General features: G+C 40.6%; 51 protein-coding genes and 3 tRNA genes (2 of these 54 cut by a window edge). 5 read left to right on the top strand and 49 right to left on the bottom strand.

Annotated features, from left to right (window positions below; translation table 11 throughout):
- From KHZ77_RS04955 to KHZ77_RS04885, 15 genes are all read right to left on the bottom strand, one after another.
- Positions 1-234 carry the start of a M20/M25/M40 family metallo-hydrolase gene (locus tag KHZ77_RS04955; protein WP_295196274.1) on the bottom strand. Its footprint begins 861 nt before the window's first position, so only the first 234 of its 1,095 coding nucleotides appear in the window; the start codon lies at positions 232-234; the stop codon falls past the left edge of the window.
- 97 nt (positions 235-331) lie between these two features.
- The gene (locus KHZ77_RS04950; RefSeq protein WP_295196272.1) at positions 332-1,156 is read right to left on the bottom strand and encodes a M55 family metallopeptidase; all 825 of its coding nucleotides are present in this window, start codon (positions 1,154-1,156) and stop codon (positions 332-334) included.
- 280 nt (positions 1,157-1,436) lie between these two features.
- The gene (locus KHZ77_RS04945; RefSeq protein ID WP_295196270.1) at positions 1,437-1,766 is read right to left on the bottom strand and encodes an ABC transporter ATP-binding protein; all 330 of its coding nucleotides are present in this window, start codon (positions 1,764-1,766) and stop codon (positions 1,437-1,439) included.
- Positions 1,767-1,804: 38 nt separating this feature from the next.
- Positions 1,805-2,425: a dipeptide/oligopeptide/nickel ABC transporter ATP-binding protein gene (locus KHZ77_RS04940; RefSeq protein ID WP_295196268.1), complete on the bottom strand. Its 621-nt coding sequence runs from the start codon at positions 2,423-2,425 to the stop codon at positions 1,805-1,807.
- Positions 2,425-3,444 carry an ABC transporter ATP-binding protein gene (locus KHZ77_RS04935; protein ID WP_295196266.1) on the bottom strand — a complete coding sequence of 340 codons (1,020 nt, stop codon included), beginning with the start codon at positions 3,442-3,444 and terminating at the stop codon, positions 2,425-2,427. The genes KHZ77_RS04940 and KHZ77_RS04935 overlap by 1 nt, the downstream gene beginning before the upstream one ends.
- A gap of 12 nt (positions 3,445-3,456) precedes the next feature.
- Positions 3,457-4,365: an ABC transporter permease subunit gene (locus tag KHZ77_RS04930; protein WP_295196265.1), complete on the bottom strand. Its 909-nt coding sequence runs from the start codon at positions 4,363-4,365 to the stop codon at positions 3,457-3,459.
- A 12-nt stretch (positions 4,366-4,377) separates the two neighbouring features.
- Complete coding sequence (locus KHZ77_RS04925; protein ID WP_295196263.1) at positions 4,378-5,298, bottom strand: ABC transporter permease subunit; 921 nt, start codon at positions 5,296-5,298, stop codon at positions 4,378-4,380.
- 220 nt (positions 5,299-5,518) lie between these two features.
- A complete protein-coding gene (locus KHZ77_RS04920; protein ID WP_295196261.1) occupies positions 5,519-7,153 on the bottom strand; it encodes an ABC transporter substrate-binding protein in 1,635 nt (544 codons plus the stop codon).
- Between the two features lie 78 nt (positions 7,154-7,231).
- A complete protein-coding gene (locus tag KHZ77_RS04915) occupies positions 7,232-8,296 on the bottom strand; it encodes a P1 family peptidase (protein WP_295196259.1) in 1,065 nt (354 codons plus the stop codon).
- Positions 8,297-8,794: 498 nt separating this feature from the next.
- Positions 8,795-9,781 carry an alpha/beta fold hydrolase gene (locus tag KHZ77_RS04910; protein WP_295196257.1) on the bottom strand — a complete coding sequence of 329 codons (987 nt, stop codon included), beginning with the start codon at positions 9,779-9,781 and terminating at the stop codon, positions 8,795-8,797.
- A 473-nt stretch (positions 9,782-10,254) separates the two neighbouring features.
- Positions 10,255-11,595, bottom strand: a complete 1,341-nt coding sequence (locus KHZ77_RS04905; protein ID WP_295196255.1) for an FAD-dependent oxidoreductase — start codon at positions 11,593-11,595, stop codon at positions 10,255-10,257.
- Positions 11,596-11,732: 137 nt separating this feature from the next.
- A complete protein-coding gene (locus tag KHZ77_RS04900) occupies positions 11,733-11,990 on the bottom strand; it encodes a hypothetical protein (RefSeq protein ID WP_295196253.1) in 258 nt (85 codons plus the stop codon).
- Positions 11,980-12,876, bottom strand: a complete 897-nt coding sequence (locus KHZ77_RS04895; RefSeq protein WP_295196252.1) for a hypothetical protein — start codon at positions 12,874-12,876, stop codon at positions 11,980-11,982. Before KHZ77_RS04895 ends, KHZ77_RS04900 begins: the two co-directional genes overlap by 11 nt.
- Positions 12,877-13,193: 317 nt before the next feature.
- Positions 13,194-14,375 (bottom strand): DUF2827 family protein, encoded by a 1,182-nt coding sequence (locus KHZ77_RS04890; protein ID WP_295196250.1) that lies wholly within the window; start codon positions 14,373-14,375, stop codon positions 13,194-13,196.
- A 130-nt stretch (positions 14,376-14,505) separates the two neighbouring features.
- Positions 14,506-16,554 (bottom strand): ESPR-type extended signal peptide-containing protein, encoded by a 2,049-nt coding sequence (locus KHZ77_RS04885; RefSeq protein ID WP_295196248.1) that lies wholly within the window; start codon positions 16,552-16,554, stop codon positions 14,506-14,508.
- 1,019 nt (positions 16,555-17,573) lie between these two features.
- Between KHZ77_RS04885 and KHZ77_RS04880 the strand changes: the two genes are divergently transcribed.
- Entirely contained in the window at positions 17,574-19,031 is a 1,458-nt protein-coding gene (locus KHZ77_RS04880; protein ID WP_295196246.1) for a catalase, read from the top strand.
- Positions 19,032-19,100: 69 nt separating this feature from the next.
- Here the strand turns inward: KHZ77_RS04880 and KHZ77_RS04875 are convergent, their stop codons facing one another.
- The 8 genes from KHZ77_RS04875 to KHZ77_RS04840 form a co-directional block, all read right to left on the bottom strand.
- Positions 19,101-19,436, bottom strand: coding sequence for a hypothetical protein (locus KHZ77_RS04875; RefSeq protein WP_295196245.1), 336 nt, complete (start codon positions 19,434-19,436; stop codon positions 19,101-19,103).
- Positions 19,437-19,769: 333 nt separating this feature from the next.
- Positions 19,770-20,036 (bottom strand): DUF3303 family protein, encoded by a 267-nt coding sequence (locus KHZ77_RS04870; protein WP_295196243.1) that lies wholly within the window; start codon positions 20,034-20,036, stop codon positions 19,770-19,772.
- A 54-nt stretch (positions 20,037-20,090) separates the two neighbouring features.
- On the bottom strand, positions 20,091-21,701 hold the full coding sequence (locus tag KHZ77_RS04865; RefSeq protein ID WP_295196242.1) for a DNA cytosine methyltransferase: 1,611 nt from the start codon (positions 21,699-21,701) through the stop codon (positions 20,091-20,093).
- Between the two features lie 12 nt (positions 21,702-21,713).
- Positions 21,714-23,792 (bottom strand): AIPR family protein, encoded by a 2,079-nt coding sequence (locus tag KHZ77_RS04860; protein ID WP_295196240.1) that lies wholly within the window; start codon positions 23,790-23,792, stop codon positions 21,714-21,716.
- Position 23,793: 1 nt separating this feature from the next.
- Positions 23,794-24,720 carry a PD-(D/E)XK motif protein gene (locus KHZ77_RS04855; RefSeq protein WP_295196238.1) on the bottom strand — a complete coding sequence of 309 codons (927 nt, stop codon included), beginning with the start codon at positions 24,718-24,720 and terminating at the stop codon, positions 23,794-23,796.
- Positions 24,710-27,514, bottom strand: coding sequence for a Z1 domain-containing protein (locus tag KHZ77_RS04850; protein WP_295196236.1), 2,805 nt, complete (start codon positions 27,512-27,514; stop codon positions 24,710-24,712). The genes KHZ77_RS04855 and KHZ77_RS04850 overlap by 11 nt, the downstream gene beginning before the upstream one ends.
- Positions 27,515-28,969, bottom strand: a complete 1,455-nt coding sequence (locus KHZ77_RS04845) for an ATP-binding protein (RefSeq protein ID WP_295196234.1) — start codon at positions 28,967-28,969, stop codon at positions 27,515-27,517. It lies immediately after the preceding gene.
- A 520-nt stretch (positions 28,970-29,489) separates the two neighbouring features.
- The gene (locus KHZ77_RS04840; RefSeq protein WP_295196233.1) at positions 29,490-30,260 is read right to left on the bottom strand and encodes an HNH endonuclease; all 771 of its coding nucleotides are present in this window, start codon (positions 30,258-30,260) and stop codon (positions 29,490-29,492) included.
- Positions 30,261-30,718: 458 nt separating this feature from the next.
- Between KHZ77_RS04840 and KHZ77_RS04835 the strand changes: the two genes are divergently transcribed.
- The gene (locus tag KHZ77_RS04835) at positions 30,719-30,886 is read left to right on the top strand and encodes a hypothetical protein (protein ID WP_295196232.1); all 168 of its coding nucleotides are present in this window, start codon (positions 30,719-30,721) and stop codon (positions 30,884-30,886) included.
- 112 nt (positions 30,887-30,998) lie between these two features.
- Here the strand turns inward: KHZ77_RS04835 and KHZ77_RS04830 are convergent, their stop codons facing one another.
- From KHZ77_RS04830 to KHZ77_RS04800, 7 genes are all read right to left on the bottom strand, one after another.
- Complete coding sequence (locus tag KHZ77_RS04830; RefSeq protein ID WP_295196231.1) at positions 30,999-31,400, bottom strand: hypothetical protein; 402 nt, start codon at positions 31,398-31,400, stop codon at positions 30,999-31,001.
- Between the two features lie 15 nt (positions 31,401-31,415).
- A complete protein-coding gene (locus tag KHZ77_RS04825) occupies positions 31,416-31,745 on the bottom strand; it encodes a hypothetical protein (RefSeq protein ID WP_295196230.1) in 330 nt (109 codons plus the stop codon).
- Positions 31,746-31,815: 70 nt separating this feature from the next.
- Entirely contained in the window at positions 31,816-32,178 is a 363-nt protein-coding gene (locus tag KHZ77_RS04820) for a hypothetical protein (RefSeq protein WP_295196229.1), read from the bottom strand.
- A 71-nt stretch (positions 32,179-32,249) separates the two neighbouring features.
- A complete protein-coding gene (locus tag KHZ77_RS04815; RefSeq protein WP_295196228.1) occupies positions 32,250-34,376 on the bottom strand; it encodes a type I restriction-modification system subunit M/S in 2,127 nt (708 codons plus the stop codon).
- Positions 34,377-35,054: 678 nt separating this feature from the next.
- Positions 35,055-36,356, bottom strand: a complete 1,302-nt coding sequence (locus KHZ77_RS04810) for an McrC family protein (protein WP_295196227.1) — start codon at positions 36,354-36,356, stop codon at positions 35,055-35,057.
- 14 nt (positions 36,357-36,370) lie between these two features.
- Positions 36,371-36,904: a hypothetical protein gene (locus tag KHZ77_RS04805; protein ID WP_295196226.1), complete on the bottom strand. Its 534-nt coding sequence runs from the start codon at positions 36,902-36,904 to the stop codon at positions 36,371-36,373.
- A gap of 31 nt (positions 36,905-36,935) precedes the next feature.
- Positions 36,936-38,126 (bottom strand): AAA family ATPase, encoded by a 1,191-nt coding sequence (locus KHZ77_RS04800; protein WP_295196225.1) that lies wholly within the window; start codon positions 38,124-38,126, stop codon positions 36,936-36,938.
- Between the two features lie 587 nt (positions 38,127-38,713).
- Here KHZ77_RS04800 and KHZ77_RS04795 point away from each other — a divergent pair.
- Together KHZ77_RS04795 and KHZ77_RS04790 are read left to right on the top strand one after the other, a co-directional pair.
- Positions 38,714-40,543 carry an N-6 DNA methylase gene (locus KHZ77_RS04795; RefSeq protein ID WP_295196224.1) on the top strand — a complete coding sequence of 610 codons (1,830 nt, stop codon included), beginning with the start codon at positions 38,714-38,716 and terminating at the stop codon, positions 40,541-40,543.
- Positions 40,544-40,624: 81 nt separating this feature from the next.
- Positions 40,625-41,014 (top strand): hypothetical protein, encoded by a 390-nt coding sequence (locus KHZ77_RS04790; protein ID WP_295196223.1) that lies wholly within the window; start codon positions 40,625-40,627, stop codon positions 41,012-41,014.
- A gap of 11 nt (positions 41,015-41,025) precedes the next feature.
- Here KHZ77_RS04790 and KHZ77_RS04785 read toward each other — a convergent pair whose 3' ends face one another.
- Positions 41,026-41,172, bottom strand: coding sequence for a hypothetical protein (locus KHZ77_RS04785; RefSeq protein ID WP_295196222.1), 147 nt, complete (start codon positions 41,170-41,172; stop codon positions 41,026-41,028).
- 406 nt (positions 41,173-41,578) lie between these two features.
- Here KHZ77_RS04785 and KHZ77_RS04780 point away from each other — a divergent pair, with 406 nt between their 5' ends.
- Positions 41,579-41,782: a hypothetical protein gene (locus tag KHZ77_RS04780; protein WP_295196221.1), complete on the top strand. Its 204-nt coding sequence runs from the start codon at positions 41,579-41,581 to the stop codon at positions 41,780-41,782.
- 310 nt (positions 41,783-42,092) lie between these two features.
- On the opposite strand, the gene KHZ77_RS04775 is transcribed toward KHZ77_RS04780, so the two are convergent.
- The 18 genes from KHZ77_RS04775 to KHZ77_RS04690 all read right to left on the bottom strand — a co-directional run.
- Positions 42,093-42,431 carry a hypothetical protein gene (locus KHZ77_RS04775; RefSeq protein ID WP_295196220.1) on the bottom strand — a complete coding sequence of 113 codons (339 nt, stop codon included), beginning with the start codon at positions 42,429-42,431 and terminating at the stop codon, positions 42,093-42,095.
- Positions 42,432-42,794: 363 nt separating this feature from the next.
- Positions 42,795-42,871, bottom strand: a tRNA-Arg gene (locus tag KHZ77_RS04770).
- A 212-nt stretch (positions 42,872-43,083) separates the two neighbouring features.
- Positions 43,084-43,157: transfer RNA gene (locus KHZ77_RS04765), tRNA-Gly, on the bottom strand.
- Positions 43,158-43,168: 11 nt separating this feature from the next.
- Positions 43,169-43,245, bottom strand: a tRNA-Pro gene (locus KHZ77_RS04760).
- Positions 43,246-43,428: 183 nt separating this feature from the next.
- The gene (locus tag KHZ77_RS04755; RefSeq protein WP_295196219.1) at positions 43,429-43,947 is read right to left on the bottom strand and encodes a hypothetical protein; all 519 of its coding nucleotides are present in this window, start codon (positions 43,945-43,947) and stop codon (positions 43,429-43,431) included.
- Positions 43,948-44,058: 111 nt separating this feature from the next.
- Complete coding sequence (locus KHZ77_RS04750) at positions 44,059-45,282, bottom strand: chloride channel protein (RefSeq protein ID WP_295196218.1); 1,224 nt, start codon at positions 45,280-45,282, stop codon at positions 44,059-44,061.
- Positions 45,283-45,306: 24 nt separating this feature from the next.
- The gene (locus KHZ77_RS04745) at positions 45,307-45,687 is read right to left on the bottom strand and encodes a PaaI family thioesterase (RefSeq protein ID WP_295196217.1); all 381 of its coding nucleotides are present in this window, start codon (positions 45,685-45,687) and stop codon (positions 45,307-45,309) included.
- Between the two features lie 265 nt (positions 45,688-45,952).
- Positions 45,953-47,341: an enolase C-terminal domain-like protein gene (locus tag KHZ77_RS04740; RefSeq protein ID WP_295196216.1), complete on the bottom strand. Its 1,389-nt coding sequence runs from the start codon at positions 47,339-47,341 to the stop codon at positions 45,953-45,955.
- A gap of 48 nt (positions 47,342-47,389) precedes the next feature.
- Positions 47,390-49,033 (bottom strand): AMP-binding protein, encoded by a 1,644-nt coding sequence (locus KHZ77_RS04735; RefSeq protein ID WP_295196215.1) that lies wholly within the window; start codon positions 49,031-49,033, stop codon positions 47,390-47,392.
- A gap of 17 nt (positions 49,034-49,050) precedes the next feature.
- Entirely contained in the window at positions 49,051-49,893 is an 843-nt protein-coding gene (gene menB, locus KHZ77_RS04730) for a 1,4-dihydroxy-2-naphthoyl-CoA synthase (RefSeq protein WP_295196214.1), read from the bottom strand.
- Positions 49,894-50,082: 189 nt separating this feature from the next.
- Positions 50,083-51,000: a 2-succinyl-6-hydroxy-2,4-cyclohexadiene-1-carboxylate synthase gene (gene menH / locus KHZ77_RS04725; RefSeq protein WP_295196213.1), complete on the bottom strand. Its 918-nt coding sequence runs from the start codon at positions 50,998-51,000 to the stop codon at positions 50,083-50,085.
- Complete coding sequence (locus KHZ77_RS04720; protein ID WP_295196212.1) at positions 50,993-52,132, bottom strand: thiamine pyrophosphate-dependent enzyme; 1,140 nt, start codon at positions 52,130-52,132, stop codon at positions 50,993-50,995. Before KHZ77_RS04720 ends, menH begins: the two co-directional genes overlap by 8 nt.
- Entirely contained in the window at positions 52,102-52,815 is a 714-nt protein-coding gene (locus KHZ77_RS04715) for a thiamine pyrophosphate-binding protein (RefSeq protein ID WP_295196211.1), read from the bottom strand. Before KHZ77_RS04715 ends, KHZ77_RS04720 begins: the two co-directional genes overlap by 31 nt.
- Positions 52,816-52,950: 135 nt before the next feature.
- Entirely contained in the window at positions 52,951-54,237 is a 1,287-nt protein-coding gene (locus KHZ77_RS04710; protein ID WP_295196210.1) for an isochorismate synthase, read from the bottom strand.
- 248 nt (positions 54,238-54,485) lie between these two features.
- Positions 54,486-54,782, bottom strand: a complete 297-nt coding sequence (locus KHZ77_RS04705) for a metalloregulator ArsR/SmtB family transcription factor (RefSeq protein WP_295196208.1) — start codon at positions 54,780-54,782, stop codon at positions 54,486-54,488.
- A 13-nt stretch (positions 54,783-54,795) separates the two neighbouring features.
- Positions 54,796-55,428 (bottom strand): hypothetical protein, encoded by a 633-nt coding sequence (locus KHZ77_RS04700; protein WP_295196206.1) that lies wholly within the window; start codon positions 55,426-55,428, stop codon positions 54,796-54,798.
- The gene (locus KHZ77_RS04695) at positions 55,421-57,163 is read right to left on the bottom strand and encodes a DUF2157 domain-containing protein (protein ID WP_295196204.1); all 1,743 of its coding nucleotides are present in this window, start codon (positions 57,161-57,163) and stop codon (positions 55,421-55,423) included. The genes KHZ77_RS04700 and KHZ77_RS04695 overlap by 8 nt, the downstream gene beginning before the upstream one ends.
- A gap of 63 nt (positions 57,164-57,226) precedes the next feature.
- Positions 57,227-57,671, bottom strand: the 3' portion of a protein-coding gene (locus tag KHZ77_RS04690; RefSeq protein WP_295196202.1) for a universal stress protein. It continues 5 nt past the right edge of the window; 445 of the gene's 450 nt are visible here — the last part of the coding sequence; the start codon falls outside the window, past its right edge; the stop codon is at positions 57,227-57,229.

Here is a 57,671-nt window from a genome sequence, read left to right as displayed (position 1 = left end):
GGTACCGTCATCATTGATAGCCTGCACCATGAAGCCACATTCGTCCAAATGAGCATCTAACTGTACGATTACACCATGACCTTCATTGCCGGGTTTTCTAATGTACGTATTAAACATGGCGTCATGCGCGATAGCATAGCTTTTGCTGTGCTTTGCTACCACCTTCACCACGTCTTCTTCAAAACCGCTGGGGCCAAAAGCATTGCTTAATTCACGAATCAATTCTACGTTCATAACAATCTCCTTACTCTCTCATATTCATCTGCTTAATTGCACATATGTATCTGCTTAATTCCTCATATTTATGTCTTTTCAAAGCCGAAAATCTTGCTTAATATACCACAAAACTATGGGCCGTCACGATGTCTAGCCACGAATTGCTGATGAGGCGAATGGTAAAATCATTTACCTGTTCCATCCGTGGGTAAAACGACATTTTATAGGCCTGGTGCCAGTCCTTAAAAGTCACTTCATAAATAAACTCATTGGGCAACGTAACGCTGCGGTTAAGCGGTTTCTTGCTCTTTTGTGCATCGTCCCATCGCTTCAATGCTTCGCCTATGCCGCTACGAATACCATCCATTACCGTGTCCACAGATTTACAGAAGGTAGCGCCGCCTACGCCGTCCTTCGTCACGTTGGTCACCACATGAGGCACCAGCTTTTCCGCCTGTTTACAAATGGCCGCATCACCGGAGATAAATAGAGGCACCACGCCCATGGAAAGAGCTGTGTACGTATTTAACATATATTCACTCATCGCTTTTCCGTTAAGCCGAATATACAGGCTGTTTCCCGTTGACGTATGACTGCCGTTAAAATGCACGTCACCGGCGCCAGCATGGTAACCGATATAAGCCACGCCGTCAAAAGTGCTGTCCAAACCATACATCATATTGTACGGATGACCGCTCTTCCCCCGAATCAACGTTACATAGCCGGGCAAAGCCAACGGATCAATATTATTGGCCGCCCCGTGACCGTCTTTTACCACAATCTCCGTAGCACCGTGCGCATGCGCCGCCTCACAGGCCGCCAACACTTCCCGCGTCATCTGCTGACGCATATATTCATAGGAAGGCTCCCCTACATGACCCTCCTCGCGAAACGCCCAGCCTGCGCAACCTTCAATATCAGCACTGATAAATAATTTCATACACATCACCCCTAAACGAGCGAAATAACATAAATACAACTGGTGAAATCACTTAAGTAGCTGTAAGCATAAGCACCGCAATGCAATAAGTAAAATCACCGCAACAACAAGCGAAATAACTGCAAATAACAGAGTAGCCCTTGAGACTTTCTCAAGGGCTTATCTAAGTCCTGTACATATTCAATTATGGACAGACAGTTAATTATTTTTTAATTACGCTTTGACTTCTATTCGATCATTGTTAATCGTTCTTTGACTAATTCTTTGATTAATCCTTTGATTATTCTTTAATTTTATCGTCATATAAATGACAATATACATAATGATCTTTAGTCGGTTCGTACCGTTGAGGTACTTCGGTTTCACAAATCGGCATCCGTTTTGGACAGCGCGTATGGAATTTACAGCCGCTCGGCGGATTAGTTGCCGACGGAATGGAACCTTCCAAAATAACGCGTTCCCGACGCACTTTCGGGTCTGCAATCGGTACAGCCGATAAGAGCGCCTGCGTGTACGGATGAAGCGGATTGGCGTAAATCTTTTTCTTATCCCCCGCTTCTACGAAGTTGCCCAAATACATAACGCCGATACGGTCACTAATATGTTCCACTACGCTCAAGTCATGGGCGATAAAAATATAGGTAAGATTTAAGTCTTTTTCAGCTTGTTCATCAAGTTCAGTACTTGCGCCTGAATGGATACGTCCAGCGCTGATACCGGTTCGTCCGCAATGATCAGCTTCGGTTCTACCGCCAGTGCACGGGCGATGCCGATACGCTGACGCTGACCGCCGGAGAATTCATGAGGATAACGGTTCGCATGGTACGCGTCGAGACCAACGCGACGGAGCAAGTCTACAACCTTATCTTCCAATTCTTTATCGTTTTTCGCCAAGTTGTGAATCCGAATCGGTTCCGCAATAATGTCGAATACACTCATGCGTGGATTCAAGGATGCATAAGGATCCTGGAAAATCATCTGAATGGATTTGCGCACAGGACGCATTTCCTTGCGAGTGAATTTTGAAATATCCTGGCCGTCCAATTCAACACGGCCGTCAGTAATATCTTCCAATCGGCAAAGCGCTTTACCTAATGTAGACTTACCACAGCCCGATTCACCTACGATACCGAACACTTCATTTTTACGAATTTCAAAGGTAACGCCGTCAACCGCTTTTACGAAACCGCCCTTACCAAAGAGAGTGTCACTGCTTGTAGGATAATATACTTTTAAATCATGCACTTCTAAAATATTTTCTTTTTCCATCAAGCCTCACCTCCTTGTTGTGCGTCTCTTTCAGCCACGGCCTGCGGATCATGGAGCCAGCAGCGGCTTACATGGCCTTTGCCCACTTCAAAAAATCCCGGTTCTTCTTCAAAACAACGGCCGAACGCTTTCGAGCAGCGCGGTGCAAATTTACAACCTTTCGGCATATTGCGAGGGTTTGGCACATTGCCCGGAATTACAGTTAACGCATCCACTTCTTCGCCTAACTTAGGAATGGAGGACAACAGCCCCTGCGTATATGGATGGGCCGTATTGCCAAACAAAGAATATACATCCGCTTTTTCTACGACACGGCCGCAGTACATAACGGCTACATAGTCGCAAATTTCAGCCACTACGCCCAAGTCATGAGTAATAAACAATGTAGACGTACCGATTTGTTCTTTTAAACGATTCATCAAGTCGAGAATCTGCGCCTGAATCGTAACGTCCAGCGCTGTAGTCGGTTCGTCCGCAATGAGCACTTCCGGTTCTGTAATCAGTGCCATGGCAATCATAACACGCTGACGCTGACCGCCGGACAACTGGAACGGATATTCCTTCATCATTTTTTCGACGCGAGGAATCCCTGTGAGCTCCAGCATATTTTTCGCTTTTTCATAAGCCTCGGACTTCGGCATATCTTTGTGGGCATTAATACATTCCAACAACTGATCGCCAATGGTCATTACGGGGTTCAAGCTGGTCATAGGTTCCTGGAAAATCATGGAAATGCGGCCGCCGCGAAGATCTCGTTTTTTCTCTTCTGAAATATGAAGCACATCATCTCCATCGAGAAGGATTTCGCCGTCCACAACCTTGCCCTTCGTGCCCATGAGAAGACTCATGATGGAAAGGGCGGTTACGCTTTTGCCACTCCCCGATTCACCTACAATGCCGAGCGTCGTCCCTTCCTGAAGCTCCAAGGACACGTCATCTACTGCCTTAACCACTACATCGTCAGTATAGAAGTTAGTATGCAGATGTTTTACTTCTAAAATCATTTTCTTTTCACTCATTCTGCATCCCTCCTATTCTGTCATCTTAGGGTCAAGCGCATCGCGCAAACCGTCGCCCAATGTATTAAAGCTGAGCACTGTAAAGAAGATGGCCAGGCCCGGGAATATAGTCGTGTACATATTCGTCGCAATATACTGACGGCCGTTAGACAAGAGCAAGCCCCATTCCGGAGTTGGCGGTTGCGCCCCCATGCCGAGGAAGCTCAAGCTGGACGCTGTCAAAATAGATGTACCGATGGACATAGTATATTGAACGATAATATCAGGAATTGCACCCGGTAAAATGTGTTTGAATAGAATACGCGCATCCGACGCTCCTAAGTTGATGGCCGCTTTTACGAAAACGGACTCTTTAATCGCCATAGTCCGACTGCGCACGATACGCGCGAAGGTTGGCGTGGAGAATACGGCAACGGCGATAACTACGTTGTAAAGGCCGCTCCCTAAGATTGCCACGATGGCGATAGCCAAGATAATACCAGGGAAGGCGAACAATGTATCGCAAATACGCATGATAACGCCGTCAATCCAGCCGCGATAGTAACCGCTCACCAAGCCGAGAACTGTACCTGTAACGGCACCGATAGTAACGGCAGATAAGCCTACGGCCAAGGAAATCGGCGTACCTAAAATGATACGGGAGAACAAGTCACGGCCGAATTCATCGGTACCGAAGAAATGCTTCGCACTCGGCCCCTGAAGAATGGCACTGTAGTCGAATTCATTCACATCGTAAGGCACAATGGCCGGTCCGATGAAGGCAATAACAACTAAGAACAAGATAAAGCACAACGCAATAACAGAGTTGCGCTGTTTTAAAAATCGCTGCGTCATTACTTTCACAGGACTTTTAATTTCATCATGGATCGCTAAATCCATCCCCGGGTCCCCCGGTTGAACTGTTTGTAGTTTTTCGCTCATTAGGAACCCTCCTTAGGATAATTTAATTTCAGGATTTAACGCAGCATATAACATATCCACCAATGTATTGATAACAATAAATTGAGCGGAGAAAATCAAGATTAATGACTGAATCGCCGGATAATCGCGGAAGTTTACAGACTGAATCAACAGCGAACCTAAGCCCGGAAATGCGAAAACCGCTTCCACAACAACGGCGCCGCCCAGCAAGAAACCGAACTGCAAACCGACTACGGTTACAACGGATAACATGGAGTTTCTGAACGCATGCTTCCATACAACTACATTTTCACTAAGACCTTTCGCACGGGCTGTACGAATGTAGTCTTCTTTCAACGTCTCCACGATTGAGGAACGGGTAAAACGGGCAATGATGGCCGCAATACTGGTGCCCAACGTGATAGCCGGTAAAATGTAGCTTTGGAAGCCCGATGCCCCCGTGGTCGGAAGCCACCGCAATTTAACGCCGAACAGTAAAATGAGTAGGAACCCCATCCAGAACGATGGCATGGAAATCCCTGATACGGCCGTGGCCATACCGGTGTAGTCCTGCCATTTGCCGCGGTTACGACCGGACCAAACACCGAGCAACACGCCGGCTACTGTGCCCCAACCGAGACTCAAGAATGTAAGTTTTAATGTATTGCCGTAACGGTAACCAACTTCCTCCGTTACAGGGCGTTTTGTACGAAGAGACGTACCCAAATCACCTTGCATTACGCCGGTAATATATTTTAAATATTGTGAAGTAACAGGTTCATCAAGCCCTAACTGTGCACGTACTGCCAACACATCTTCCTCAGTGGCCTGTTCCCCGGCTACAAGACGCGCCGGATCACCCGGTATTAATCGTACGAAGAAAAATACACAGGTCGTTACCAAAAATAAGGTCAGTATCATGCCTATCAGACGGCGTGACGTATACTTAAGCATAAAGACCTTCTCCTTTCCAAAAAACACCGGGCCCCCTCGGGCACCCTCTCTCTTAAACGATGAGACCACCAGACTGACTGGTGGCCCCACTCTATTTATATTTTACCAAACTATAATCATCCATTCTAGATGATTATTCATCCATCCTAGAAAGATTATGCATATTTCCTAGAAGGATTATTCATCCGTGCTGAAAAGCGAGTCATCTGCGATAGAATAACTATTCAGCCATACGGGCTTTCGACAAGTTAATTCCGTTATCAGGGAATAAACGAACGCCGGTAATCTTATTGTTAGTAGCCCATGTAGCCGGTTCATTTGCTACAGCAACCATAGGGATGTCTTTCCAGAACAAGTCTTGCGCTTTTGCGTAAGCTTCTTTACGTTTTGCTTCATCGGCAGTTGTTAACGCTGCATTAATGTAGCCGTCCATTTCAGGGTTCTGATAGTAAGACAAGTTATATCCTAATGGTGGAATCATTTCGGATGCCAACATTGGACGAATACCCCAGTCTGCATCACCGGTGGATGGTGACCAACCTGCGATGTATAAATCATATTCAGCATCTTTACCTTCGCCGCGGAATCCCTGTACCTTCTGGTTTACGATAGCACTTTCCATGGAAACGATTTCTACGTTAATACCTGCTGCAGCCAATTGCTGTTTGTAGAATTCAGCCTGTTTCTGAGAAGAAGTAGTATTAAAAATTAACAATTTAAGAGTTAAGCCATTTTCATAGCCCGCTTCTTTCAATAATGCTTTTGCTTTAGCTACATCGTAAGGTAATGGTTCATTGCCTTTGTAGAACTGTACATCCGGACCGATGATAGAAGTGGCCACGGAACCTAAACCATTGCGTACTACGTTAACGAATGCCTGTTTGTCAATTGCCATGCTGATAGCCTGACGAACGCGAATATCGCTAAGGGCAGGTTTTTGTGTATTAAGGAATAAGTAACGAACGATAATACTGTTGATTTGAGTTGCCTTAATGTTAGGCTCTTTAGATAACATATCGAAACTTTCAGTCGGTACGTCGAATACCATCTGAGCATCGCCGGATTGAAGCATAGCTACACGGCTGGCACTTTCGATAACAGGTTTGAAAGTAATGGATTTGAAGCCTGCGTCAGGAGCTACAATAGTTTCTCCGCCGGACGCTTCTTTGTTATAACCCCACCAATCTTTATTCAAAGCGATGGTAACATGGTCGCCAGGTACCCATTCAACAAATTTGTATTGGCCGGTACCTACAGGTTGTTTTGCTGTTACATCAACGCCTTGTGCTAATTGTTTAGGACTCATCATAACCATAGCGGGATGGGCCATGTTATTTACGAAGGCACCAAACGGTTTGTTCAACACGAATTTAATGGTGTAGTCGTCGATTTTTTCTACATGGTTAATAATGCCGGACACGAAGTTAGTACGTTTTAAGCCTAATGTTTTATCGGTCCATTTGTTTACGTTAGCAATCGCCGCATCAGCGTTCCAGTCAGTGCCGTCTGTAAATTTTACACCTTTACGCAAAGTAAATGTAAATTCAGTAGCATCAGCATTTGCTGTGTAACCTGTAGCTAACATAGGTTTTAATTTCATATCATCAGTAAAGCTGTACAAGCCGTCCATCATCATACGTTGAATACCGCCGGATAATGTATCGCTTGTATCCATTGGATCCAATGTTGTAATATCAACCGGAATGGCCGCCACCACATCTTTAGTCTGCGATATGGATTTACCTTCCGGAATTGAAACTTCTGCTGAGTTGGAATCACTGCCACCACATCCTGCAAAGAAAATCGATGCGGCCAACACAAGGCTGCACAAGCTCATCCATTTAAACTTTCTCATACCTTCCCTCCATCCTTTCACCACACGTTCCAAGAAGAGCCTCATAGCCTCATACCACTCTATTGGGCTTACTCACTTCTATGTAGCCTGTTCATTGTACAGTTTAAGTACATGTGCCAAGCTTTCATAGACCTCCCCGGATTCACTTTTAGCCGCCTTCGCAGCTATCATGGAATTCAAAATTGCCTCATACGTTGCTTCAGCAACTGCTAAAAACGCGGGATTTAACTCGCTGTCACAAATGACGGTTTCCGTTCGAAACACAGGACCCTTCAGTGGTATGCGATTGACCGTCGTAAATCCGATCATCACTTCGCCACTTCCATGCCCCACATAGGCGCCCGTACGCATAATCCCTACACCGGCACGGCGTATAATGCGCTGCAGCTGGCGACTATTTACGGGTAAATCAGTGGCTACAACTACCATAATAGACCCTTGATCACATTCTGAAATGGCCGCCTCATTTTCACGCCGGTCTATCCACCAGCGCCCTACAGGCTGACCATTCAATACGAAATCCTCTGTCGCCCCGAAGTTGGACTGTACCAACACACCTACTGTATAGGTTTGCCCGTCCAGCACAATCTGTCGCGATGCGGAACCAATGCCCCCTTTAAATCCGAAGCAAACAGTACTTCGCCCGGCCCCAACGTCTCCCTGGTCAAAGGTAGTGCCACTGCTGTCAATGGCCGCCTTCACCTCGTCGTAGCCGATAGGGCGTTTCCCGATGTCATTAAGGCGGCTGTCATTGCATTCGCCTACCACCGGATTAATGGAACGCACATCCGTGCCGTCCGCTTCACAAATTGCAAGAATATACTGATTGAGTGCATCACTAACTTTGCCCACATTCAATGTATTCGTCAGGGCAATCGGTGTTTCTAACGAACCTAACTCTTCGATTTGTGATATGCCGCAAGTTTTACCAAAACCATTTTGCACATACGCGGCGGCCGTGTACTTATTCGTAAACGGATTTCCGACGCCGGGCATAATTACCGTCGCACCCGTATGCACATTGCCTTCATCAAGCGTATAATGGCCGACCTGCACACCGCTCACATCCGTGATCGTGTTGCGCGGTCCCGTAGGTAAACGACCTAGTGAAATGGGAAAATCCCGACTCCTTAGGTCTGACACCTGAACACCCCCTTCTCTACTTTGAATAGACATTTGTATTTATATAAGATACCATAAAAACTATAGAATTACAATATTATTCAGCCTAAATGCCGAATGTATACATAATATAATTCGTAGCCACGCGAATTATCCGTAAATAGGCCTTGTTTTACGTTCGGATTGCAACAGATAACGCATTAACCAAAACTTCCATACTAATAAAAATCACTAACCAAACTCACTAATAAAAGACCATGCGAATAAAACATTCACAATAACAAAAAAATCCCCGCACCGATATGAGTAATTCACTAAAAAGTTCTAACCTTAAAGTTTTAGCCTCAAAGTTCTAGCATTAAAACTCTAACCTCAAAGTTCTAGCATTAAAGCTCTAACCTCAAAGTTCTAGCATTAAAGCTCTAACTTTAAGATACTACTCAATCAGTACGGGGACTCCGTTTATTATTTAATTAAACATCCTGAATGTGGGAATTTAAACGCCCGGTAAGGTGCAAATTAAACACCCAGCAATGTACGAATTTGTGCCAGCCAATGCACTGCCTGCCGCCACCAGCTGTTAATCGTTCCCATCAAATCACTTGAAGAACCATTGGCCGTTGCTTCCGCCTTCGTCTTCACAAAGTCAGTCACCATCTGTGCCACTGCCTGGCGATTTTGAGTAAACTCATGATCATAACCGTCCAACACATGCAGCTCCGCACGCTTATCACCATAGGCTCGTTCAAATCGGCGTCTATATCGTTCCGGAACCACTTCATCAGCACTGCCCTGAATAATCTCTACCGGCCCTTCATATTGTTTGGCCGTATCATAGATTGGTAAATTATAGGCCGTTTTAAAATAATCACGACCAATGCGTAAACCGCTTGGCAATTCTACCACTTCCGGCAGCTGCTCCGTATCAAATTGGAAGCTGAAGAAATTACTTCCAATGAGACCGTCCGCAATATTTCCGGCCGGCGCCAACAGTACCACACTGTTAATAACCTTACTGCCCTGCTCCTTCGCCAACTCTCCAGCTAACATGGATGCCACCACACCACCTTGGGAGTGGCCCACCAGTGAAATGGATGTTATGACATTTCTATTAGATGCGTCCTCTTTTAAAAACTCATATACATGGCGAGCATCACTGATTTCATTAAGCACTGTCATGTCTTCGAACCGACCGTCACTGTCGCCATGACCGTTAAAATCAAAGCGTATTGAAGCAATACCGTTCTGCTCCAAATCGTCCGCAATCAACTTCAACAACGCGCCATCTTTGCTGGCAGAGAAACCATGCATAATAATCACCATAGGATAGGTATCGCGGTTATCCGGCGTTTGCATAATAGCGGCTAACTTGCCGTGATCACCGGGAATCGTAAGCTCTGTACTACGTGCCTCCGCAGCGAACGGATTCATCATAGACAACGCCATCCCCACCATAAGAAGCACTGCCAGAGAAGAGCCACGCACCTTTGCACTTGCTGTTCGCATGGCGCTTATGTATGCCTTTATACCTTTACATACATTCTCTATAAAATACCTTATATTTTGTATTGCCTTGCTATTCATTTATCAGTCTAAACTCCTTGTCTCTCTTATGTATCCTTTTAGAATTTCTTTTATATTTTCTCTGAGATTATCTCAAATCATTTCTTATATTATTACTATCTTCTTTATATTTCTATTAAATATAAAATACATTCTAACACACTGGAGTTAACTTAAAGCAAGTTTTTTCTTCAGAGCTGGTCTATATTTTGATTATCAAAGGAGTTAATACAATCGTTATAATTCGTGCCACATAAAAAACTCCCTGAAACTTTGAGTCTAAATCTCAGAGCTTCAGGGAGTTATACTGTTAGATTAAGTTAGCCCGCTCTAATAATATAAGATTAAGCAACTATCGCTCATACTATTAGATTAAGTCAACTGTTACTTATAAGGTTAGGTCCGTTAACCAACTCTTATAATGCAAAGAGGTCGTTCAATCCTTCGGAAACAGTTGGATGGTTATAAATGAAGTCACGAAGTACTTGGTATTTCAAGTCGTGGTCCATAGCCAATTTAATCATGTTGATGATTTCATGGGATTCAGCGCAGAATAATTGAACGCCCAAGATTCTGTCGTCAGTGCCGATTAAGGCTTTTAACATACCTTCTGTTTTACGAAGAACTTTTGTCTTAGGAATGGCCGCTGCCGGCATTTTTACTACGCGATATTCCAAGCCCTGTGCTTTAGCGTCTTTTTCGCTAAGACCTACGCGGGACAATGGAGGATCAATGAATACGGAGTATGCGAAGGCGCCGCGGTTTTCAGTCGTACGTGTACGTTCGCCCTTCATGTCAGACAATACGATACGGCTGTCATCTAAGGAAATGTAAGTGAACTGCAATTTACCAACTACGTCACCGGCAGCCCAAATATGATCTACAGATGTACGTAAATGTTCATCAGTTTCAACAGCACCGCGGGAAGTAAGTTTTACGCCTGCTTTTTCCGCGTTTAATTCGTCAGTGTTAGGACGACGGCCTGTAGCGATTAAGATAGCATCGCCAGGAAGAACCTGTGCTTCACCGCCTACAGTGTAATGTAAGTCGCCGCCGCTGATTTCAGTAACAGTGGCACCGGTTACAACCTTAACACCCTTAGCTGCCAATACTTCGCGAATAGCTTCGGCCATATCTTCGTCTTCACGAGGCAAGAATACATCTGCATCTTGAACAATTGTTACTTCGCTGCCGAAGTTAGCGTACATAGCTGCGAATTCAACGCCGATATAACCGCCGCCTACAACAGTCAGCTTTTGAGGGAATACGTCCAAGTCCATGAGTGTAGCCGAAGTATACACTTTGTTGCTTTCATTAACACCTTTAATATTAGGAATTACAGGCGTGCCACCTGTATTAATCAAGAACTGCGCCGCTTCCAATGTAATGTTACCGGATGCAGTTTTAACTTCCACGTGATGAGCGTCAACAAAGGATGCTGTGCCGTCGATAACTTCCACACCGGCACCAATCAATTTATCATAGTTGGCTTTATTCAAAGCACCTGTAAGCTTGCGTTTTTCTTCAATAGACTTTTTATAATAAGCGGCTTTTTCTTCCACACTTGCTGTTGGTGCCAATGCCGCATCAGTAATCAATCGTTTCGATGGAATACAGCCCACATTGATACAAGTACCACCGTACATGTTGGCGTCCTTTTCAATCAAGGCAACCTTTTTGCCCTGCTTAGCCAAAATACCGGCCAATGTTTTACCTGCCTTACCGAAACCGATGACAATAATGTCGTATGTTTTCATTACGAGCCTCCTTTAAAATAAAACCTATACTACGTTACATAAAATAAATTTAATAATTTTTGTTGCAGAAAGTCGTAAACTTTCCATTTACAATTATATCACAACATGAAAAAAGACGCATAAGGGGGGTATAGGTATTACTTCCACGTCTCCTTGCTAAGCATCTCCGCAATTTCTTCTACACTTGGCATATTTCCTTTTTTCGGATTTTTCAAGTCCAGTACTTTTGTCAGATCAAACATCCTTGCGCCCATTGCTGCGTAAGGACTCACTTTTTCAAACTTGGTTTTATAGAATTTTTCAACAAAGAAGTATCTATGTTTATAGTCTTTTAACTTATAATTAAATTCTTCGCCTTTAATAGCCGCCTTTTCAATAAGCGCTTTACGCTTCATCAGTCAGTTCACCAAACTCCACATCATATACAACCTCATTTTCCCCCTTATATTCGGCCGTAATACGGGCACAAATTTTTCCAATGGCACATACAGTTTTCTGCGTATACAAGCCTAAATAATCATGAGGTCGAAATGGGCGTGTAGCATCATCGTAATAAAGGTTTTCACTTAAATTAAAATCGATTGTAGTTCCCACACGTTTCATACGCATAAACTTCCACGAGTCGGACTCAGGAATTAGATTATCGAAATAGCAATAGTCCAAATAATCATCTAAAATGTCCTGCATCTCATGGTCCAGATTCGGATCTATGACCGACTGCACTGCATCGGCAAGACTTTCAAACGTAGTATTAATATGAATAATCGGATTGATAGCCGTATTAGTAAATGCCTTACGTAGTTTAGAGTTCCCCTGATTTAGCTCATCTTCCCTCTGCTGCTCAATCACATTTTCCTTATGTTGTTGCAATAATTTTTCATTATATTGGCGCAAACTCTCTGTAAATGTCTTCATTTGTGCTTTCGGCATCAATCCAGGCGCCAAAGAGATTAACAATTTATACGTTTCAACACCAAACGAATCTAAGTGCCGTTCCAATTGATCTATATTAAAGGAATCTGTCAACTTAGTCTCCACCACAATTTTAAAACTATCTTGTGTAATCGTAGCATCCGGCACACTGTTACGATTTCGTTCTTGCAATTGAAATACAATCTCCGGCTCGAAATCATCCTCTATGTACTCTGAAAAAAATTCATTTTTTAACAAGCGAAAAAATTTATCCGGCGAATATTGATATAGCCGAGATAATAATAGCATCGTGTTGCCGGTCGCTACATTTTCCGGCGAGTGATAACGTTGGAAATAATGTATTTTCATTTTGTATCCCCTTTATAAAAGTCCCTATACGATTACAAATTCACTAATTCTTAATCATATTATATCAAATAAAATGTGGCGAAGATATCAAATAAAATGTGGCTACGATATCAACGTAAAGAAGCGCAAAACAAGCCCATCGAAGTGTGTTCACATCGATGGACTTATTGCCTATTTCCCCTTCATATATTTCCTGTATATATTGACTTCTCTTTCTACAAATATTGTCTTCATCCCTACATATATGACCTTTGTATCCAGTATATATTGTCTTTAACTTCCTGCACTATGCCTTTGTATTTCTATTAAAACAATACTCAAAATAACAAATTCAGTAATTTTTCGTATTCTTTATATACATCCGGATTGTATGGCGATAGAGTTTCCAGAAAGGCCTTATTTTTCGCTACTTCTTCTTCAAAATTATCATCATATGTGTTAATTACATCCAGCAGTACTTGTGCGCCTCGCTGCGCATCGAACTCCGGATAGTAATAACCTACGCCGGCATTTAACAAAATTGTAGAATTATGAATCAACGGATAGTTTCCATACAACGCCTCATAGTACGTATAGTTTAAGCCCAATTCCCATTGGAACGACAACATGATGTCTGTATAGCGCGACAGAAAGTACGGCATCAAATGGCGTGTTTCTACGGTCATAATTCCATCTTTAACGAGTTTTGTATAACCGATAAAATTATGAAATCCGGAAACGTCTTTTATGTCATAAGTGTTGCACAAATACACATGGGCAATGGCTTCCGGCTCCTTTTTATACGCCGCTTCCGCAATCAGCACCGGCGTGTAGCAATTTTTAAGCACAGATATGTTCGGCTCCATCACCGTAACGCGCCGTCCACGCTTTGTTTTATCCGGATTATATCCAAAGCTGAGACCTTCCTGTAAATTCGCCACCTGTCTATCGAAAAAGAATGGGGTCCAAACGTGAGGTACTTTATAGGCTTTCGTCCCGGTCATAACTTCCATATAGTCTTTGTTGGTCTTGTAAATCTGCGGAATCAGCCAGACTTGATCGTATGTAGAGCCGTTAAACCCACGTCCACCATCCTTTTTATTGACCAATTTCTCCATGTCCATGATAAAATCACTGCCCATTCGGAACGTTACGATTTTAGCACCGTACTTACGAAACTCTTTTTCATAGCGTGGCTCTAGAGTAAGCGTTCCTTCAATTAAAACGTCCGTCGTCTTGACTACGTCTTCATAAGGGAATATATCTACACCCATTGCATCGATTTCAAGTTCTTTAGGCAGCGTTTTTAAATCATTGCCCCAAAATACGAAGTAAACCTCATCAACCCAGTCAATCTGCTTTAACGTTTCTCGCAAGAAGTACATATTTTGACCGGCTCCATTCGACCAGATATGCTTATAACTTTGCCCCCAGAAAAATGTAATACCAATGCGAATCCCTCGTTTTCCATTCGCCCCCGTCTCTCTCTGTAATTGCGTTTCATTTACAGTATGACTCATCATATATACCCTTTAATCTGTCTTTAGAAAAATCCGGGGCCTTATCCCCCGGACTTTTCTATCCCTATGTTACTTACTACATTGCTTATTTATTGTTTTGCTGACTAGCTGATTTCGCTCTTTCCGTATATTACACGCCGACTTTAGCCAACAGCGCTTTAACCTGGGCCTGCAACTCTTCTATTTGACGAGCCTGTGCACTAATCGTCTTCTGTTGCTCTTGCACCTTATCTTCAATAGCGTTCATCGTACTTATCGGCATATTTTTATATTGTGCCTTTTTCTCACTGTCGATTGTGCTACTACCAAATTTAAAAGACGCACCTACGTTAAACATGGCATCGCCCGTATCGAGCGTACTACCGATGCTGAACATGCTGTTCTCATTAGGCCGATAGAATGCGCCAAGAGCCAGACTCTTTTCTCCATGATAGGTACCGAAACCTACAGCAAATGTAGCTTTATCGTCAGGATCAGCTTCCAGCGGATGCAAGGCTGCCAGTGCTGCCGCATTCGCACCGGACTTATTAACCCGATTTCCTACATTGGCAATTTCAGAACTTAACCCATAAATCTGACTGCCATTAATGGCATCCGTCGATGTAGGTGAAATTTCACCAGCTGCTACATTTGTTATCTTTCGTTCATTCCCTATGGAGCCGACCGATACGGTATTATCTTGATCTGCCACGGAACCGGCGCCCAAGGCTACGGAGTTTTTACCGGTGGCGCTGGCATTACTGCCGATAGCTGTCGCATCTTCAGCCGTCGCCGATGCATTAACTCCCATGGCCGATGCACCATTTCCTTTAGCCACCGAATCTCGGCCCATAGCCATTGCATTTTCCCCGGTTGCCGTGCCACCTATAATACCGCTATCCACTAACTTTTGATACGAAGTAGAGGCCGATGTGGCTGCTTCAATCGCACTGGATGCCGCCGTTTTGGCTGTGGATGCCGCATCAACCGCCGTACTTGCCGAAGAAAAGGCGGAAGAGGCGCTGTCAGCAGCCGATGAGGCACTACTTTCCGCTTTCGTCGCACTAGACTCTGCTTGACTTTCACTTGATTCTGCTTTACTTGCGCTAGTTTCGGCGTTACTTGCACTTGTACTTGCCTCAGTCGCACTCGATTCTGCACTACTTGCACTTGTTGAGGCTGAACTTGCACTAGAAGCTGCGCTGTTTGCACTACTCTGCGCTACACTTGCACTACTTTGAACAGCCTCTGCACTGGTAGATGCTAATGTAGCACTCGATGTTGCAGTACTCGCACTTGTTGAAGCCAAAGCCGCACTTGAGTTAGCACTGCTTGCGCTAGTAGACGCTAAGTTTGCGTTTGATAAAGCGTTACTTTCACTGGTAGACGCTGCGGAAGCACTACTGGAGGCATTCACTGCGCTCGTAGAGGCTGAGCTTGCACTCGATATTGCACTACTTGCACTTGTTGAAGCCAAAGTTGCACTTGAACTTGCACTGCTTGCGCTAGTTGATGCTGAGTTTGCACTAGATACTGCATTAGATGCACTAGTCGATGCTTGATTTGCCCATGACTCAGAAACTCCGGCACTCGATAACGAAGAGGATGCACTAGTAGAGGCTAATGTTGCACTCAATGTTGCACTACTTGCACTTGTTGATGCTAGTGTAGCACTTGAGCTTGCACTGCTTGCACCTGTACTTGCCTCAACCGCACTTGTGGATGCAGAACTTGCACTTGTACTTGCCAAGCTCACACTGTTCGAGGCGTTACTTTCACTTACTGCCGCACTGGAAGCACTGGTCGATGCGGAACTTACGCTAGCATTAATGCTTTCCATATACTTGGGATCGATTCCAATTGTAGCGGTAAATGTTTTATCATATTCCTTTCCTGATACATCTCCAATAGATATCTTAATTCCATCTCCAGCCATGAAAGATAACTGCCCATTTCCCGAAGACCCGGAGCGCCACGCTTCCCCAGGATTCTCTTTGGAGCCATCACCACCAATATTAATATAATTTATCCCATATGTTGTCATCTGTGGCGCCAATAGCAACGCTGCCATTACAGCCGCACTGATTCGCTTTTTCCGGCTTATGCTACTTTTACTTCCCTGATGATTTTTCGCCAATTCTGAAGCAACAACATAACATCCTTTTGTTTTACTCCAAATAACTTTAAAAATATTGTTCACGATTGCACCCCTAACCTACAAACCATTAACAAAACTTATTAGTCATCCAAAGCCTATTCACTTGATTAGCAACTTCCTTTTAACTGTTAATCATTTTTTAATTTTTGACATCAATAAAATAATCAAATATTCTTTACTGTATAACATAGTTTAATCAACTATTTTCATTATACTTATTTTTCAAAAATTAAAGTAAATTAGAATTGTCCCCCAACTCCTACAAATTTTGTAGTTATAACAATATAAGTTTTATTTCTAAATATTTTATAGTAGATTATAACAGTCATGTATGAACAATCTGTGAAATTTATAAATCCTAGTAATTCAAATTCATTATGCAGTCATCTTATGCATAAGTTTTTATAAAATATTTTTACAAAGTTACTTTAACTAATCCTTTATTTTTAATTAACGTTATTCATGATTCAAGCGGAGAATAAGTGAGCTTCTCTTTTTTTTAATTCCTCCTTTTTTAGTGCCTTATAAATTTAATTTTGTTATTTCCCACAGCAAATACACGATTTATTTCATATTGAAAATTTTTAAACAGATTGAAAGATTTTGAACTGTTTTTTTCAAGATCCCTTTCTTCATTCCCCGAAGCATAATTACTTTGCCGCTGAAATTTTGCCCCCATTAATACCAAACTCTATTCGTTTAATACAGTGATCTAATTTACAGTTCTCCTCATCAATGGCTTTTATCTTAACTAATCAGATTACTAAGCTCCGATATATTCTTCTAATAACTTAAATTTTCACTAGATTAATCAAAAATTATTTCATTAGTTTTAACTTTCAACTACTGCCGTCTTAGTTTCATATTGTATACACTTCATTGTCAGAAGAAAGTTATAGTTAACGTATATATTAAAAGAAAAGGATTGAATTTTACATATATATTGCAAAATGTTAATTGTCTCTTACAAAATTAAGTGATATAATTAATTTAACAACGGATAATAATTATCCGTTACCAAGACATTAAAAATATAGTAAGTACTAAGGAGGACAGTTAAAATGAGTGACAAGAAAAAACTTACGACTGCATTTGGTGCACCGGTGCCGGACAATAACAATTCCATGACGGCCGGTAAACGCGGTCCTGTTTTAATGCAAGATGTTTGGCTTATGGAAAAATTAGGCCACTTTGCCCGTGAAGTAATTCCTGAACGCCGCATGCATGCTAAAGGTTCCGGCGCATTCGGTACATTTACAGTAACTCACGACATTACGAAGTACACGAAAGCAAAAGTATTCTCCGAAGTTGGCAAAAAGACTGACTTATTTGTACGTTTCTCCACAGTAGCCGGCGAACGCGGTGCCGCCGACGCAGAACGCGATATTCGCGGTTTTGCCGTTAAATTTTACACCGAAGAAGGCAACTGGGACTTGGTTGGTAACAACACGCCGGTCTTCTTTATCCGCGATCCATTGCAATTCCCTGATTTAAACCGCGCCGTAAAACGCAATCCTAAGACAAATCTTCGCGATGCGGAAGCAAACTGGGACTTTTGGACAAGCCTTCCGGAAGCCATTCACCAAATTACAATTGTTATGAGTGACCGCGGCATTCCATCTTCCTACCGTCATATGCACGGTTTCGGCAGCCATACTTACAGTATGATCAATGCGAACGACGAACGCGTTTGGGTAAAATTCCATTGGGTTTGCCAACAACCTATCGAAAACTTGAGCGACGAAGAAGCTGCGGCTCTTGTAGCTAACGACCGCGAAAGCCATCAACGCGATTTATTCGATGCTATCGAAAAAGGTGACTTCCCGAAATGGAAATTGTTCATTCAGGTTATGACAGAAGAACAGGCTAACCAAATGCCTTACAATCCATTCGATTTAACAAAAGTTTGGTACCACAGCGAGTTCCCTATGATTGAAGTGGGCGTTATGGAATTAAACCGCAACCCTGAAAACTACTTCCAGGATGTAGAACAAGCGGCTTTTGCGCCGTCCACTATCATTCCGGGCATCGGTTTCTCCCCAGACAGAATGTTACAAGGCCGTCTTTTCTCCTATGCGGATGCGCAACGCTATCGCTTAGGCACAAACTATCATCAAATTCCTGTAAACGCTGCCAAATGCCCTGTTAACATGTATCATCGCGACGGTTTAGGCCGCGTAGACGGCAACCATGGCGCTACTATCGGTTATGCACCTAACAGCCACGGCGAATGGGCTAACCAACCGGAATTTAAAGAGCCTGCTCTCGACATCACCGGTCCTGCTTACCAATACGATTTCTACGAAGACGATTCCGATTTCTTCACTCAACCTGGTAAGTTATTCCGTCTCATGACACCGGAAAAACAACAATTGTTATTCGAAAATACAGCTCGTGCTATGAACGGTGTATCCGACGCTGTTAAAGAACGCCACATCAAACATTGCTACCAATGCGATCCTGCATATGGCGAAGGCGTGGCGAAAGCATTAGGTATGGACGTTGATTTTTCAAAATAATAATAAATAGCTAATAAGTTTAACAACAAAAACCCTACGTACACTGCAGTACGTAGGGTTTTTATATCACTATTTTTCTTTTTGAGTTACCTTATTCTTAAAATACTCTAAAAACGCACTGGCCGCCGTAAAGCCTGTACGGATTTTTTTCCACGCAAATACCGACGTCATGGACAGCTCCGGCTGTAAGGGTCTAAAAACAAACTTGTCGGGGCAAAATTGACTGACTGCACCTTCAATTGTCAAGGCCGATGCAGCACCGGATCCCACAATATTTACGGCATTCGTAATAATGTTGTAGGTGGCGAAAATATCCAGTTGGGCGTACGAGTCCCCTTCTATCTTAGAGTAAGAAACCGAATGCCCCGAATCCATCGAATCCGCAGGCCATGCTTCACGTACCATATCCTTACCTCCTATCAAAAATAAACAGCCCATCACTAAATCTATTACAACCAAAACTAATTGCTTATGTTTCATATGCTGCACTAATTATACTTATAAACCGAACTGACAAGTTTACCCTCTATATGACCTTAAACGCAGTCACTATTTACAAATAAAAAAAGAGGAACCTTAGTTCCTCTTTAGTATATAAACTTACTATCAGCATGTGAAATGCTTATATTTTATGGAGTTGTATTCAGTTTTTGTATATATAGTTCTATATATAAGTAACGCTATACTTAGTTCTATGTATAACTAGCGCTATACTTACGTCTACATTAGCGTCTATACCTACTTGTTACCGGCCATCTTCTCACTCATGTCATGGCTGCTTATAACAGGAATAAACTCAAAATCTACGATATCGGACCAATTGTCTGCCCACTCTTGTAGCAATGTTTCGTTTAAACAGTCATTAACCTGGTAGCATGTATTTCCGTCAGCACTGACCCAGCTGTTCACATAACTTACACCATCCGGCATCATACGGCCCTTTTCTCTAAAGCGTTTGTATACAGCCTCTTTGTCTTTGTAGTGCTCAATCACCATGAATAACATACATATCTCCCCTTTTTACTCAAGTTCGGTAATAGTCAATCATTCATTCTTAAATCAACATTTTCCATCCAATACATCTCTTATTTTAAGAGCAAGCGCTTTCGCTAAAATTGGTGGAACAGCATTTCCTACTTGTTGATATTGCTCATCCTTTGTTCCAGCGAAAACGAAACTGTCAGGAAATGTTTGTAATCTCGCAGCTTCTCTAACACTGATGGCTCGATTAAGCGTCGGATGAATCCACATTGATTTTCTAACATTTACCACAGTTCCACTTGGAGAATCATAAGCTAATCGCTGGTATATGGTGTTTTGAGTTCTTGATATATCGGAGTATGTATTTGTTTTAAACTTCTCCGGCAAATCATGAAAATTCTCGCCTTGTTTAATCAGCTTAAATCGTTCCATAGACGTTGTACGAGTATTAGTTATAATATGATTCTTTAAGACTGGAGAATCTCTTAATACATTTCGTAAAACTCCCGGAGCTTCTATCGGAGGCAATGCAATACCATTATCTTTCGAAATATCAACAATTGGACTAATTGTCTCTAAATCTTCAATAGCATCTCTCACAGTTCTATAATGCTCTTTTGTTATTTTTCCTTGAGGTAACTTTACATTTTTGCAAAGATTCTTTTGAACACCTAAGAAGAAATACCGTTCTCTTTTCTGAGGTGCTCCAAAATCAGCTGCAGATAAAATACCTTGATCAAAAGCATATCCATATAATTTAGAGCCTAAAATCTTAGTTAGATACTCTATAACCGTTACAGTTTTAACAGTAATCGATAAATCCCCTTCTGCTTGAACAGCTTCAACTTCAATACGATTATCATAAATTTCATGGCATAATCGTAACATTTGCTGAACTTGCAGAGTTTGAGTCAGTGCCCCGTTCTGCAGTTGTTGTTGAAGCAAATCGATCTTATCTTGATTATAAAAAGTCTGTAACAGCCGACTTGTTTCTCGATTTAATCGAGAAACTAACAAATCGTCATCAGCTTCTTCATACTCCTTACAGAACAGCTCAATTACTCTTTTATATTTTTTCCATGCATTTTCAAGTCGAGTCGCATTTTTTTTATGTTTGTCCAAAAGCTTTAGTACTGAATAATATTTATCTGATAGCAAATATTGGTTTATTAGATTAATATTTCCAATGAAGCGTTCAGCACCATCAAAGTTAAATTCACAATCTAAAAGAGTAATCGTTTCATCATTACTGTCAATCTCGAACTTTTCTATATTTACTAAATCCTCTGCTGTAACAAAGAATTTATGTGTATTGGATGCCAACATGCTGACGTTTTCCATCAAGAACGCTTTCGGCCTTAAGCGGACTATAGCTTTTATATATTCTTTAACCAGTATATTGTTCTGATTTATCATTTGATTTTTTTGCCGATTGGCATTGGAGAACCCCTGACATGGTGGCCCACCAATAACTACATCAATGGCTCCAAAATTTTCTAAAATCTTATCATAGTCAGCCTGTCGTATATCTCCCTCAATTACAGTACCATTATGATTTAATTTATATGTTTGTCTCATTGTAGGATTTTTTTCGTAAGCTAATTTAATATTATAGCTTCCGGTCTGCTCAAATCCTAAGCTTAACCCCCCTGCTCCTGAAAATAAATCAACTACTGAATATGCACACATACTTTCTCCTTATTAACGCTCAATAAATCCTTCTTCTTTTGCTTTTTTCAGCAATTCACCCAATGCTTTCCATTGATACTCAGAAGGAATATACATTGGCATCTTTTTTACTATTTCTAGTGCCTTAATCTCCTTCACCGTGGCTAAATTATTGAGTTTAACAAAACTTTCCAAATTTAACCAAACTGCTTTGTCAAGTTTGCACAACTGCACTTCATTCATAATCGTATTGGTCAATTTTTGATCTTTCTTCGCCTCAGTAAAAGTCTGTTTTACTTCATTCGAAGTCAACAAAAATGGGCTTATATCCTCCGGCAAAGCAAACTTTATTCCTTTAACAACATTCCAACACGCTTCTTGTTTACAATATTGTGTAACATTAATGATTGGCCGCTTTTCATCCGTCAAAACATCAAAAACTCGCTTTGCTAAGTCAAGCATTGCCAATCCCACCTCAGTTGGAACCATTTGTCTATTCCATATCAAGTTTAGATTCAATTCCGCTTTATCGAATTGACTGTTTATTAATCGCCTAAATAACGCAACAGTATAATAGATTATATTAGCACGATATCCGCCCTGATACCAATCTTTTTTTGAAATATGCTTTTCCAAATATTTGAACATTAACACTAACGCTGCCGTTTGTTGGAAATAAATCTTGTTAAAGCTTTCCGGAGATTTACTCCATTCAACATCAATATATTCAGCAAATTTTGAAAAGTTAGTCTGTGCACCTTTGCTTACAACATGAGGAAAGCCACGCCAAGCATTTTGAACCTTTGCCAATTCTGTTTTTGTTATTACATTAGATTTAGGATGTATCATTTGGAACTGACGCTTTTTAGCCTGAGTAAGTCTCATTTGTTCCTGCAAATATTGCCCTCTGGCACGTTCATAGAACCACCTAGTTTCATACTGCGCCCCTTGAGTCGCCGGAGCAAAGATGCTACGCGAAATTTTTTCCATCGCACGATGGAATGGATGAGATGCAAAGAAATCAGCTTCACTAACTTTATTCTGACTATTTGATGACTTCGATATATTTTTTATTAGCTCATCGGTTTCCTCAACCTCGCCACCACTAATTTCAGTCAATTTCATTTGTACATAAATCCCCTTTAAGGAAGATTTATCTTTAAAACGGGCACTGGAAATAGATGCTGTTGTTTGCCCCCCATTTATAATTTGGAGATCTTTAACTTTTGTAATAAATCTCCCCTTACTAGTATTAGTAAATTCCACATCCATTCCGGTGCAGGAAATTCCATTATTATAGGCAAAAAACATATCTGGAGCCTGCAATATAGTATTTCTAATTTTTTTATTAACTGCTACTTTTGTTGATAAGAACGAGCGGACATTGCCTTCCAGCAATTTACTCCCATACCTATCATATAAATCAGCTAATACTTTCCCAGAAATTATCCCTAGATAACTTTTGTATGTATTTGTCTCTATATTACTCGCTTCTAAGCAAGGAATTCCTTCTATACCGTAGTCTCTAAAATCCACCTCAATAGACTGACGCCCTAAATCTGATACACAAACGCGATACATGCGGTCAATATCCCAAATTTGCCCCTCTACAGTAAGCCCGTTAATCTTATCAAGTTGTACTTCTTTTAATGAAGTACTAATTTCAGCATTTGTAAATATAAGTATCCTATACTTTTTTATATTAGAGTTTTGTTTTCGTATTAATTCAACTAAATCGTAACAAGGTGTACTAATCTCTATTTTTTCTTTAAGCAAGTTTTGCAATGCCTGTTCAACAAAGATTTGAATTTGGGCAAAGATATGATTAGCCATTGAAGCGGTCATTTTTCGCTCTGAGTTTAAAGCATCATAATCTGCCACAATAATGCTGAGTGTTCCATCAAATTCATCATAGTCATACCCATCCAACCTGATTTTCCGGTTTCTTATCTTAGTAGAATAGTATGATGCCACAAAATTTGAGAGAGTCTCACATTCAATCAGTTTCTCTGCCATTAGACTTGTAAATGCTGCGCTAGATCCTTCCCCACTTGCTAAACCAAACGCTCGAACTTCTTCTAAAAATTCTTTCTTAAACTCAACGCTATCCATCCTATTTCTCCCTAAATGATTCAATAGCTGCCAACGAAATATCATATTTACATGCGACTATCTCCGATGGTACATTACCTCTAGTAAGTCGCGGAAAAGCATCTGTCACACCATATTTTCTTTTTTCAATATACCTAAATAACGTTTTATCATAGGCATCTCTATCTTTTTCTTTATACCCGCACTTAAATAGTTTGACATTAAATTCATCCAAAGTATCTGAAGTATTTTCTAAAAGATGTCTAATTTTATCTACTGTTCCATTAAGACTAATGGCTCCCCAGTTATGTTCCGCTGCCTCTAATATAAAAACTACGATATGTCCTTCTACTTCTTGTTTTAATTGTTCTAGTGATGACACTTTTATAACCTGTGCGGCTAAAGAAATGCTTTTAATCTCTGCCCAACCTCCATCAAATTGAAAGTCTTGATCTCTTCCTTCCGGACCACACCAGGCTTGCACGATATCTTGCGGAGATACGCCCTCTTCTAAAGATTCACAAATAAACAAAAGTTCTCCTAGCAGACCTTTTTGCTCTTGAAATGACATTGTAGAAGTTTTTTGCTCCTGTAATAGTTTTTGCCACATCATATAACGTCTTATAAAGGACTTCATTGGACTTATTGACTTTTGAGACTTTCTAATCATATCCCAACAGAGCCAAGAAAACTCTTCAATAAATTCTTCTTTTAATAGCCTAAACTCTATCGCATGCGAATGATCTATAAGTTCAATCCTATCAACCGCCACTGCATAAGTTGATAAATTATTCGCTATGCGTTCTTCTGTTTCAACAATTAGACTTTTTTTACCATCAAAAGAATATCCTACTTTAATATTCAGAGGGTGTTGAATCGCTAGTTTAATAAAATTATCCCTTTTATGCGCAACTTTATCCCAGGTATCATTTAACGCACTAATCCTCATAATACTCTACCTCAGTCTCACTGATTAGCCCTTCCTGAGCTACTTCATTATATACATACTCAGCAGTCTTTTCTTTTTCCCCTTTTGGGAACCCTAAGCCAATAGCATAAATATAAGTTGGAAACTCCTTTAAACTTTCATTTGAGTTATAAAGTAAATGAACCAACATTAATGGTCTTCTTTCTGTATTTAAAAATGTACTATCTTTAACCTTATCTGCCAATTCATTCGTTCTTAACTTCTCAATTTCCTGTTTACTTAGGCCTATTTTAGTACAAGCACCTGCGCCCACTCTCACATGCTTACCACTAATCTTAAGCAATTCATCTGCAGTAAAGTCTTTCGTAATATTACGCTTTTGCGGTCTTATTTCTATAAAGTCATCATTATTTAAGTTCAACTTATAAAGATCTTTGCATATACCACAAGGTATTGCCACATCCCAATAGTCCAACGTAGAATCCGATTTAATGAAGTTCTTTAATCCCTCAGATTGAAAATTTAAGTTCCAAGGGTGTGAACTATATCTTCCAATTAAATCAATCACATAACTTTTAGGCACATTTTTCCATATAAAGGCATTTGTAACTGAATCATATTCTCTATTGCCAGTATAACTATCTATTAGGCGTATAACATCTTCACACGCCAAGTTATTCTGTTTAATTGTATCTGCACGTGCAATTAAACGAGGTGTTTCAATTAAACGGGCAGATAATGAAATTGGCATTGTATATTTTTGACCACTTCGCATCTTATTTCGTGCCGTTATTAACAGCGCACCTGGAGCAGCCTTCCCCCTTAAGCCAAAGTCTTTAGGAGTAAGTTGATGCTTTTCCATCTGAGAAATATCATCTTTTAACTCGTTTACTGAATCTAATATATATTTATACCACTCAATAATATCTTCACCGATCCACAATTTACAAAGCTTAGAATATCCCGGTCTATAGCCGAACCATCTTGCCATTTGTAATAGAGAGTCATACATCATTGAATTTCTATAAAAATAACTAACACATAGTCCTTCCAAAGTAAGACCTCTAGATAAGGAAAGACCACCTATAGCAATAACCCGTAGCCCCGTCTTTTCATACTCTCTATAATTCAAACTATTGCCACCTGTTTTTTGATTAACAATCCGAACTTCAATTCGTTTGATTGCCTGAGGCAAATAAATAGTTAAGATATCTTCCCAAGTTTTATTCCATGTTTTCTTACCTTCTTTTATTCCCCCTTCATCTAATTTATACTTATCCCAGGTCTGCTTAAACTCTATTAAGCTCAAAACTTTTTGTTCTTTATCTGACATTTGAGCATAATTCTTTACGTCTGACTTTAACTTGCGCACATATCCATCGACAAGCTCCATTATCTTTTCCTGCACACAGTTAAAACGTGTTACATTAATCAACATACTTCTATGTTTTGTTGCACTAAAATTAGCATCGCTTATGGCAGTAACTAAAATAAAATATCTAATAGCTTCCTTTAAAGACTGTGGTAATGTATATAAGTCCTCCGCCAAATCCTTTTTATGTTTAAATCTAAAATAAAACTCCTGCTCGTCATTAAAAATTGGCACTATCGGTGAATTTACTTTTTTATTCCCCGTATATTCATTGCTGTATTCCCCACTAGTATCGCCAAAAATTTGTCCAGCACCTATATAATTTTCCGGAGTTGGCAATAATGTAATAAAGTCACGAGGGAATAAATCCTTTGATGCCTCATCCTCTTCCAAAGATGGATCAATGAAAATATTCGCAAACGGTGTTGCTGTTACCCCTACATAAGTAGCTTGTTTAAACGCTCTTAATATTTTATTTATTGCCGAATTAATCGCAGTTGGAGATTCATCTATATCATTTGTATTAATTGATGCATTATCAGCTTCATCATCAATAAGCAGCATAGGCAAATCTATAAGTTGTTTTTCCTCAATCCCCTCTTTAGACTCATCTTTTGTTAGCCATGCATATAAATTTTTTAATATTCTACTATTCTTTTTTACTACAAACAGAGCTGTCCCATTAAGATCTTTTAAATTTAACCCGTTACTGTTAATAATATTAGAGCTGAAATCTTTTTCTATGCTAGTAAATAATGTGATTCGCTGTTCTTCTAAGTCAAGTTTAATTTTTCCGACGCCTATATTTCGTGTTTTTTTCCCTTTCATATTTTTCTCTAAAAGGAATTGACTATCTTTACCAACAAACTCTAAATCTAATCGTTCCTGGGTTTGTCGCCTCAAAGCCTCTGTTGTGCCGGTTAAAACTATAATTACCCTATATCCCGCATCAGCACTTTTATTGCATAGAGCCGTATATGTAGCAGTTTTCCCAGACTGTACGTCACCTAACAGTAGACCTCTTCTTTGAAACATTTCTGAGCTTTTAGGATTTCCAAAATTATCTAAAATTTGGTTAGTTGTTTCATCTAATCGACTTACAATCTCTTTTCCCCATTTTTTAGTTAAGTAAATTCTAAACCTTTTCCAAAAATACTCCTTACTATTATTTAGATTATACCAACCTTTTTGATGTACAGAATTTCGCCCCCCTGTAATCGTAGATGCCCGTCCAATATTATGACAAAAGTATTCATCAATATGCTCCAAAAAAACCTCAAACTCACTATCATCAATTTGAGGTTTTCCTACTCCCCTGGTAAGTATACTCCGCATGAGCTTTGCTGCATCTTTTATTTCGTCTAAACTAGGGCTGTAATCCCCATATTGATTACCTAAATACATCCTAGTCATTTCTATTAAGCTTTCCATTTGCTCTGTCATTTATATTTCTCCCTTATCAAAAGCCTCTTGCAAGAACTCTATATATTCGTTATATGGCGCAGTTAATATCAATGTTTTAAACAATGCAGTCCTTTTACTCTCATCAAATACGTCAAGAGTCTGTTTCATTTTATTAAGAATATTTTTTTCGTCTAGCCCTACCTCATTATTAACTTTAACATCATTTGTCAAATCTATATAAAGTGAATTTAAAGGTAGTAACTCTTCCAAATTCTTTAACAAAACATCTATGTCCGAATCCGCTATATCATATTTATTTTTTATTGCCTCAACAAGTGGGTGCTGTCTATTAATCTCATAATAAATGCTATTATCTCGTGCTCTTATCCGACCCCATAATTGCTTTTCATCATCTTCTTTTTTCCCCCGAACCTGAAAAACTTGTTTGCTTCGAGTTGGCATTTTATCTATTATATGTCGAAGATTTTCTTTTACTTCAAAAGGTGGCATTGCTGATGATTTTTTTATATCTAAGGTCCATAAGTCATCAAGAGCATTAGGAATATCCACTCTTACTCGAGCCAATTTTGACAGTTCCCCTTTTCTAAGCATCCTAAACCAAGTACCCCATATTAAAAGTCGCTTATTACGATAAATATAAAATCCCTGGTGTTTGCGCAGTCCGTCTTTTCCACCTAGTACCTTTAACTCCGCGGAAGACAATTTTGATGAATGTGGCAAAATATATGGTCGAATTACAATTTTCTCCCCCCTGATTTGAAGAATTTCATCATCCATACATTGCGTACTCTTATTGGTAATAAAAGGATCTATAGGATCTATCGGAACATGATTCATACTGATGGAAATACGCTTTAGTCCCGGCTCTCCACTTAAGTATCTGTGAAAAACTAACGCTAAATGTTCACATACATCATCCATCTTACGCCCTAAGCTCTCTTCAAGATCTTGGTTGCCCTTTTCTAAACGATCTAACTTTTCCCAGACCACAAGAGTTCCATTTTCAAATTGCTTCAAATCATCATAATGTGGTATTTGTTCTTCGTTTAAATCTTCTTCATCCAAGATAATCAACGACCAACTTTTTGATTCCGCTACATGATCAAGGTCCCAACGTCTTCCTACAATAGAGTTCCCTTGCTTTGATAAAACAGTTAAACATCGGCACTGAGAGAGTGAAGCAGTTTTAAGACCAAGCCCGAATCTTCCCAAATCATATTCATTACGAATATCAGCTGGATTTTGACTTCCATACTGCATAGCTCTATTTATTTCACATTCATCCATTCCTGTGCCATCATCTAAAAAGGCAACGTATGCGTCAATTGGATAATAATATATTTCTATATTATTGGCTTTTGCCGTTATACTATTATCTAAAATATCAGCAACTGCAGCTTCTAATGTATATCCGATTGCACGTGTCGACTCCATCAATATCGGTGCAAATGGAGGCAAATCAATTGTTTGCATAAAATACCCCTATCTCTAAATACTCACTTTAACAATATTTCAGCTATTAACAATTAATGTTATCCCTATCTAGTCAATTATTTTTCAAAGTATCCTCTCAATTTTAATGATTGCAAAATTCTGCCTTTTAATTTTTAAGCCTTATAAATATTCATATTGAATAATATTCTATACATGGAGTTATTTTCCCTTTATTTTTTTATATTTTAGTTTAAAATATAACTCTATTCTCCAATTATCTGCTTAATTTACCTTATTACTATAAAACGATCTCTTTTAAATAATAATGTCGAGCCCTACAAGCGTTCATTTATACCTCATCTTTCAAAATTTATTATAGCATAATTTCAACCTAGAATTTTATCGTACGATATTCATAAATATCTATCTTCCTTAAATTTAAAGCCACCATTTGGTGGCTTTAATAATACTTGTCGCTTCTTTCTATGTACTCCTATTTATTTTTAGCCTTAATTTAATATTCTTCAAGTTTGTTACTGAAAATATAGTACAAATATACTCAAGATCTAAATATAACCTCGTTGTGATATTGAAGGAACTCTTTATTAGGAGGGAATCTCACAGGTTCTTCTATCTTTTGCTTATCAAACTGTTTAAGCCAAGATAACGTATCATTATCGCCTATCGTCTCCGAGATGCGAATTGTTAAATCTTTATAATCAACTGTAATAAGGCCTCTATCAAACGCCTTATCATGTAAAGCATTTAAGCATAATCCATTACATGGATTAGTACGTTCTGTTTTAGGATCACTTTCACTCCAAGGTTTTATGTGACTAGCAATCAAGAGCTCTGGTGTATTAATTCCAGTAATGCAACAAGTGTTATTATAAGCATTTAATACAGTATTTCTAAAAAAATTTTGATTAATTCTTATATTGATTAATGCTTCCCGAGTTTGGCCCTCAGGAATAGGATAGAAATTTATTCCATCCTTTAATTCCATAGATTTACCACTTAATTTTTGCTCAATTTCAGTAGCTCTTGCAGTAAGCTCTTCCCATTGATTCAAGAAATGGAAAAAAACCTTTTTATCTAATTTTCCCCCATTAGACAATCCTTTTCCTTCTTCGGGCAAATTTTGGGACTGGGATTCTATATATCTAAGATTCAGCATCTTATAAACTACCGATGAAGGTGTTCGACCTATTAAGTCTGCTATATTTTTAATCTCGGAGGTATTTTTATTTATTTTCTTAATAGGGATTTGACAATAGTAATAATATGTAAGAATAAGCTCATCTTCCGTCCAGTTCTTTCTTTCGCCCATAATTAGCACTCCCACTTCTTAATAATTCATGCTACACTAACTTTCACTTACCTACTGTACTAATAAATACACCCTTTTTATTTCAATTTTTACAAAAAATTGAAACCTGTTTTCGTTCTCTTTAATATTAGCTTAATTATACCACATATCAATTTTCCGCTTTATACTATTGAACAATTTGAATAATAAAATTCCAATAGTAATCAATTAATCTGCTATTACATAATTTAGTATAAACTTTTAGCACATCGAAAATTTGCGATATAGTTAATTATTTGTTATAATATAAAAAGAGTTTTAAACAATGTAATTACAAACGATAGGTTTTATACCTTCGATTTAGCTATTCGTATCTCAAACTATGAGTTGATTAATCATATGGCAAGTTCACCGGTATTCGGTATGTATCTTGTACTATCTACAAACATTAAATTTCACAAAATAGGAGAATGAAAAATATGAAATCTTTAATTATGTTATTATTGGCTGCGTTATTTATGTACATATCCTTCAAAATGATGGTGTTCGCTTTCAAAGCAGCCTTCATGGTTGTAGCTATCATCTTCTTGGCATGGTTCGTATACTCTTTATACAGATCCTTCACAAAGAAAGACTCGGAAAGCTAGTTGTCAAAAGCAAATATACTACTATCTAAAATGGGCAAAGAGCAATCGTTCTTTGCCCGTTTTTTATACGCAAAATTTATCTCTTTCAAAGTACCTATCGAATCAAGAATATCTACTCTTCTCCTTTAATCGGAAATGGATATTCTTTTTTTATTTCTTCAACTTCCCGGTCTTCTAATGCACGATAAATACCATGGTCTTGTTTCACTACATAAGCATTACCAAATATTTCTCGTCCCGCGATAACCGAAGCATGTTCGTTATAGAATTCTGAATCGTACTTCATTGTGTACCCGTTACTTCTTTGTTTATTATTTCCCCTTACCGTATTCCTACTATCTACAATCAGATAATAAGCACCACCCAGTTTTACAGCTTTAATCCCTCTCACAGCACTAAAGTTATTATGCTTCGCCGCCCCGACTATACCTTGAAGCCCATATGCCCCGGCCTCTACTTCAACAAATTCAGATACACCGTCACGCCCAATTCGCAGTTCCTTATATTTTTTCATAACACTCCTCCTTATCTATATTTTCAAATCAGCCTGTCCTTCAGATTCAACTTCAGCTTCACTCTCTGCCAGCACATAGTCGACCATCAACTTAGCCAATAAATTTCCTCGACCTTTTGCCCCCGTTTTTAAATCTTTTGTTATATCAAGAAGTCCCGTATATCTGGCGAGCACTTTTCCTCGACTATCTCGCAGTGTCATATTGCTCCCCATTTCGCCCCTTATAGAGAACAATGTGCGACCATCCTTTTTATACGGCATCAAAATTCTACGCATACGTACCGCCTCTTCCTCGTCTTCATAATGAAGGCCTCTGGCTCCTTCAATAAAATCTTTGCGCCACAATGTACATGCCCCCTATTTCACGCGTTCCTGCCGTGACATCATTCTATATTTCCCTTACAACCACATAAACTCATCCCACCGTATTTTTTATATATTCGATATCTTCAGGCTCCAAGAATTCTCTATAGGAATCCGTACGTATTATATAAACATTCCCACGCACTTCTTTGCCCAGCAGCTTCGACGCTTTTTCGTTATATAGTTTTTTACCTTGCGGAATCCACATCCCATAAGTCCGCTCCCCAATCGTAACCGGTTCCAAGATAACCCCTTCAGCGCGCTCCCGAAAAGCCAACTCTGACGGACTGACTCCGCCAATGGTGTAAAACACATTTACCACTACAGAGCTGTAGCTTCCATCAATATTGATGCGTAATATTTCTGCCGTACCATCATCAATCGGATCATAGAACATGCTTTTATTCGTAAACATAGTGTCCCTCCTAACAAACAATTAATTTCTAATCTGGTATGATTAACAAATTCTCCCCTTACTACTATTCCTTATTTAGCCTCCTCTTCAGGTGGATTCAATGACTTTATAAGCAATGCCCCTTTATTTTCTAAAATTTCATCCAACTGCATTTGAACCTGCCGTTCTTTTTCCACTAATTTTAAAAACTCAGCAGCTACAGCATCCTGTTCCTTTCTCGGAAGCAAAGGTAGATACAGCTCTTTTAGGTCTTCAATACTTACCGTTTTCGTTCGCGAATATGGATTGGTTAATTCCACCATATGATCTAATTGAAGTTTCGCCATATCAGATGTTAAATACATAAATAGATACACAGGATTTATTTGTTCCTCATCAATGGTCAATCTATATGTATTGCCGTTGCTATACACATTTTTCCCCTTCAAATCATCAACAAAACCAAATTTAAACGGTGCAGACTTACTCATAATAATACTGTTAATTGTTACAGGCGTTTTATTATGCCCCGTATCACTCCCTTCTAACGAGTCCACGGTTAGAACGTCAATTATATCGTTATTCAGATGTTTTGGAGTAATATATTTCCCCTCATTACCCGTACCCTCATTACCCGTAGTACCAGCGCCGGAACCTGCAATCCCGATAGCACCGGCATCTCCGGCTGCAGCCACATCTTTCTTCGGTAATACAAAGCCTCGTTTAATCGTACAAACTTCACCAAGGAAAATATATTGTCTTCCACGCAATCCCAAATCCGGGTTCATTGGCTCTAAGAACCGGGAAGCTCTCTTTGTATATCCCTTTGTGTATCTCACCGGTGATAAGTCGCAACCCGGCTCATCCCTAATCACAAAGTCCATAGGGACTATCAAATCAGCTTCTCCCAACGCAAGTCTATTTCTCTCGTAGAAAGAATTCACATCATTCATAAGGTCATCATAGGGCACATCAACTACAAGCTTTTTAGTAGGGGTACCATCATCCATATCATCCGCGCCTTGCTCGTCAAGGTTGGCAACAGCGTCGGCACTCATATTACGACCGGCACTCAAACTGCTGCTGCCATATTTATATAACTCTACAATCTCTCGGATATCCTCTTTAGATAAATAAGATTTACGGCCTTCCAAAGTTCGTATGTCCGCCGCATCAATCATACGCACATATTCGTTCTTTTTCCTGGAAAATACCCAAAGAATCACAGACCGTGAATGAGCCGGCAACAAGTGATTTGGCAACTGGATAATACTTTCCACTAGTCCCTCTTCCAATAATCGTAAGCGTATACGATTATAAACAACACTCGATGCGGCCTCGTTTGTAGTTAGAGCGATTAACTTACCGCCCGATCTTACCGATTCCAATGTTCTAAGGATGTATGGCCACTCACTGCGGTACATGTCAGAACCATCCAAATACCAATACAAATCTTCAAATGCTCCACCAATCATTTGTCCATAATGTCTTAATTCTCTCAAATCCCGTTTAAATGGAGGGCAAATTACCGCAGCATATCCCTGTCGATTCGCAGCTCGTTCAAAGAACAAATCTCCACACAATAAATCTGCATCAATTTGCATTAGCGACAGTCGTATTTTTGTTACGATATAATTGCTCTCTTCAACTTCAATGCCGGCCACTTGCTTTTCTTCGTCCCTTAGTAAAGCCTGCACCAGAAACTCCCCTTGTGCGAATCCCCAGTCATAAACACAGATCTCATCTCGCAGCAACTCAACCAACAATCGATTAATGCTAAGCCCCACATTGTATTCAGATTTCGAACGGATCAGCGGCTCGGAAAACATAATATATGTTAACAACTCAATAGGTGAACAAAGTTTTAAATGCCCCACGACCTGAGGATAATATGGTCGTAACGCCTCAAAGTCGCGCATAATGCCAGGCTGTTTTAACTCGTTAGCAATATACTTTTCACCATCCGTTTCATTTGACCTATTATTAATCATGACTAACGCCAATGTGGAAAACAAAATGCTGTCTTTAAACGATATCCATGGCACCTCGACTACCGAATCGTAATACGTATATTGAAAAATAGCAGTTATCTTATCAATGTGCTTCTCTATCGTATCTACATTTAACTCTTTAAGCATATTAACTGAATATCTAAGCATAATTGACTCCTCCTTACTTAATTCTCCCTTTAAAACCACTACATTTTTTACATTTACCATGTACTCTGTCTACTAATATTTGCGTCTAGTTAGCGTCTAGTTCATCTAGTTTATATCTAATTCGTCCAGTTAGTGTCTAGTTCGTCTAGTTTGAGACGATTGCGTCTACTAATATTCGCACTAGTTAATATCTAGTTTGTCTAGTAATAGTATTTTAGCTACCTATCTACCTATCTACTTATCTACTTCTTGTCTACTTCGCTACATATCGACAGATTTACTCGTCTTACCATTGTCTACTTATCTGCTAATCTGCTGAATTTTATATCTACTTCTATAAAATTCTATCTACTAATCACTACTAGACATTCTTTTCTGCAAATTTTGCATTCTTTTTATTGGTTATTTATAACCATGTAATCATTGAGTAAAAAAAATAAATCGTTAAGAAGAGTTTTTAAAATTTTCTTACTAGACGCTTTCTCCTCTTCCCAATTTCATTGTACAACCTAAACATATAATCGTCAAATGGTTTTTAACAACCAATCGAAGAGTGTAAAAAACTCATTTTAATTAAAATAACGTGCCTCTTTTCCATCTCCAATATATCAACAGAGTAACTTTCTAAAAATAATAAAAGGACATCCTCCTTAACGTTATTACGTTAATAAGGATATCCTTTAAAAGCAAACTAGCAGCTTTAGTTCAATTTTAAATTAGCCTAGAACCTCCATACTATTATCGAGATTCTAATTTGTTTTTCAGTTCTATCATGGTATCTTCCATATGAGCCAAGTCAATAAAGTATATATTTACCGTTGTGCCATCCTCCGACTCAAATTTAATCTCTTCATCTTTGCTAAGATCATTACTTAATGGATAAAGTAACCACATCTCATTCGTTTTATATTTCTTTGAGTAAGCGTACATTTGATACATATCGCCTTGAGAAATACCATAATTAAGGCGATTTTTATTAAGCCTCTTCCATTTTGTATCCATAACAACAGTTCTGTCACCATAATTACAAACTATATCCGGTCTGAGCGCAAATCGCGATTCTGGCTGCTCAAACAAATAACATCCATTATCTTGTATTGAAACAATCCATCCTTTTGACTCTAGCATTTTTTTTAATTGCTGTGAAACATAATTTTCATATAACCGATCCATAGGGAACAAAAGAGATTTTGATTTATTTTTTCCCGAAAATGCTGTAAAGGATTCATTCAATAAAAATACTTTCGACCATTGCATCAATATTTCATAATCTTTTGTATTTCTCCATATCTTGACCTGAGCAAATTCGTTTTTATAATTTTTTGACGGCTCAACCATCTCAAAGGCAATTAACAATTGTCTGATTTCTTTAGAGTTCTTCGCACTTTTTGTTAAGTGCAGTAATTTGAGTAAAGTTGCTTTAACTAACCGATTCTCTGCTCTGTTTGGATGAAATTTATCATAGGCTACATAAAATCGCCCTTTGTTCAACATATTAGTTTTAATATGTTGGCTAATTAAAATCTTCCCAGTATAATATTTGAGATTTTCTTCTTGCCTATAATATGTAGATTTTATTCCACTCTTAACTAAGTGTCTAACTTCTTGAAGATACATATTTATAAAAATCTCATACAGATTCATTCGGCCTATTTCTAAATTTGCATCATTAAATACTTTACTAAGAAATCCCTTCATGCTTTTTAGCATCTTTATAAAGATTCTTTTTGTCTCCTTATTCTCTAAATCTTCGTCATCTCCCAAACTAATCTTAGGCAAAATTTGAATCTTATAGCCGTTACTCATTTGAATCAAACCTACATAATTTTTTATGGTCACAACTTGCCCAACAATACGATTCCGAGAGATTCCCATAAAATTTAAAGCATCTGTATTCTCTTCGTCGCTAGAAAACTCTTCGATAAGTTTTACAAGATTACTAAAGGCTCTTTTATTCAGATACTTATATTTCCCATCACTTCTATCTTTATTCTTTTGGGCTATTCTATCAAACTCTTTCACTTCTAGCAGTTTATCCATTATATCACCACACGTTAAGTAGTTTGCTCATTTTTCTCGCTATTCCGCGTATTTATTATCTCTTTATAGCTATCAATTAAATCAAATGCCTTTTTATTGATAAAATACTTTCTTTCAGGCAGATCCACCATCTCTTCTACACTACTTTTTTTACCATTAAATATTTTCTCAGTTTTAACTATTTCATCAGCAATAAACTTGAATTTTTCATTCGTTTTATCATTATCTCCAAGAACTAATTGTATTTTCTGATAATCATCATAAAAATATTCTTGCAGCAATGGGATCACTGATTTTTCAAATATAGTTTGTAACATTTCCTTCGAGGGATTATTCTTCAATTTAGTAAAAAATGCATGCCCAATCGTATGTTCTCTATCGTAAAGAAGCGCCATGCGTTCGTTAATCGTTTTAAGCATTTCAGCAATATTAAGTCCTTCTACTTCAATGCCTTTAAGTACACTGGCATCAGGCTGCATTTCAATAAACTGAAATCTTCTACGAAGTGCCGTGTCCATTAATGCTAGAGATCTATCCGCAGTATTCATGGTTCCAAGAATATATACATTAGCGGGAACACTAAAAAATTTTTTTTGAATAAGGAAGTCGTGTAGACATCTCCTCCTTCATACCTTTTCGCTTGGCTTCTTCAATTAACGTAATTAGTTCACCAAAGATTTTAGAAATATTCCCTCGATTTATTTCATCAATAACAAAAATATAGTTTTTATCAGGTAATGCTTTTGCGGTATTACAAAAAGACTTAAATAAGCCATCTTCAATTTTATAACCTATATCACCTGTCTCGTTTAAATTTGGCTTAATGCCTTCAATAAATTCCTCATAACAATATGATTGGTGGAATGTAGTGAATGAAATCCGACCATCTTTTAATAGCCTTCTATATCGTCGCATTACATCATTATATTCTCTGTCACTGACTGTTTCGATAGTCTCATTATCACAAATTGCAACCGCATAAATAGCTGTAGTATATGTTTTACCAGTGCCTGGTGGGCCATACAAAATCATATTTTTACCATAAGTTTTTTTCTTACTTTTTACTTCGATTTCATTCTTACAAGTATGGCTTACTTTTAATCCACTATTCCTATTCTTTGATTTACCAACAACTCTTTCATAATATGGGATTAATTTTTTCACTGCGATGTTTATCTCTTCACCATATTCTTTATCGGTTTTATCCGCCGTCGTAGGAATACATATAGAAAGTTGAACTTTTTTCAACTCTCCATTTTCTATTTTCTTTTTAATGTCATCAACCGACTCTGTAAGGACTATAAGATTACTTTCACTATTATCTAAAGATGTATATTCTATTCCATCCATCTTTTCCATGTCTAAGTGTCGATGATAGTTTTCTATAACCTCATCCTTTACGTCCTTTACTTTTATATCTAAGCAAACTCGATAACCGGCTACCCCGCCTATATTCTCAACAAACAATGAGATACTTATAGGACTATATTTGGCTGACTTATATTTCATTGGTGCGCACAGGAATTTACTGGTGCGTTGTTGTGCCCCATCTAACCATCGAATGATCTCGCACTCATTAAGCCCATATTCATCTGCGAAATAATTTGCAATTTTTTTTATTTCTGCAACAACAGTCCGCCCTTTATCTTTGACTTTCAAAAAATTATCAATTTCATCTTCTGATAGCCCAGGTGTTTTAGGATTTTTATATTCAATTGCTCCATTACTTTCCAAATAATGTAATATTTCTTTATATTTGATTTCTTCCACTTTTTCACCTCTAACCACTACACCTTAAAAATTAAAATACAGAATCAAATTATACCAACACTAATATTCGTAAATGCTATCTCCTCCATATTTATTTTGTCTATATGAACTTTTATATTAATGCATGCGTAAGTATTGCCATATTCTCAATTCTCAAAGTTGCAAATTATATCATATAGTTACGCCGAATAATGAGTTGAACGTGAATTTATATTGTTATCAACACTATAATTCATTCACTTGAAAATATCAATATTCATTGTATTTTTTTGAGTAGCATTACTTCCTATATACAACTCACGTTAAATGTATATCTTAATAATCATTATCAATAAATTTCATGTTTAACACGGCTTCTACCACTGCTCATAGCGTCCTTTTTTTTGCTGGTTATCGATAACCTTTACAAAATTAATTTTATATGTTATCATAAAGTCAATAAAAGAAAATGTAAGTAATTAATTTTTATCAAATAAATATTTTTATTCCTTGTAAATCAACAGTTTATGTCTAGTAGCACGTTTCTACTAGACAGTTTTTTCAGTCTATGTTATTTAGGTTTTAAAAAAACCAAAAGGAGGATTGCTATGTTACACGAACTTTTTTCTGTATTAAAAACTCAAAGTCAAGATGTTTCCGCCCAGTATATCTCCAAAGTAGAAAGACTGTTCAAAATAGCTAATATCTCGAATTTTCGAGACACTGTATTATTAGCTACATTAGCACTTATACAAAAAGAATATCAAATGAATATTGACGCCACTCAAAAATTTTTAGAAAAGAAATTAGAAGATCCTTATGTTGCACAAGCCTTTGATAATGCCCTTCCAACTTACCACACTATCGCCTTAGAATTGGAGGCTCTTTCAGACTTACAATTGCTAACTTACATTCTCTTCTCCGAGGTGGACTCAAAGAAAGGCAGTGCTTTCAGTTCCGGAAGCAGTATTAATAAATTACTGGCTATGCTCGTAAAAGACGAGCACGCTGTAGCTGATTGGAGTTATGGATATGGTCAATTCCTATTATTTTCCGCGCTGTACGGAAATACCAAACAATTATCAGGCATTGATATAGAATCAGACTGCCATATCGTTACACGAGTTAGACTATTCCTGATACCTAATGGGCCGCAATTACATCTACTGTATGGAAATATATTTAACGACCCAGACCTATACAGACTTAACCGCCCCGGTTCAAGCATCAAACTGGATGCACCGACTATAGTGATGCACCCACCCTTCGGCGCAGCCGCCGATATGATTCCTGAAGATCCCCCACGTCTACTATCACGTGTTTGGAGAAAATTCCGCCACGTTATAACCCCTGCCATCTATAAAAGTGAATGGCCGTTTATTCTAACCGCTTTAGGAGCTTTGGCTCCGGGGAAAAAAATATTTGCCATCACTACAAATGGCGCCGCTTCAACGGAGACATACAGCGAGGTTCGAAAAGAGCTCATCAATCAAGGCCTCGTAAATTGTGTAGTACAATTGTCAGAAAACTTATTGCAGGGAACATCCATAGCATCTACACTTTGGATCTTTTCAAAAGGTAATGAAACCGTCCGCTTAATTGATGCCGGTAATATTAGGACAGAAGGGCGCCGCAAGTTCACCTTGTCGGACGAAAATATTGAAGAAATTATCGGCCTTATTTCCAATGAAAATAATAGCTTGACGCTTACAGATATGACTTCCAGCAATAAATCAGACGTTCCTAATGAGAGCGTGCGTGCTCATATGGATATAGTAAAGAATTTGTCGTTACTTGAAATAGATAAAAGCAATTACAACCTCTCACCTTCCCGCCATGTAGGCGCTGATTTCCCGTCAGAGTATGTTCTATTAAAAGACGTATGCCAAATCAATCGCGGTATTCTATTAAAGGCGCAGGAGCTGGATGAATTGGTAGCCGACAACAATTCCATCAAATATATTACGCCGAAGCACTTAGATAACGGCCTTATCAAGCTGTCTAAAGTAACCTCATTAGCTGAAACGGATGAAATTTTAAAACGAAAACCAATTGACGACGACAGCATCGTTATAAGTAAATTACAGCCATTTAAAACTGGCTATGTGCGTCAGACAAAAAAGAACCAAGTATTTTCTAACGGAAACACCTATCATCTGAAAATAAATAAAAAAGCTATTAATTCTCTATTTCTATTAATGTACCTGAACTCCGATATGGCCCAGAAACAGCTGGAACAATTATCTCGTGGCAGTTCTACCAGCACTCTCAGCATCAGTGATTTAAAAGATTTAAAAATTCCAATCATCAAGCGTTCCGTCCAAGATAAATTAGCCGACGAATATCGCTCCCTGTTGAAGGAAGAACAACGCCTTCAGGCAAGTTTAGAAAAATTAGCCAAGACTAAGAATCGATTAATCGAGGAGGTGTTGGATTAAACGCAAAATTCGTAGTGCTCCATTCTCATATTTATTAGTTACATACTATCTTGTATATTTTTGAATTGGAGGTTACAAGCTATGAAATTACACGATTTCTCTTATCGCGAATTATCTAATCAAATTATTTTATTACCTTTTAATGAAAACGACTCGGAGTTCATAGAGGTTGCTGAAATTTTTCCTCGCTCCAAGCAGTCAAACGGCCTCATCCTTTATGGCTATATTGATCATGAATTAGGACTCACTTTCGAAGTACTATGTGCAGCAAAATATGGCAATGGGCAGGTCATTTTATATCCGGGTAAAGATGAAATTTCAATCAAATTCAGCTCAGACTCTATATGGGAAAGACCGGTTTTCTTCCTCCAAAAGGCCCATCCATCACTATTTAATGATAAAACAAAAGATCTATATGAAGAGCACAATCCCCAAAAGATCTTCACTGGTGTCGACAACTCCAAGAACTAGATCCTCATCGTTCAGCTAACCATCCCGATGAAGTAGCTGTCGTCCTCTACGATCAAGACCAAGATCCAGAATACTGTTGGGTCCGTTGTGAAGATTGCCGTCCGCCCCATATTATTGGAACGATTTTCCCGGAGCCAAAGCGCACTCCGGGAATACATCGTGGAGAAAAAGTAGCCTTTAGCTTATTTAAAATTTCAGATAAAATGCATATTCCAGTATTTCTACGATAATTTTCTATTGCCTAATCAATTTAATATAATAAAAAGCCTCAGTAGTGCCTTCCAAGAATTAGAGCCTTTACTCTAACTTAAACGGATTAGCAATACTGAGGCTTTTATAATTTCATAGCTACGTTAGACAAATCCAATCCTATACAACTTTTTCAACAAGTTTGAATTTTTTATTTCTCTGCATTGGAACATATGCTATTATATATTCAAAGAAATTATATTTTTCATATTTTATTCATTTTAAATTTAAGTCTTTATCTTTGCTCCTTTTTTAAACTTGAAAACACTCATTCCCCTTATTTTATCTATTATTCCTAGCCGGGAGGAACTTGAAATGAATACTTTGCTTTTACTTATTTTATTCTTCGTAACAGTAGCCTTCACCGGTGGAACTGCAATTCCTATATGGGTAGTTATTGGGATATTTAAAGGGATTAACGAGTACATCATTGAGCCACGCGAACAGAAAAAACGTGATGAAGAATTAAAGCGTATGGGGATGTATGAAGCGTATTATGGTAAAAAGCCGGAAGATTAAATATCGATCAAGCTTGTCATAATACCATATCCTAAGTATTTGCTAATACATTTTATCCTATATTTCTAGTTTTGCTTGTTATCCTGTACTTCTAATTTAATTTGTTTGTTCTATATCTCTTAATTTACTTAACTAAATCAAGATGAGTAACTAAAAAGCCTCAGTACAAGCCATCTGAAAGTTAGAGTCTTTACTCCAGCTTTATAGATTGGCCCATACTGAGGCTATTTTTTAAGTGATTATTGAGACTTTTATGCACTAGATTTTGTTAAATCAGCCCATCCTTAAACATAAAATTATAGAATGATTATTACTCTTCAAATGCAAATACAATATCATTCTCTTGGATTAGCCAATATTCCTTATTTTGAAGTTCAATTTTAACAATGTCGCTTCCTTGATGACAAAATACTATTTTATCACCGACTTTTACTTCAAGAGGTGTAATCTCTCCATTTTCAGCCCGATAGCCCCTACCTACCAGCATTACTTCGCCTGCCACTATCGTGTATGATAATTTTTGTATCTCTCCAGTTCCCTCCAAAGGATCTTCATAAGGGTCTATTCCAAAAAAGAAAACATTTGCCTGCGTTTTAGGCTTATACGGCTTAACAAGAAGTTTGCAACCAAGAGCTTTTGTTATTTTCATAATGTCTTTCTCCCCTTTACTTTTAAACTTGCGCAGTTTCCCTATGTACTTATCCAACTATTCTAGCTTTCACTCAATCTATAATAGTCGCACCAACATTGCAACATAGGCAATAGTATGTAACTTATCACCATTTTTATTTATGACATCATTATATCATGAGTAATCGGCATTCTAAATACGTATTTAATAAATACATTTTTATTTATTCCAAAAGAAGTCTCTCCCTTATCAGTGGCTTATATTCTTTATTCTTTAAAAATATAAATGTTCATTATCTATAGAGTTCTTGTTGATAAAATGCTGAGCTAATCCTATAATAAAAAAAGTAACCACAAGGAAAATCCTTGTGGTTACTTTTTATGGTGATCCAGGAGAGATTCGAACTCCCGACCCACGGCTTAGAAGGCCGTTGCTCTATCCAACTGAGCTACTGGACCATATTCAATTATGGGCGATTTCTCTATTCCGTAAAAATCACCGTATACTATTATACACTAGTCCTTGTAAAAAAAGCAATTCTCTTTGTAAAGTTCTTTACATTGTTTGTATGTCGTTTACACTTTGCTCTGCACTACTATAAGCCGGTATATAAAACAAAAAAATCCGCATCGTTCATTTACATGACCGATTACGGAATTTCGTCTTATTATGGAGCGGGTGAAGGGAATCGAACCCTCGTAACTAGCTTGGAAGGCTAGGGCTCTACCATTGAGCTACACCCGCAATAATAAAAATGGTCGGAGCAGCAGGATTCGAACCTGCGACCCCCTGGTCCCAAGCCAGGTGCGCTACCAAACTGCGCTATGCCCCGATATATAAAGAATGCTATTCTTTTCGTTGTTTCGTTACTTCCTGTCTCAACAACAAAGCTATTGTATCATACTGAAAAAATGTACGCAAGTACTTTTTTATAAAATTTTTACATTTTTTCTAAAAAAGTTTACAATATTAAAAATCAACAAGAACATCCCGCATTCTTTACATGATATGTTAATTATTTATCCTCTGTAACAACGAGTACATCGTCGTCTCCTTTTGATATGTCGCTATCATACTCATCGTCATCATACTCATCTTCATCCGGCAGTAAATAACCATACGATTTTTTGAATTCATTGCGCCAGTACTCACAGTAGTCAATTGCGTTTTGATCTATAAACATGGATTTATGTCTATGTATCAATTGGAATAGATCGGTATTAGAGTAAGCAAGTATACCATCCTCCTCCGGCACATAAATATCAGTAGCGACAGTTGCTTTTTCGCGGAATCCATCGCATTCTTCTATACTCGGAAAGGGTTTAATATATATATTGGCTATTATAAATACACAATAGCCTCCCTCAAAACCTAAATAAAATCCCTTTCTAATGTGTACTCCGCAAAATTCAAAGTCTTTTTTTATTTTAACCATGCCACAACCAACTTTTTGAAATAATTCGTCCATCGGTTTATCCAACAACTCCGGATTCCCCGCCAAAAAATTATGAACATTATATCCAAAACCAACCATATTACTCTCCCCTTATAGTAATCAAATTGTAGAATGTAAAGCTTTAGCATACTGATTAATTCTTATGGTATGGCAAAAATAATTAAATTTTGATATCCTCCCCCCTCTCTCTTAAATCTTATTCTTCAACCATCCCTGCGTAAGCAGCCCCACGCCCATGGCCAACGCAATTGGGAACAGAAGTTCCACTGAGAATCGGGACAGTTCCAACATAAACACACTGGATGTGAGCGGCATTTTCTGCGCGAGGCCCAAGAAAACAACGGCGCCTAAAAATGCCGACAAGCCCATGGAAATCGGTCCGATAGCAAAGTTCCACGCAATGGCTACAGCCAACGCCAAGGTGCTCCCTAGCATCATGGATGGCGTAATTTTACCGCCATAGGCCCCAACGCCCATAGCCAGCAAGACAGCGATCCATTTTGAAGCAAAGAGACCCAGTGCATATTCCCAAGGGATCAAATGGGCAAATGTCAGCTGATTGCCCGGTTTGCCATTCCCCAAAATCGCTGGAAAGTACATGGCCATAACGCCTACTAAACCGAATGCAATCACGAAATAAAGAATGGTCTTCGGATTTTTATGATCAAATTTTGGAAGTTTCGTTTGGGTTTTATCGAAAAGGACTACAGCAATACCAATAATCACCCCGATAACTACGGCAAATTCCGCAAAAGACCCTACAATAGCAGGTTGCGGCATATTATACTGCACCGTATCGCCCAAGCCCAGGCGCACAACGAATGTGGCCACACCGCAAGCAATAAAGGCCGCGCTAAGAGCTCGCATATTCCAGGTGAGCAGCAATGTTTCCAATACGAAAATGGCCGCAGACACCGGTGAGTTATATACGGCGGCCAAGCCGGCGCCGGATGCACAGGCGATTAAAAGGGACCTATTTTCTTTCGTCACGTTTACATAGCGCATAACCCACGTAATGAGTGCCGACGACGCTTCACGCGGTGCCACTTCTCGGCCCAGTGGTGAACCCATGGCAACGGTAATAATTTGCAATGTCGCATGGAGCAACGTAGTAAGCGGTGGCATTTCTTTCGTCACATCCGTAACCGCCGTTTTTACTTCCACCAATTTACCGCCATAGCGATGAATCAGGAACCAGCCTACACCGCCTACAAGGCCGCAGGCGAGCAATGCCAGCAGTCGATGTACACCACTCACATGAGTAATGCCCACGCCGAAGCTATATCCGTCAGCCGCACTGTAACTATATACCAAATGTTGAACCGTATGTAGCAACTCCGTAAACACAATGCCTACAATACCGGCCATGATGCCCACTAATACTACCAGCCCAAATACTTTCCGTTCTAACATAAGATTAGCTCACGCCTCCTCGAATTAAGCCTTTTTCTGCATAGAGATAATCGCATTCACCACGGTTACCTGTGAAATGTGCTGCCCCTCATCATTGGTCACCTTAATATCCCACACATGATTGCGCTTGCCTCCATAAATGAGCGTTCCCGTAGCAATCAGATTGCCTTCCGGCTTCATCGCTGTCAGGTGATGGGCGGTAATCGTCTGACCCACGCCAATATATTCACCGTTGCCCATTTCATAATCCGCCATGCCGGCCACCACTTCGCAAAACGCAAGCGTGGCACCGCCGTTTAAATAGCCGAAAGGCTGACTGTGAAATTCCGACAGTTTCATAGTGCCCTCAAAACCGGTATCGGTTAGCTTTACATATTCTATGTTTAATTGATCAATCATACTCATTTAGAAGACCTCCATGTAACGATGCCCATGTATAAGCTTTCTACGCATCTATTGTACTTAAGAAAAATCTATCCTAAATCATGCGATTGTGCAATAGGCTAATTTATCTAAAGCAATCGCTCATATAATTTCACTATACACTATCAGTGAGATTTTACCAAATGATTCCGTACTTTTTAATACGCTCTGCATCATTTTAATGTATGTCACAACATTTTAACGTATCTTACGTCATTTACTGCCCTTAATACCTCTTATACAGACACTAAACGAATTCTTTTAAAATCTCGCCATATGTTTGTAAATAATCACGCCGTACCGTTACACCTAAACCGGGGCCATGAGGCACCTTCATGCGGCCATCAACAAATGATATATCCGGGCTTATGAGGTCCTCTTCAAAGTATCGTTTTGAATCAGACAAATCACCGGCCATCCACACATCCGGCAACGCCGCCAACTGTACATGCAGGATTTTTGAAATACCGCTTTCCACCATGCTGCCAATCCAAAAGCCCCATTTATGAGCTTGACAGTAAGCTAAACACCGTAGCGTTTCCCTGAGACCCCCAAGTCGCCCTATTTTTATATTTAAGACAGGCTGGAACCGCCGGGATGCTGCCTCGGTTGCTTGTAATATCTCATTTACCGGTATTGTCTCACTTGCGTGTATTATCTTGGCTGCTTGTATTGTCTCGGTTGTTTGTATTGTCTCAATCGCAACTCGGCATCTCTCCATAGCCTGCAACGCATCCAAAGACTGTATACTCTCATCGAACGTGATAGGCGTATGCCATTCCTTCCAAAAATCATGTGGCAAAGCGCCATAAGTTTTTACAAGATCATCGTCAATAAGTGAAAACGGCTCTTCAATGGTTCGCAGGTTAAATCGATCAAGCTGTGCCACCTGTGGCCAATTATCTATGGTAAAACTCCGATTCGCATCGGCCGCCAATATTAAATCGGGGTAGGCCTCGCGTACGGCCTGCAAACGCTCCACCGCATCACGAGGTGTCAGCTTAATCTTAATCCGTTTACAGCCCTTTTGAACGGCATCGTCTATACGCTGAAGCAGATTCGGTATGGGCATGTCGCCAAACACAAGGCCTATTGGTATTTCGTCGTTTAAAGAAAAATCTTCACATATATCAACTTCACATGAGCTCGTTTCACCTACGGCTATTTCACGTACACCTGGTTCACGTACGTCTGTTTTACATGCACCGGCTTTATATCCGCCTGCCGTTCTCGCTTGCAATTCCCGTTCCAGCAATGTCCGAATCATAGGCAGCCCCTCTTCTTCAAAATAAGCATGAAGCAATGCATTCTCCAGCCCCGCCCAAGCCATAGGGGCCGCGTGTGGCGCAGTTGGGATTAAATCTTCAAGCACCTTATAGCAGTCCCAGGGCTCTTTCATTTTAACCCCAACAAAATAAGGAATGACCTGATTCAGCCATTCCTCGCTTGTTGTTATTGTTTCTGCTGTATAAAAAGGCGTGTCGAAAGCTACGACTTCTCCGTATCCACGGGTGCCGTTTGCGGTTTCCACGTCCACTACCAATGTGTGGCGTTCGCGCACCAATCCCTTGGCCGTTTGAAAGTCAAACTTCATAGGTAATGTAACCCGCCAAAGGGTAATGGATTGTACAATCATAGCTTTCACCTTTCGCCCATAACTACTTTTAAGAACTTACACACTCTTTTATATCAAATCTTTGCGCACAATTTTTCCTGAACTGTTTCGCGGCAATTGTGGTAATTTATGAAATTCCTTCGGTTGTTTGTACCGTCCCAAACGGGCTTTTAAAAAGTCCCGAATGGCCGCTTCATCCACGGTGCCTGCATAAAAGAGCACCGGAATTTGCCCCCATTTTGCATCCGCTTTAGGCACGACGGCGCATTCCTTAAGGCCCGGCATTTCGTATAAAATATCTTCGATTTCACGAGGATAAATATTTTCTCCGCCAGATATAATAATATCCTTACGACGATTTACAACATAAAGAAAACCGTCCTCATCCACATAGCCCAAATCGTCTGTGTTAAACGCACCGTTTACAGGTTCCTGCCCCAAGTAACCGGTCATGAGCATAGGCGATGTGAGCCAGATTTCACCATACGCTTCGTCATTAGGCTTGTCCTTAAGCGATTCCTTAGGCTCATCCCTAAACTCGTCCTGAAACTCATCCTTAAGCTCATTCTTAGGTTCACCATTAGATTCGTTAGATTTATCGTTAGATGGGCCGTTAGCCAGTTCCTCAGCATTTTCATTAAACGGACGGATTTCAATGTTCACGCCAGGCAGCGGACGCCCTACGGAGCGCCATTTATCCGGATATTTTAAAATGTCCACCGTCGTGCTCTGCGCGAAGGTTTCCGTCATTCCATAGGTTTTAAAAATCGGCAATTGTTTCGCAATGCACGTTTCCACTAATGCATTGGGAATAAATTCACCGCCCAGCAAAATAACGCGCAACGCATGTGTGGAAATGCGATCCACAATGCGCTGCAGCACCGTAGGAACCAAAGACACCATGTTGATTTTCTTCGTCGTAATAACAGTCAATACTGCATTTTCATCAAAGCCTTTGTGAATAGTAGCGGCTGTTCCGTTGTAAAGTGTGCGCATCAGTATGGACAAACCGGACACATGGAACATGGGGAGCACGATAAGCCAGTTGTCTTCATCGGTCCGCCCCAGCACCTGTGCGGACGCTTTTACATGAGCTGCAATCTGCCCCCAGCGAAGCGGCACAGCTTTCATTTTACCGGTCGTTGCACTGGTGCTCATGATGGCCGCAATACTGTCATCAGTGAGCCTATCCACCGGCACGAGCAATTTTTCAAAGCAACTCACCAAGGAGTATGCCGTTTTCAAATCCATAAGAGGCAACGCGGGCATGGTCTGCCATTGTACCAGTTTCTCTTCGTAGCGAATCTGAGCTACCGACGCATTGATACAGCCTGCCAAGGAGCATACGCGGGTCTTGCCCCGTTCCAGAAGGTCGCTGTCCGCCGCTTCCTGCTCCGCCACAACCTTGCGTTCCACCTCAGGAGATGTATAAATCAAGTCAACCTGCAACATATGGGCCTGCGCCATGCGCTCTTCCACAGTGAGTTGCGGATTCACCAAAAAGACTTCCTTGCCCAAAAGCCATAAGGCGGCCAGGAGCACCGCCATTTCAACAGAGTTTTCACTGCACACGCCGACGCGCGTACGGTGTTTCACGCCGGCGTCCAGAAAGCCGGCCATAAGTACGGCACGATTATAAATTTCTTTGTAGGAGTATCCATTCAGAAACGATTGATTAGGGCGCTGCTGCGCCTGCTCACGCAACCATCTCATCTTTTACATACCTCCTATTAAGGGAATTTAGGGAATTGTTTGAAATCAGGTTTGCGTTTTTCCTTAAATGCGTCGCGACCTTCTTTTGCTTCATCTGTAGTGTAGTACATCAATGTAGCGTCGCCGCCGAATTGCTGTAAGCCTGCTAAGCCGTCCGTATCCGCATTGAAGGAGGCTTTTAAGAAACGAAGCGCCATTGGAGACAATTCTAAAATTTCTTCACACCATTTTACAGTTTCTTCTTCCAATTTATCGAAAGGAACCACTGTATTTACAAGGCCCATATCCAGTGCCTGCTGCGCCGTATATTGACGGCATAAGAACCAGATTTCACGAGCTTTTTTATGACCTACCAAACGCGCTAAATAGCCGGCACCGTAGCCCGCATCAAAGGAGCCTACACGAGGACCGGTCTGACCGAATTTGGCATTTTCAGAGGCAATCGTCAAGTCACATACGATGTGAAGCACGTGACCGCCGCCGATAGCGTAACCGTTTACCATGGCGATAACAGGTTTTGGCGTAATGCGGATTAAATGCTGCAAATCCAATACGTTCAAACGTGGAATGCGGTCTTCACCTACATAGCCGCCATTGCCGCGCACGCGTTGGTCACCGCCGGAGCAGAATGCTTCTTTATTCACATCGCCGCCGTGGTTGGCACCGGTAAGCACAATAACGCCTACTTCCGCATCATCACGGGCAATGGTGAACGCATCGATCAATTCCACAACCGTTTTAGGGCGGAATGCGTTGCGCACTTCCGGACGGTTAATAGTAATCTTCGCGATTCCATTGTATGTTTCGTAAATTACATCTTCATATCCGCGGTCCAATACCTGCCAATCAAATTTACTCATAAGAACCTCCTTCAATGGGGACAGCGCCCCGAATCACTAAGAGTATATTATTAATACTATAATAAAACTGTGTCTATACTTAAACTACACGGTATTCATACTTAATTTACACAGTGTTGATTCTCAATTTACACAGTGTTGATTCTCAATTTACACTGTGTCCATACTCAATTTATATCGTGTCCACACTTAGCTTACACTGCGTTCATTAAAATCCATTAAAAACAGCGACACTATATCGTTAAATTCCTTCGGTTTTTCCACATGCACATTGTGACCTGCACCATTTACAGGCACAAAGGACACGTTTTTGCAGGGACTGAAAATATGCGCTCCGAAGTCCATATATTTTGCATCAAATGCACCGGCTACATAGAGAATTTCCAAGTCCATGTCTTTTATCTTTTCACCAACATACGGTGTAGAACCCTGTCCGGTACCTCGCAATGTATTAGCCAGCGCCTTCGGATCGTTGCTCAAACGTCTATTTTTTATCTGCTGCTGCACCTCTTCAGGCAACAATTTCTGAGAGCTGAAAATAGGCAGCTGTGACCAGGTGTTTTCAAACCACTGAATCGGGTGTTTTTCAATCACCGCAGCCAGCTTTTCATCATGGGCCTTGCGAAGCTGTCGTTCCACCGGATTTTCAATGCCCGGCGCCGCCGCTTCCAGCACGAGAAATGCGAGCCACTGCGGTTCATACATAGCCGTATACTGTAAAGCCATGCGCCCGCCCATGGAATAGCCCAAGATTCCGTACGGTTCATCACCCACCAAGGTGTGAATGAGCGTATATAAATGACGCACCGCCGTATCGAACGAATAGAGCGATTCGTCTTCAGGCCGATCGGAAAATCCGTGTCCTAAAAAGTCGATGCAGTACAGGCGAAATCCCGGTAAATCCAAGTTCGCCCACGTATCACAGGATTCGCTGAAGCCGTGCAGACAAATGAGGGGAAAGCCCTCGCCGCGTAAAAGCACATGATATGAAACGGAATCGATAGAAATGAACACATCTTCCGCATCGTGCAGAATCGTGTTTAATTCCTCCCGATCGCCCTGGTCATACACCTGTACTTCGTCCAGCATTTCAAATTCATCATTCATAATTTCGCACCGTATACTTTCTATGTAATGCACAACTTGTTTCGCGACCTGTCTTAATTTCCAATAATTGAATACCTTCTTTGTGAAGGCTCGCCGTCAAGGCTTGAGCAAATCCATCATAAGATGTAATCAGCTCGTAGTCAATGCCATATAATCTGGCCGCTCCTTCAAAGTCGGCAGCCTGCGGTGTGGCAAATAAATAATCGAAATAAGGTGTTCCCTTTTGTGGCAAATATTCGAAAATGCCGCCGTCATTGTTAAACAACACGATGGTAAGGGAAACGCCCGCCTGGCGCCCCAGGAGAAGACCGTTCATATCGTGTATAAACGACAAATCCCCGGTAACCAATACGGTTGGTTCACCATCTGATGCCGAAGCAATGCCCAGCGCCGTCGATTCGAGACCGTCGATGCCGTTCACGCCGCGATTCCCATACAGCGTAATGTTCTTATGACCACGCGACCAGAAATAATCAAAATCCCGAATGGCCATGCTGTTCGCCACCACTACATTCGAACCGTCCGGCAAGAGTTCCTGCATTTCATGTACAATGCGTCCTTCGAAAAGCGACGGTTCAGCCCCCACCTTTATAAGTGCGTTTCGCATCAACTGTTGTTCATGCATCCAGTCCTTTACGTAGGTTTTGACTGCGGATTCGGCTTTAAAGTCGGCTTTGGATTCAACTTTAGATTCAATTTTAGATTCAGCTGTCTCCTTACTCCCCGCACGATACTCACGAACAGATTGTACAAATTGAATCACCGAGGTTTCGATGATTTTGCTCGTCGTCACCATGCCGTTCCGATAGTCTATATTCGGATCTACCTGGATTACCAATACATCTTTACATTCCGTCAAGAATTGATGCACCCGTTTCGATACAGGCAGCTGGCCGAACAGCAAAATATAATCCGGTTTTAAGCGCTTGCGTACATCTGCATTCGTTAAAAATGCGTCGTAACTGTCTATAATATATTCATCAGAACTGCGTCGTACCGGTGACAATGGGTCTGCCAGAATTGGCGCTTCCAACATGTGAGCCAGTTCAACTATGCTATTTATATAGATTTCATCGTGCATCATGGCAGTTTTTTCGCCGCTTAGAATTTCTGTTTCTTCTGCGCGCAGCATTGTGCCTCTTCAGACTCTTGCGGATTGCTGTAAGGTCCACACAGAATAAGCCCGCGCTTACCTTCCAATTCAGCACCGGTGTACGATGTGGTCATTTCACCGGCTACATACTGAAACGGATGCGCCATGCGACCTTTTTCAAAATGTACGGGATCCAAATCCGGTACCAACGGCTCACGAAGGGGTACGTTGATTTGTACGGGACCTGCGCCATGACGGCCGCCCGCTTTCGCCTGCACCATAGCCCGTTGTGCTACGGCACGAGGATACTCAAAATCGTCCGGCGACGGTACCAGCTGTTCAAAGTGATTTACAAATTCACCGAACAGTCGCGTCTGGTCTATGGTTTGCGGTGCGCCCACAAACTGTTTTTCCATCGGTCTGTCCGCCGTCATAATCACCAGCGGTGTGCGGCTGTGTTTGGCTTCCACCACGGCCGGGTAATAATGTGTACCTGCCGAACCGGATGTGCAAACCAATCCCACCGGCCGTCCGGTCCGCTTGGCGATACCCAAGGCGAAAAAGCCCGCCGACCGTTCATCTACAGCCATATATGTTTTAAATTGTTTATAATTCGTAAATAGCATGGCCAGCGATGTGGACCGCGAGCCGGCGCTAAATACAACCTCTCTCATACCTAACGTATATAGCTCATCAACCAGAGCCGCCAAGTATTCGTTCATTATTACCTCGTTTATCTGTTAATTGTTTTGTATTCTGCCTATTACAAGCATTCTTATAGACTCTGCTTATTACATGCGTTGCTCTACCTATGGATTTCTGTAATAGTTATTGCCCATACCGTATGATAATTTACATCACAACGCTTCCAATATAGTTCCCAGCTTCGTCGCCGTTTCTTCGTATTCGCTGTGGCAGTCCGAATCGGCTACGATGCCGCAACCTGCAAAGGCGTACGCCTGTTTTCCCTTGATGAGAGCGGAGCGAATGCCTACTACAACGGTACCGTCGCCGTTACCTTCCAGCATCCCCAGCGGCGCCGCATACAAGCCGCGCTCATACGGTTCCTTCGCCGCCAATAAGGCCAGCGCCTTTTCGCGAGGCTGTCCGCCCATGGCCGGCGTTGGATGAAGGGCGCGCGCCCATTCTAAAATACCCTTATGTGCTGCCGGTGCCGTTAAAATTGTTCGCAAATGATACAAATTCTTCAGCTCCATCAGTTCCATAGGGCCTGAATGTACCACATTCGAGCTCCCATTTGATCTTCCGGCCATATCTTCCATGGTTCGGCGAATCATATCCACCACAATGCCATGTTCGAAGCAATTTTTCTCGTCATTCAGCAAGATTTGTCCCGACTCACGGTCGTTTGGACTTTGCTTCTTAATTGTGCCTGCCAAAGCGTAGCTGAGTACTTCATCACCGCACTGCTGCACCAGGATTTCCGGCGTAGCACCCAAGAACAGGGCCTCGCCTTTTTGATAGGCAAAGACGAAACTGTTTCTATTATTCACCAGCAATTTGCTGAGGATGGATTCTACATTAAATGTGTCTTCGCTTTGAAGTTCAACGGCGCGGGATGCAACGATTTTCACCGTTTCTCCGCTGTTGATAGAGTCTTTGATTGCCCCAAAGAACTCAGTCCATGCGTCGTAATCGTCGGTGGTCATAGTATAAATGTGACCTGTTCCGGCTTCACGCGCAGTAATTTGAGTGGCTTCACCATAAGCAACAGCATTGCCGGGCACAGCAGATTTGCCGCCCTTAACACCATTACCATAAGCAACAGTTTTATCGTCACTGTCACTATCCCCGACGATTCGTTGAATCTGTTCTTTTTCTAAAGACTCTTTAGCCCACAGGCAGCCCTCGGTGCCGTTCCACACATAGTAGTACTGAAAAGCCACGAGTTCATTGCCCATGTCACCCCAAAGAGGGGATTTTTTATTTTTAAAAAAGGTTTCACTATACCACACATAAGGATACTCTTTGACCTGATGTTCCTCAACGGACGCATCACGTACGGCACCGATGATATAGTGCTGTTTCGTAGGATCATACCAAAAGACGCGTTCTTCACCGTCAAAGCACTGCCATACAGACAGCGGCGTCTTTTGTAGTTCTTTTATTTGTATATAGTTCATAAAAACCTGCTTACTCTAATTAATTCGTTACAACTGGCGACTTATGATTGACTGTCAACGACTTATAATCGACTGTTTCTTGGTAATTAATTTTGTATATCTAATTAATTCGTAACAATTAATTATAATCCTTTCTTACATTATTTGTCTATTTTAAAAGGCGCTCGGTCCGTCCATTTTAAAAGGCATTCGACGAGTCCATAAAAAACGGAGATAGCCCGGCTATCTCCATTTTCTGTCTCTCTATATTACTGATGCGATACGTGTTCAATACCTTGTTGCAAGAGTACGGCCACGTGTTCGTCATTCAAACTGTACCAAGCTGTTTTGCCTTCTTTGCGGAAGGTTACCAACCGAGCCTGACGCAACACGCGCAATTGGTGTGAAATGGCCGACTGCCCCATGCCCATAGTCTCCGCAATATCGGAAACACACATTTCCGAGTTCAGCAAAAGCCGCACAATGCGAAGCCGGGTAGGGTCCCCCAACACTTTAAACAACTCAGCCAGTTGTTGAATATCTACACCTTCATGACCTAAATCCATGTTACATCTCCTATTACTGATTATTTTCCTGATTCTGTTGTGTAGTCACGGCCTTAGGTTCACCAATTTGAGATAATGGCGTACGACTGTCCAGTTCCTGTTGCTCCTGGCTTTCCGGCGCGGCCGTTTCAATCGACACACCTCTAGAGTATACACCTGTTACGACTGCATAGCCATCTTTAATTTTCAAAGTGGCTAACAAAGTGCCTTTATAGGTAGTGTAAAACTCCTTATTTACTTTACTTAAATCCAATACAACGCGGTCAATTAAGAGCTTAAATTCCACATTGCCCTGTTCCACTTTCGTAAGGCGTGCCAAAATATATTCGCCACCGGCAGGTTTTATATCCGTAGCGCCGGTCACTTCTAAAATACCGTTCGGCTTAGGACGTACGGTAATGTACACTTCTTCACCCACGGCCGGCACACTTTCACCGTTCCAAATCGTCTGACTGCCTAAGAATTTAACTTCCAAATAGTCGGAAGGAATCCAGCTGGCTGTACGGGATAAGGCTACAGGCCACTGATATTCACCGCCGCCCTGACGCAAAGATGTGGATCGTTGTTGGATAAAGAACGGGGACAGTATGGTTAAAATACCTACGATAACAAAGGCAATCCATTTAAGAGGCAATTTATTATTCATTGCGGTCCGCCCCCCTTCTGTGGTTCACGCGGCTCTCGGTTCCATGACCGGCATCTGTTTGATGATCCCCTACCGGACTTGGTCTGAACGGTTCACCGAATCTTGGCACTTCCACAGTTATATGTCCATGGTCGGACGTATGAGAAGCATCATTTCCACCAAACGAAGTCGTTTCATGGGCCGCTGTATTGGAAGTTCCATCCCCTGACATATTCAAGCCTGCATTTGAGTTTTCACCGCCAGCGCCACTCAAGGCTTCATTCGAAGTTTCACCGGACGAATCGTGTGAAATTTCGCTAATTGCTTCATTTCCACCGTCGCCGGTTGTAGCAGAATCAGCAGACGCTTTCACCCGTTTTTTAGCCACTGTACCGGACACATTGGTTACACCTGCCCCTTTACGGCGCAAGCGACGACCGGCACGGCCGACGGACGCATTAATCTGTTCCCGTTCTTCGTGCTTACGCCACATGTAGAAGGCGTTGACTACGAAAATTACGGCCCCTGCAAAAATGAATGTCATGCCCCGTTCAATAAAGGTAAAGGCCGGATCAAAGAAACGGGCCCCCACCATGGCCAATACTGTGAAGACACAGCCATTTACGAGACCTATGCGATTGGTCATACCGCCACGAAGGAGCATAATCAACGCTAAAATACCGATGTATGTATTAAATAAGATTGACGCTGTTAAGGACGTAAATCCGCTGTGAACGCCGATAATTAACAGACCTACAACAAGCGGACATGCTGTAATGAGCATTTCCAGGCCCAAGTTTTTACGCCATAAAGCACGAATGGCGCCGGCTACCAACACGAGGCCTAACAAGGCAATAAGCAATGAACCGATGCCCGGGGAGGTTGCGGCTTCTTCAGTCCATGTGCCCAGGAAGGTGCCCTGTACAACTACATAAATCAAGCCTAATGAACCGATACCGCGAGACGGCAAGGCCCACAGTCCCTGTTCTCTTGTTACGCTGCCCAAGGCGAAAATAACCGCGGACAAGCTGGCAATGAAGAAGAGACTCAAGGATAAATGATAGGATTGAATCGTAAAGAAGAACGCGCCGAATAAGGCGGCAAAATACGCCCATGCCAACCAGAGCACGGACAACAAACCTGAAGACTTGGAACGGAGCCGTTCAAGGACGAACGGTACACCGGCTGCCAGCAGGCCCCATAGCCAAATGGCTTCGCCCCAGATAGAAATATCGTGGGCCGATGTGCTCCACAATAGCGAAATCAACAGGTAGGCAATCATCATAAGCTGACTGCCCAGCACGTATACGAGCGGAATGGTCAGCACCATGATGATAAGGCAATAAATACCGATGCCTTCACCGGTGTAATAGGTGTCAGCCATTAAAAAGGTGACGCAAGTTAAAATTAACGTATAAAGTAAGCCCACCACTTCTGAAACTAAACTGCCCCGTGGTGCTTTCCAAATAGTACCACCCAGCATAATAACGGCCAGCAGAAGGAGCACGATGCACCAATCTAAACGGCCTGCCGGTGAAAAGCTGTACCAGTACCCCGCAAATAACAGGAATACGCCCAGCCCCAGCAATAACACACCTAACAATAAGATTAAAAGTCGACTCATGGAAGGTGTTTTCTTCGGCTTCACTTCGCCGTAAAACACCCTCATAGCGGCTGCATGTTCTTTGCTGATCCAGCCTTTTGATTCCCATTCCGGAAGTTGTTCATGAAGCCATACAATCTGCTGCTTATCCATAGAACCTCCATTTTAAAAAAGAGGCTTTGCCCTATGGCGAGCAAAGCCTCACTATTTAAACACTTATTTTACAACGAGGACAGGACAAGTTGAATGGCTCGTTACATAGCTGCTTACGCTACCCATGAATAAACCTTTCAATGGACCAAGTCCGCGGCTCCCCATAACAATAAGATCGGCATTGAATTTCTTTGCCACAGCTAAAACAGCAGGGCCGGGAGATCCAACTTCAAATACATTTTTAACAGCAATATCGGAAGGCACGTCTTTCGATACTTCTTCCAAAATCTTTTTGCCTGTTTCTTCCATATCTTCCGCGATCTGTTCAGATACATAACCACCGCTGATAGGTGTTTGATCAAAATTAGAAATAGCAGACACAATATTAGCTACGTGAACAATAATCAACTGTGCTTCATTACGTTCACAAATAGAAACAGCGTGTTGCAAAGCTCGTTTCGAGTTTTCAGAACCATCGGCCGGAACAATAATTGTTTTGTATTCTACT

Source organism: Veillonella sp., from assembly GCF_018364065.1.
GTDB lineage: Bacteria > Bacillota > Negativicutes > Veillonellales > Veillonellaceae > Veillonella_A.
The sequence above is the reverse complement of the archived record's forward strand: the minus strand, read 5'-3'. Positions and strand labels throughout refer to the sequence as shown.

Bases quoted from the DNA above. Each gene is read 5' to 3' on its own strand.
- KHZ77_RS04950 (WP_295196272.1), bottom strand. From the start codon at position 1,156: ATGAAATTATTTATCAGTGCTGATATTGAAGGTTGCGCAGGCTGGGCG.
- KHZ77_RS04940 (WP_295196268.1), bottom strand. From the start codon at position 2,425: ATGGAAAAAGAAAATATTTTAGAAGTGCATGATTTAAAAGTATATTAT.
- KHZ77_RS04935 (WP_295196266.1), bottom strand. From the start codon at position 3,444: ATGAGTGAAAAGAAAATGATTTTAGAAGTAAAACATCTGCATACTAAC.
- KHZ77_RS04930 (WP_295196265.1), bottom strand. From the start codon at position 4,365: ATGAGCGAAAAACTACAAACAGTTCAACCGGGGGACCCGGGGATGGAT.
- KHZ77_RS04925 (WP_295196263.1), bottom strand. From the start codon at position 5,298: ATGCTTAAGTATACGTCACGCCGTCTGATAGGCATGATACTGACCTTA.
- KHZ77_RS04920 (WP_295196261.1), bottom strand. From the start codon at position 7,153: ATGAGAAAGTTTAAATGGATGAGCTTGTGCAGCCTTGTGTTGGCCGCA.
- KHZ77_RS04910 (WP_295196257.1), bottom strand. From the start codon at position 9,781: ATGCGAACAGCAAGTGCAAAGGTGCGTGGCTCTTCTCTGGCAGTGCTT.
- KHZ77_RS04905 (WP_295196255.1), bottom strand. From the start codon at position 11,595: ATGAAAACATACGACATTATTGTCATCGGTTTCGGTAAGGCAGGTAAA.
- KHZ77_RS04900 (WP_295196253.1), bottom strand. From the start codon at position 11,990: ATGAAGCGTAAAGCGCTTATTGAAAAGGCGGCTATTAAAGGCGAAGAA.
- KHZ77_RS04895 (WP_295196252.1), bottom strand. From the start codon at position 12,876: ATGAAAATACATTATTTCCAACGTTATCACTCGCCGGAAAATGTAGCG.
- KHZ77_RS04890 (WP_295196250.1), bottom strand. From the start codon at position 14,375: ATGAGTCATACTGTAAATGAAACGCAATTACAGAGAGAGACGGGGGCG.
- KHZ77_RS04880 (WP_295196246.1), top strand. From the start codon at position 17,574: ATGAGTGACAAGAAAAAACTTACGACTGCATTTGGTGCACCGGTGCCG.
- KHZ77_RS04875 (WP_295196245.1), bottom strand. From the start codon at position 19,436: ATGGTACGTGAAGCATGGCCTGCGGATTCGATGGATTCGGGGCATTCG.
- KHZ77_RS04870 (WP_295196243.1), bottom strand. From the start codon at position 20,036: ATGTTATTCATGGTGATTGAGCACTACAAAGACAAAGAGGCTGTATAC.
- KHZ77_RS04865 (WP_295196242.1), bottom strand. From the start codon at position 21,701: ATGTGTGCATATTCAGTAGTTGATTTATTTTCAGGAGCAGGGGGGTTA.
- KHZ77_RS04860 (WP_295196240.1), bottom strand. From the start codon at position 23,792: ATGGATAGCGTTGAGTTTAAGAAAGAATTTTTAGAAGAAGTTCGAGCG.
- KHZ77_RS04855 (WP_295196238.1), bottom strand. From the start codon at position 24,720: ATGAGGATTAGTGCGTTAAATGATACCTGGGATAAAGTTGCGCATAAA.
- KHZ77_RS04850 (WP_295196236.1), bottom strand. From the start codon at position 27,514: ATGACAGAGCAAATGGAAAGCTTAATAGAAATGACTAGGATGTATTTA.
- KHZ77_RS04845 (WP_295196234.1), bottom strand. From the start codon at position 28,969: ATGCAAACAATTGATTTGCCTCCATTTGCACCGATATTGATGGAGTCG.
- KHZ77_RS04840 (WP_295196233.1), bottom strand. From the start codon at position 30,260: ATGGGCGAAAGAAAGAACTGGACGGAAGATGAGCTTATTCTTACATAT.
- KHZ77_RS04835 (WP_295196232.1), top strand. From the start codon at position 30,719: ATGAAATCTTTAATTATGTTATTATTGGCTGCGTTATTTATGTACATA.
- KHZ77_RS04830 (WP_295196231.1), bottom strand. From the start codon at position 31,400: ATGAAAAAATATAAGGAACTGCGAATTGGGCGTGACGGTGTATCTGAA.
- KHZ77_RS04820 (WP_295196229.1), bottom strand. From the start codon at position 32,178: ATGTTTACGAATAAAAGCATGTTCTATGATCCGATTGATGATGGTACG.
- KHZ77_RS04815 (WP_295196228.1), bottom strand. From the start codon at position 34,376: ATGGTAAATGTAAAAAATGTAGTGGTTTTAAAGGGAGAATTAAGTAAG.
- KHZ77_RS04810 (WP_295196227.1), bottom strand. From the start codon at position 36,356: ATGGATAAACTGCTAGAAGTGAAAGAGTTTGATAGAATAGCCCAAAAG.
- KHZ77_RS04805 (WP_295196226.1), bottom strand. From the start codon at position 36,904: ATGAATACTGCGGATAGATCTCTAGCATTAATGGACACGGCACTTCGT.
- KHZ77_RS04795 (WP_295196224.1), top strand. From the start codon at position 38,714: ATGTTACACGAACTTTTTTCTGTATTAAAAACTCAAAGTCAAGATGTT.
- KHZ77_RS04790 (WP_295196223.1), top strand. From the start codon at position 40,625: ATGAAATTACACGATTTCTCTTATCGCGAATTATCTAATCAAATTATT.
- KHZ77_RS04785 (WP_295196222.1), bottom strand. From the start codon at position 41,172: ATGTATTCCCGGAGTGCGCTTTGGCTCCGGGAAAATCGTTCCAATAAT.
- KHZ77_RS04780 (WP_295196221.1), top strand. From the start codon at position 41,579: ATGAATACTTTGCTTTTACTTATTTTATTCTTCGTAACAGTAGCCTTC.
- KHZ77_RS04775 (WP_295196220.1), bottom strand. From the start codon at position 42,431: ATGAAAATAACAAAAGCTCTTGGTTGCAAACTTCTTGTTAAGCCGTAT.
- KHZ77_RS04755 (WP_295196219.1), bottom strand. From the start codon at position 43,947: ATGGTTGGTTTTGGATATAATGTTCATAATTTTTTGGCGGGGAATCCG.
- KHZ77_RS04750 (WP_295196218.1), bottom strand. From the start codon at position 45,282: ATGTTAGAACGGAAAGTATTTGGGCTGGTAGTATTAGTGGGCATCATG.
- KHZ77_RS04745 (WP_295196217.1), bottom strand. From the start codon at position 45,687: ATGAGTATGATTGATCAATTAAACATAGAATATGTAAAGCTAACCGAT.
- KHZ77_RS04740 (WP_295196216.1), bottom strand. From the start codon at position 47,341: ATGATTGTACAATCCATTACCCTTTGGCGGGTTACATTACCTATGAAG.
- KHZ77_RS04735 (WP_295196215.1), bottom strand. From the start codon at position 49,033: ATGAGATGGTTGCGTGAGCAGGCGCAGCAGCGCCCTAATCAATCGTTT.
- menB (WP_295196214.1), bottom strand. From the start codon at position 49,893: ATGAGTAAATTTGATTGGCAGGTATTGGACCGCGGATATGAAGATGTA.
- menH (WP_295196213.1), bottom strand. From the start codon at position 51,000: ATGAATGATGAATTTGAAATGCTGGACGAAGTACAGGTGTATGACCAG.
- KHZ77_RS04720 (WP_295196212.1), bottom strand. From the start codon at position 52,132: ATGCTGCGCGCAGAAGAAACAGAAATTCTAAGCGGCGAAAAAACTGCC.
- KHZ77_RS04715 (WP_295196211.1), bottom strand. From the start codon at position 52,815: ATGAACGAATACTTGGCGGCTCTGGTTGATGAGCTATATACGTTAGGT.
- KHZ77_RS04710 (WP_295196210.1), bottom strand. From the start codon at position 54,237: ATGAACTATATACAAATAAAAGAACTACAAAAGACGCCGCTGTCTGTA.
- KHZ77_RS04705 (WP_295196208.1), bottom strand. From the start codon at position 54,782: ATGGATTTAGGTCATGAAGGTGTAGATATTCAACAACTGGCTGAGTTG.
- KHZ77_RS04700 (WP_295196206.1), bottom strand. From the start codon at position 55,428: ATGAATAATAAATTGCCTCTTAAATGGATTGCCTTTGTTATCGTAGGT.
- KHZ77_RS04695 (WP_295196204.1), bottom strand. From the start codon at position 57,163: ATGGATAAGCAGCAGATTGTATGGCTTCATGAACAACTTCCGGAATGG.